General features: G+C 40.9%; 59 protein-coding genes and 3 CRISPR repeat arrays (2 of these 62 running past the window's edge). Of the genes, 44 read left to right on the top strand and 15 right to left on the bottom strand.

What is annotated here, in order from left to right; all coding sequences use genetic code 11:
• From FFR60_RS07120 to lpdA, 4 genes are all read left to right on the top strand, one after another.
• A protein-coding gene (locus FFR60_RS07120; RefSeq protein ID WP_088934088.1) for a thiamine pyrophosphate-dependent dehydrogenase E1 component subunit alpha crosses the window boundary here: on the top strand, positions 1-657 show its 3' portion. It extends 348 nt beyond the left edge of the window; only the last 657 of its 1,005 coding nucleotides appear in the window; the start codon falls outside the window, past its left edge; its stop codon occupies positions 655-657.
• 54 nt (positions 658-711) lie between these two features.
• Positions 712-1,689 carry an alpha-ketoacid dehydrogenase subunit beta gene (locus tag FFR60_RS07125; protein WP_088934089.1) on the top strand — a complete coding sequence of 326 codons (978 nt, stop codon included), beginning with the start codon at positions 712-714 and terminating at the stop codon, positions 1,687-1,689.
• 169 nt (positions 1,690-1,858) lie between these two features.
• A complete protein-coding gene (locus FFR60_RS07130) occupies positions 1,859-3,076 on the top strand; it encodes a dihydrolipoamide acetyltransferase family protein (protein WP_137663601.1) in 1,218 nt (405 codons plus the stop codon).
• Between the two features lie 13 nt (positions 3,077-3,089).
• A complete protein-coding gene (lpdA, locus tag FFR60_RS07135) occupies positions 3,090-4,481 on the top strand; it encodes a dihydrolipoyl dehydrogenase (protein WP_137663602.1) in 1,392 nt (463 codons plus the stop codon).
• 61 nt (positions 4,482-4,542) lie between these two features.
• Here lpdA and FFR60_RS07140 read toward each other — a convergent pair whose 3' ends face one another.
• From FFR60_RS07140 to FFR60_RS07160, 5 genes are all read right to left on the bottom strand, one after another.
• Complete coding sequence (locus FFR60_RS07140; RefSeq protein WP_137663603.1) at positions 4,543-5,877, bottom strand: GntP family permease; 1,335 nt, start codon at positions 5,875-5,877, stop codon at positions 4,543-4,545.
• 67 nt (positions 5,878-5,944) lie between these two features.
• The gene (locus FFR60_RS07145; RefSeq protein WP_137663604.1) at positions 5,945-6,718 is read right to left on the bottom strand and encodes a 3-hydroxybutyrate dehydrogenase; all 774 of its coding nucleotides are present in this window, start codon (positions 6,716-6,718) and stop codon (positions 5,945-5,947) included.
• Positions 6,711-7,370 (bottom strand): 3-oxoacid CoA-transferase subunit B, encoded by a 660-nt coding sequence (locus FFR60_RS07150; RefSeq protein ID WP_137663605.1) that lies wholly within the window; start codon positions 7,368-7,370, stop codon positions 6,711-6,713. Before FFR60_RS07150 ends, FFR60_RS07145 begins: the two co-directional genes overlap by 8 nt.
• Positions 7,364-8,020, bottom strand: coding sequence for a CoA transferase subunit A (locus FFR60_RS07155; protein ID WP_137663606.1), 657 nt, complete (start codon positions 8,018-8,020; stop codon positions 7,364-7,366). The genes FFR60_RS07150 and FFR60_RS07155 overlap by 7 nt, the downstream gene beginning before the upstream one ends.
• A 19-nt stretch (positions 8,021-8,039) precedes the next feature.
• Positions 8,040-9,221, bottom strand: coding sequence for an acetyl-CoA C-acetyltransferase (locus FFR60_RS07160; RefSeq protein WP_137663607.1), 1,182 nt, complete (start codon positions 9,219-9,221; stop codon positions 8,040-8,042).
• Between the two features lie 200 nt (positions 9,222-9,421).
• Between FFR60_RS07160 and FFR60_RS07165 the strand changes: the two genes are divergently transcribed.
• Positions 9,422-10,321 carry a LysR family transcriptional regulator gene (locus FFR60_RS07165; RefSeq protein WP_137663608.1) on the top strand — a complete coding sequence of 300 codons (900 nt, stop codon included), beginning with the start codon at positions 9,422-9,424 and terminating at the stop codon, positions 10,319-10,321.
• Between the two features lie 51 nt (positions 10,322-10,372).
• Here FFR60_RS07165 and proC read toward each other — a convergent pair whose 3' ends face one another.
• Entirely contained in the window at positions 10,373-11,185 is an 813-nt protein-coding gene (proC, locus tag FFR60_RS07170) for a pyrroline-5-carboxylate reductase (RefSeq protein WP_137663609.1), read from the bottom strand.
• A gap of 169 nt (positions 11,186-11,354) precedes the next feature.
• On the opposite strand from proC, the gene FFR60_RS07175 reads away from it, so the two are divergent.
• The 6 genes from FFR60_RS07175 to FFR60_RS07200 all read left to right on the top strand — a co-directional run bounded on the left by FFR60_RS07175 (position 11,355) and on the right by FFR60_RS07200 (position 16,527).
• A complete protein-coding gene (locus FFR60_RS07175; RefSeq protein WP_137663610.1) occupies positions 11,355-12,308 on the top strand; it encodes a helix-turn-helix transcriptional regulator in 954 nt (317 codons plus the stop codon).
• Complete coding sequence (locus FFR60_RS07180; protein WP_137663611.1) at positions 12,308-12,616, top strand: hypothetical protein; 309 nt, start codon at positions 12,308-12,310, stop codon at positions 12,614-12,616. The genes FFR60_RS07175 and FFR60_RS07180 overlap by 1 nt, the downstream gene beginning before the upstream one ends.
• Before the next feature lie 60 nt (positions 12,617-12,676).
• Positions 12,677-13,027: an iron chaperone gene (locus tag FFR60_RS07185; RefSeq protein ID WP_137663612.1), complete on the top strand. Its 351-nt coding sequence runs from the start codon at positions 12,677-12,679 to the stop codon at positions 13,025-13,027.
• Entirely contained in the window at positions 13,020-13,385 is a 366-nt protein-coding gene (locus FFR60_RS07190; protein WP_137663613.1) for a VOC family protein, read from the top strand. Before FFR60_RS07185 ends, FFR60_RS07190 begins: the two co-directional genes overlap by 8 nt.
• Before the next feature lie 592 nt (positions 13,386-13,977).
• Positions 13,978-14,868 (top strand): sulfite exporter TauE/SafE family protein, encoded by an 891-nt coding sequence (locus tag FFR60_RS07195; protein ID WP_137663614.1) that lies wholly within the window; start codon positions 13,978-13,980, stop codon positions 14,866-14,868.
• 102 nt (positions 14,869-14,970) lie between these two features.
• Positions 14,971-16,527 carry a hypothetical protein gene (locus tag FFR60_RS07200; protein WP_137663615.1) on the top strand — a complete coding sequence of 519 codons (1,557 nt, stop codon included), beginning with the start codon at positions 14,971-14,973 and terminating at the stop codon, positions 16,525-16,527.
• A gap of 42 nt (positions 16,528-16,569) precedes the next feature.
• Here FFR60_RS07200 and FFR60_RS07205 read toward each other — a convergent pair whose 3' ends face one another.
• From FFR60_RS07205 to FFR60_RS07230, 6 genes are all read right to left on the bottom strand, one after another.
• Entirely contained in the window at positions 16,570-17,535 is a 966-nt protein-coding gene (locus FFR60_RS07205) for a siderophore ABC transporter substrate-binding protein (protein WP_137663616.1), read from the bottom strand.
• A 72-nt stretch (positions 17,536-17,607) separates the two neighbouring features.
• A complete protein-coding gene (locus FFR60_RS07210; RefSeq protein WP_137663617.1) occupies positions 17,608-18,366 on the bottom strand; it encodes an iron ABC transporter ATP-binding protein in 759 nt (252 codons plus the stop codon).
• Complete coding sequence (locus FFR60_RS07215; protein ID WP_137663618.1) at positions 18,363-19,331, bottom strand: iron chelate uptake ABC transporter family permease subunit; 969 nt, start codon at positions 19,329-19,331, stop codon at positions 18,363-18,365. Before FFR60_RS07215 ends, FFR60_RS07210 begins: the two co-directional genes overlap by 4 nt.
• Positions 19,328-20,275 carry an ABC transporter permease gene (locus FFR60_RS07220; RefSeq protein ID WP_137663619.1) on the bottom strand — a complete coding sequence of 316 codons (948 nt, stop codon included), beginning with the start codon at positions 20,273-20,275 and terminating at the stop codon, positions 19,328-19,330. The genes FFR60_RS07215 and FFR60_RS07220 overlap by 4 nt, the downstream gene beginning before the upstream one ends.
• 270 nt (positions 20,276-20,545) lie before the next feature.
• Positions 20,546-20,746 carry a DUF4177 domain-containing protein gene (locus FFR60_RS07225; protein ID WP_088934103.1) on the bottom strand — a complete coding sequence of 67 codons (201 nt, stop codon included), beginning with the start codon at positions 20,744-20,746 and terminating at the stop codon, positions 20,546-20,548.
• A gap of 131 nt (positions 20,747-20,877) precedes the next feature.
• The gene (locus FFR60_RS07230; protein WP_137663620.1) at positions 20,878-21,252 is read right to left on the bottom strand and encodes a MerR family transcriptional regulator; all 375 of its coding nucleotides are present in this window, start codon (positions 21,250-21,252) and stop codon (positions 20,878-20,880) included.
• Between the two features lie 101 nt (positions 21,253-21,353).
• On the opposite strand from FFR60_RS07230, the gene FFR60_RS07235 reads away from it, so the two are divergent.
• The 14 genes from FFR60_RS07235 (at position 21,354) to FFR60_RS07295 (ending at position 35,178) form a co-directional block, all read left to right on the top strand.
• Entirely contained in the window at positions 21,354-21,731 is a 378-nt protein-coding gene (locus tag FFR60_RS07235) for a carboxymuconolactone decarboxylase family protein (protein WP_137663621.1), read from the top strand.
• Between the two features lie 103 nt (positions 21,732-21,834).
• A complete protein-coding gene (locus tag FFR60_RS07240; RefSeq protein WP_088934106.1) occupies positions 21,835-22,602 on the top strand; it encodes an SDR family NAD(P)-dependent oxidoreductase in 768 nt (255 codons plus the stop codon).
• Between the two features lie 130 nt (positions 22,603-22,732).
• Positions 22,733-24,268 carry a zinc ribbon domain-containing protein gene (locus FFR60_RS07245; RefSeq protein ID WP_137663622.1) on the top strand — a complete coding sequence of 512 codons (1,536 nt, stop codon included), beginning with the start codon at positions 22,733-22,735 and terminating at the stop codon, positions 24,266-24,268.
• Positions 24,269-24,801: 533 nt separating this feature from the next.
• Positions 24,802-27,459, top strand: a complete 2,658-nt coding sequence (locus tag FFR60_RS07250; RefSeq protein ID WP_137663623.1) for a pectate lyase-like adhesive domain-containing protein — start codon at positions 24,802-24,804, stop codon at positions 27,457-27,459.
• 8 nt (positions 27,460-27,467) lie between these two features.
• Positions 27,468-27,884 carry an LPXTG cell wall anchor domain-containing protein gene (locus FFR60_RS07255; protein ID WP_137663624.1) on the top strand — a complete coding sequence of 139 codons (417 nt, stop codon included), beginning with the start codon at positions 27,468-27,470 and terminating at the stop codon, positions 27,882-27,884.
• A 25-nt stretch (positions 27,885-27,909) separates the two neighbouring features.
• Positions 27,910-28,587, top strand: coding sequence for a WxL domain-containing protein (locus FFR60_RS07260; protein WP_503826027.1), 678 nt, complete (start codon positions 27,910-27,912; stop codon positions 28,585-28,587).
• A 13-nt stretch (positions 28,588-28,600) separates the two neighbouring features.
• Positions 28,601-29,380: a WxL domain-containing protein gene (locus FFR60_RS07265; RefSeq protein WP_137663626.1), complete on the top strand. Its 780-nt coding sequence runs from the start codon at positions 28,601-28,603 to the stop codon at positions 29,378-29,380.
• A gap of 300 nt (positions 29,381-29,680) precedes the next feature.
• Entirely contained in the window at positions 29,681-30,418 is a 738-nt protein-coding gene (locus FFR60_RS07270) for a WxL domain-containing protein (RefSeq protein WP_137663627.1), read from the top strand.
• A 67-nt stretch (positions 30,419-30,485) separates the two neighbouring features.
• Positions 30,486-31,568 carry a WxLIP family cell surface protein gene (locus FFR60_RS07275; RefSeq protein ID WP_137663678.1) on the top strand — a complete coding sequence of 361 codons (1,083 nt, stop codon included), beginning with the start codon at positions 30,486-30,488 and terminating at the stop codon, positions 31,566-31,568.
• Positions 31,552-32,313, top strand: a complete 762-nt coding sequence (locus FFR60_RS07280) for a class A sortase (RefSeq protein ID WP_137663628.1) — start codon at positions 31,552-31,554, stop codon at positions 32,311-32,313. The genes FFR60_RS07275 and FFR60_RS07280 overlap by 17 nt, the downstream gene beginning before the upstream one ends.
• A 21-nt stretch (positions 32,314-32,334) precedes the next feature.
• Entirely contained in the window at positions 32,335-32,916 is a 582-nt protein-coding gene (locus tag FFR60_RS07285; RefSeq protein ID WP_137663629.1) for a hypothetical protein, read from the top strand.
• Positions 32,906-33,880 (top strand): helix-turn-helix domain-containing protein, encoded by a 975-nt coding sequence (locus FFR60_RS07290; protein WP_249354966.1) that lies wholly within the window; start codon positions 32,906-32,908, stop codon positions 33,878-33,880. The genes FFR60_RS07285 and FFR60_RS07290 overlap by 11 nt, the downstream gene beginning before the upstream one ends.
• 24 nt (positions 33,881-33,904) lie before the next feature.
• Complete coding sequence (locus FFR60_RS22915; RefSeq protein WP_249354967.1) at positions 33,905-34,336, top strand: hypothetical protein; 432 nt, start codon at positions 33,905-33,907, stop codon at positions 34,334-34,336.
• A gap of 128 nt (positions 34,337-34,464) precedes the next feature.
• Positions 34,465-35,178, top strand: coding sequence for a helix-turn-helix domain-containing protein (locus tag FFR60_RS07295; protein WP_171004888.1), 714 nt, complete (start codon positions 34,465-34,467; stop codon positions 35,176-35,178).
• Positions 35,179-35,212: 34 nt separating this feature from the next.
• Here FFR60_RS07295 and FFR60_RS07300 read toward each other — a convergent pair whose 3' ends face one another.
• Positions 35,213-36,223: a thermonuclease family protein gene (locus FFR60_RS07300; protein ID WP_137663631.1), complete on the bottom strand. Its 1,011-nt coding sequence runs from the start codon at positions 36,221-36,223 to the stop codon at positions 35,213-35,215.
• A gap of 364 nt (positions 36,224-36,587) precedes the next feature.
• Between FFR60_RS07300 and FFR60_RS07305 the strand changes: the two genes are divergently transcribed.
• From FFR60_RS07305 to FFR60_RS07385, 17 genes are all read left to right on the top strand, one after another.
• Positions 36,588-37,658, top strand: coding sequence for a glycosyltransferase family 1 protein (locus tag FFR60_RS07305; RefSeq protein ID WP_137663632.1), 1,071 nt, complete (start codon positions 36,588-36,590; stop codon positions 37,656-37,658).
• Between the two features lie 400 nt (positions 37,659-38,058).
• A CRISPR array of direct repeats spans positions 38,059-38,603; the repeat unit is 29 nt; unit sequence ATCAAAATATAAAAGAGTGGAATGTAAAT.
• A 585-nt stretch (positions 38,604-39,188) separates the two neighbouring features.
• Positions 39,189-39,584: a hypothetical protein gene (locus FFR60_RS07310; protein ID WP_137663633.1), complete on the top strand. Its 396-nt coding sequence runs from the start codon at positions 39,189-39,191 to the stop codon at positions 39,582-39,584.
• A gap of 38 nt (positions 39,585-39,622) precedes the next feature.
• The gene (gene cas6, locus FFR60_RS07315; RefSeq protein ID WP_137663634.1) at positions 39,623-40,384 is read left to right on the top strand and encodes a CRISPR-associated endoribonuclease Cas6; all 762 of its coding nucleotides are present in this window, start codon (positions 39,623-39,625) and stop codon (positions 40,382-40,384) included.
• Entirely contained in the window at positions 40,377-42,056 is a 1,680-nt protein-coding gene (gene cas8a1, locus FFR60_RS07320) for a type I-B CRISPR-associated protein Cas8b1/Cst1 (RefSeq protein ID WP_137663635.1), read from the top strand. The genes cas6 and cas8a1 overlap by 8 nt, the downstream gene beginning before the upstream one ends.
• Positions 42,049-42,936 (top strand): type I-B CRISPR-associated protein Cas7/Cst2/DevR, encoded by an 888-nt coding sequence (gene cas7i, locus FFR60_RS07325; protein ID WP_137663636.1) that lies wholly within the window; start codon positions 42,049-42,051, stop codon positions 42,934-42,936. Before cas8a1 ends, cas7i begins: the two co-directional genes overlap by 8 nt.
• Complete coding sequence (gene cas5 / locus FFR60_RS07330) at positions 42,923-43,675, top strand: CRISPR-associated protein Cas5 (protein WP_137663637.1); 753 nt, start codon at positions 42,923-42,925, stop codon at positions 43,673-43,675. Before cas7i ends, cas5 begins: the two co-directional genes overlap by 14 nt.
• 8 nt (positions 43,676-43,683) lie before the next feature.
• Positions 43,684-45,960: a CRISPR-associated helicase Cas3' gene (gene cas3, locus FFR60_RS07335; protein WP_137663638.1), complete on the top strand. Its 2,277-nt coding sequence runs from the start codon at positions 43,684-43,686 to the stop codon at positions 45,958-45,960.
• Positions 45,961-45,969: 9 nt separating this feature from the next.
• Positions 45,970-46,458 carry a CRISPR-associated protein Cas4 gene (cas4, locus tag FFR60_RS07340; protein ID WP_137663639.1) on the top strand — a complete coding sequence of 163 codons (489 nt, stop codon included), beginning with the start codon at positions 45,970-45,972 and terminating at the stop codon, positions 46,456-46,458.
• Positions 46,459-46,503: 45 nt separating this feature from the next.
• Positions 46,504-47,460 carry a type I-B CRISPR-associated endonuclease Cas1b gene (gene cas1b / locus FFR60_RS07345; RefSeq protein ID WP_249354968.1) on the top strand — a complete coding sequence of 319 codons (957 nt, stop codon included), beginning with the start codon at positions 46,504-46,506 and terminating at the stop codon, positions 47,458-47,460.
• Between the two features lie 5 nt (positions 47,461-47,465).
• Positions 47,466-47,747: a CRISPR-associated endonuclease Cas2 gene (gene cas2, locus FFR60_RS07350; RefSeq protein WP_137663640.1), complete on the top strand. Its 282-nt coding sequence runs from the start codon at positions 47,466-47,468 to the stop codon at positions 47,745-47,747.
• Positions 47,748-47,931: 184 nt separating this feature from the next.
• Positions 47,932-49,728: direct repeats of the CRISPR family, unit length 30 nt; unit sequence GTCTAAATCTAAATATAGTGGAATGTAAAT.
• A 100-nt stretch (positions 49,729-49,828) separates the two neighbouring features.
• Entirely contained in the window at positions 49,829-50,176 is a 348-nt protein-coding gene (locus FFR60_RS07355; RefSeq protein WP_137663641.1) for a hypothetical protein, read from the top strand.
• A 91-nt stretch (positions 50,177-50,267) separates the two neighbouring features.
• Positions 50,268-50,813, top strand: a complete 546-nt coding sequence (locus FFR60_RS07360; RefSeq protein ID WP_137663642.1) for a hypothetical protein — start codon at positions 50,268-50,270, stop codon at positions 50,811-50,813.
• A gap of 259 nt (positions 50,814-51,072) precedes the next feature.
• A CRISPR array of direct repeats spans positions 51,073-51,425; the repeat unit is 29 nt; unit sequence ATCTAAATCTAAAAGAGTGGAATGTAAAT.
• A gap of 264 nt (positions 51,426-51,689) precedes the next feature.
• A complete protein-coding gene (locus FFR60_RS07365) occupies positions 51,690-52,391 on the top strand; it encodes a response regulator transcription factor (RefSeq protein WP_137663643.1) in 702 nt (233 codons plus the stop codon).
• A 3-nt stretch (positions 52,392-52,394) separates the two neighbouring features.
• A complete protein-coding gene (locus FFR60_RS07370; protein WP_137663644.1) occupies positions 52,395-53,300 on the top strand; it encodes a sensor histidine kinase in 906 nt (301 codons plus the stop codon).
• 78 nt (positions 53,301-53,378) lie between these two features.
• Positions 53,379-54,299: an ABC transporter ATP-binding protein gene (locus FFR60_RS07375; RefSeq protein ID WP_137663645.1), complete on the top strand. Its 921-nt coding sequence runs from the start codon at positions 53,379-53,381 to the stop codon at positions 54,297-54,299.
• A 1-nt stretch (position 54,300) separates the two neighbouring features.
• Positions 54,301-55,017, top strand: a complete 717-nt coding sequence (locus tag FFR60_RS07380; protein WP_249354969.1) for an ABC transporter permease — start codon at positions 54,301-54,303, stop codon at positions 55,015-55,017.
• A 148-nt stretch (positions 55,018-55,165) separates the two neighbouring features.
• A complete protein-coding gene (locus FFR60_RS07385) occupies positions 55,166-55,549 on the top strand; it encodes an MmcQ/YjbR family DNA-binding protein (RefSeq protein ID WP_137663647.1) in 384 nt (127 codons plus the stop codon).
• A gap of 17 nt (positions 55,550-55,566) precedes the next feature.
• Here the strand turns inward: FFR60_RS07385 and FFR60_RS07390 are convergent, their stop codons facing one another.
• Positions 55,567-55,860: a hypothetical protein gene (locus FFR60_RS07390; protein ID WP_088934123.1), complete on the bottom strand. Its 294-nt coding sequence runs from the start codon at positions 55,858-55,860 to the stop codon at positions 55,567-55,569.
• A 220-nt stretch (positions 55,861-56,080) separates the two neighbouring features.
• Between FFR60_RS07390 and FFR60_RS07395 the strand changes: the two genes are divergently transcribed.
• Both FFR60_RS07395 and FFR60_RS07400 read left to right on the top strand, forming a co-directional pair.
• Entirely contained in the window at positions 56,081-56,920 is an 840-nt protein-coding gene (locus tag FFR60_RS07395) for an aldo/keto reductase (protein ID WP_088934124.1), read from the top strand.
• 161 nt (positions 56,921-57,081) lie between these two features.
• On the top strand, positions 57,082-57,399 hold the full coding sequence (locus FFR60_RS07400; RefSeq protein WP_137663648.1) for a hypothetical protein: 318 nt from the start codon (positions 57,082-57,084) through the stop codon (positions 57,397-57,399).
• Positions 57,400-57,448: 49 nt separating this feature from the next.
• On the opposite strand, the gene FFR60_RS07405 is transcribed toward FFR60_RS07400, so the two are convergent.
• Positions 57,449-57,671: the 3' portion of an ABC-2 transporter permease gene (locus FFR60_RS07405; RefSeq protein WP_137663649.1), read on the bottom strand. It continues 422 nt past the right edge of the window; 223 of the gene's 645 nt are visible here — the last part of the coding sequence; its start codon lies off the right edge, out of view — the gene reads right to left on this strand; its stop codon occupies positions 57,449-57,451.

The raw sequence follows: 57,671 nt of genomic DNA on the forward strand, positions 1-57,671 counted from the left end.
GATCTTGATACGGGAAATCTTGGCGCTAATGGTATCGTAGGCGGCGGCTTCCCGATCGCAACTGGTGCCGCACTAACCTCAAAATTGAAAAAGAATGATACGGTCGCGTTAGCATATGCCGGTGACGGCTCAACCAATGAAGGCAGCTTCCATGAATCATTGAATCTGGCATCCATTTGGGCTCTGCCGGTTGTCTTCTTCATTGAAAATAACCAATACGGAATGAGCGGACCGTTTAAAACGATGATGAATGTCGAACGTTTATCGGAACGAGCAAAAGCTTACGGTATCGAAGGCATTACAATAGAAGGAAACGATGTTATCGAAGTCATCAATACAACCTATGACGCAGTGGAAAAAGCGCGTCGCGGCGAAGGTCCTACCTTGATCGAAGCGATGACTTATCGTTGGAAGGGACATTCTAAATCGGACGCGAAAAAATACCGCACGAAGGAAGAGGAAGAGGATTGGCGCAAGAATCACGACCCAATCAAACTGGCACGGGAAAAATTTGTCGCCGCAGGACTCTTCACAGAAGAAGAGGCGGAAGAAATTCGTTTAGCAGCTAAACAAGCGATTGAAGATGCAGTGACCTTTGCGGAAGAAAGCCCAATGCCGGAGATCGAAAGCATGTACGAAGACGTTTATTCAGATTAAAATTGACCTTTATGAAAAATAAATACCTTAATACGAAGTAGGAGGAAGCAGATAATGAGAGAAATCACTTACGCGGAAGCGGTCAGAGAAGCGATGTCTGAAGCAATGCGAGAAGATGAAGATATTTTCATGTTAGGTGAAGACATCGGGGTATATGGTGGCGCTTTCGGTGTCAGCCGCGGCATGGTGGAGGAATTTGGTGAGGAGCGGATTCGTTCAACACCGATCTCTGAATCAGTGATCGCCGGTGCTGCTGTTGGATCAGCAATGACTGGGATGCGTCCGATTTTTGAAATTCAATTTTCGGATTTCATTACGATTGCATTGGATCAAATCGTCAACCAAGCGGCGAAGATTCGTTATATGTATGGCGGCAAGGCGAAGATTCCCTTGGTGATGCGAACACCCGGCGGATCAGGAACTGGTGCGGCGGCGCAGCACTCGCAAAGCTTGGAAAACTGGACCGCTCATGTTCCCGGGTTGAAGGTTATCCAGCCAGCGACGGCATATGATGCGAAAGGTTTGCTGCATGCGGCGATCGAAGACAATAACCCCGTGATGTTTTATGAACACAAGCTTTGCTATCGAACGAGCTCGGATGTGCCGGAAGGAAAATACACGATCCCAATCGGTGTGGCCGATGTAAAACGCGAAGGAACCGATATTTCTGTTGTGGCAACAGGGATTATGGTGCATAAAGCGCTAGAGGCGGCGGATATTTTAGCAGAAGAAGGTATCCAAATCGAAGTGGTCGATCCGCGCACCTTGGTACCGTTAGATAAACAAACGATTATTGATTCTGTTGTGAAGACAGGTAAAGCGGTCGTGGTGACTGAGGCAGTAAAACGCAGCGGGTTCAGTGCTGAGTTAGCAAGTGTTATCGCGGAAGAAGAATGCTTTGATTTCTTAGACGCACCGATCATTCGTTTAGCCGGCCAAGAGATTCCGATGCCTTACCATCCAGAGCTTGAGAAGAAAGCCGTTCCTCAAGTGGAGGACATTGTTGACGCTTGTCGTGGATTGATGGCATAGGATGTCAGTCCAACTTTTTGCAGGACATTATGTGAGGAAAGATAAAAAAGTTCTAACAACGAATTAAAAATCATTGATGTTTAGTTGGATGATATACGTGGCGAGAATCAGACTTATTTTTTCGGTCTTTGAAAAAATAAATACTGAAAAACGAGATAGGAGTGAAAAGATGGCAAATGAAGTATTGATGCCGAAGTTGAGTTCTACGATGGATGTCGGAACGATCACGACTTGGCTGAAAAATGAAGGTGATTCCGTTGAGATCGGCGAAGCGATTTTTGAGGTAATGACGGATAAAATTGCGATCGAAGTGGAAGCCTATGATGAAGGTATTTTACTCAAAAAATATATTGGCGACGGTGATAGTGCACCCGTGAATTCAGTGATCGCCTACATTGGTGAGGCTGGGGAAGACGTTCCTGCGGATATGCCGAAAGCTGAAGCAGAAGCTGCCGAAGAAACAAAAACAGAGGAAGCAGCAGAAACAGTTGAACCAACTGATGCGACTAAAGAAACTACGGTCGCGACCACAAAAGTTCGAGCAACACCAGCAGCTCGGCGAATCGCCCGCGAAAAAGGCATCGATTTACAAACGGTCCAAGGAACTGGACCGAAAGGCCGAATCCAAGCGTTGGATGTAAAAGAATATCAAGCGCCCGCAGCGGCACCCGCACAAAAAGCGGCTGAAGGCGAACTGATTCCGTGGAGCGGCATGCGTAAAGCGATCGCGGACAAGATGTCAGAAAGCAAGCATACGATCCCGCATGTCACGATGAACGCAGAAGTTGATCTGACGAAGGTCATCGAGTTGCGAAAACAATTATTGCCGATGGTGGAAGAGCGTACAGATGAACGATTGTCTTTCTTGGAGATTATCGCAAAAGCGGCGATGGTCGCATTGAAAGCGTATCCTGAATTTAATGCTCATGCGTATGAGGATGGGATCAAGCGATTTAATCAAGTCAATCTTGGTGTAGCGGTGGCCGTTGCTGACGGCTTAGTCGTACCAGTCGTAGAGCAGGCGGATCAAAAGGGTCTGAGTGATTTGACCGCAGCAGTAAAAGCGGTGACGAAGAAAGCCCGGAACGGTCAATTGCTGCCGACAGAAATGAGCGGCGGCACCTTTACCATCAGTTCGTTAGGCCGCAGTAAAGTTCAAACCTTTAATCCAATCATCAATTTACCGGAAGTGGCGATTTTAGGAGTCGGCGGAAGCTATGAAAAATTAGTTGTCGAAGAGACACCGGAAGGACCGCAAGTAGCAACGATCACCGCATTGAATTTATGTCTATCCTTTGATCATCGGGTCGCTGATGGCGCACCGGCGGCAGCCTTCTTGAGTATGATCGTTGAACTGCTGGAAAATCCAATGAGCTTGTTGCTGTAGAAGGAGACTGAATATGACGAAAAAAACAGATACAGTCGTAATTGGCGCGGGACCTGGCGGTTATGTGGCGGCCATTCGTGCGGCGCAATTAGGGCAAAAAGTGACTGTGGTAGAAGCGGAGCATATCGGCGGTGTATGTCTAAATGTCGGATGTATTCCATCCAAGGCCTTGATCACAGCGGGTCATCGCTATCAAGAAGCACAGCATTCTGATTTTCTAGGGTTGAGTGTAAAAGAGGCGAAGCTGGATTTTGCTAAAACACAACAGTGGAAGGACCAGCAAGTTGTTAAAACACTGACCTCTGGCGTTGGCATGCTGTTGAAAAAAAATGGTGCGGACGTTATTATGGGACGGGCCAAATTTACTGGACCCCAGAGTCTAACCATCACAACAAAAAATGGTGAAGAAAAACTGGAATTCAAACATGCAATCGTGGCAACAGGCAGCCGACCAATCGAGATTCCTGGTTTTGCTTTCGGCGGCCGCGTACTAGATTCTACCGGCGGACTGAACTTAAAAGAGATTCCGAAAAAGCTGATCATTATCGGCGGTGGAATCGTCGGCTCAGAGTTGGGCGGTGCGTATCGCAATCTTGGTTCAGAGGTCACGATTATTGAAGGTAGTCCGAATATCGTTCCGAATTTTGAAGCGGATATTCAAAAGATCGTGGCACAACGCTTTAAACAAAATGGCGTGGAGATTTTTACCGATGCAAAAGCTAAAAAAGCGGTGGAATCTGCAAATGGTGTCGCGGTAGAATTTGAGGTTAAGGGCAAAACTCAAACCATCGAAGCAGATTATGTGATGGTGACAGTCGGTCGCAGACCCAATACAGAAAACTTAGGCTTGGAAAAAGCTGGCGTCAAACTCATGGAAAGAAACTTGATCAAGGTCGATGAGCAATACCGCACCTCACAAAAAACAATTTTTGCGATCGGCGATATCGTAGAAGGCTTGGCACTTGCTCATAAGGCAAGCTACGAAGCAAAGGTAGCAGCAGAAGTGATCGGCGGGAAAAATGTCGCGAAGGATTATCGCGCGATCCCAGCGATCTGCTTCACTGATCCGGAAGTGGCGACAGTCGGCTATACTTTAGCAGAAGCAAAGGCAGAAGGTATCAAAGCCAAGACCGCGAATTTCCCGATGCAGGCAAATGGCCGCGCCTTGTCGCTGAACGCGACGGAAGGATTCGTCCGTTTGGTCTTTGAAGCAGAGACCGAATTAGTCTTAGGTGCTCAAATCGTTGGAGTCAATGCAAGTGATCTAGTGGCTGAGATTACTTTAGCAATCGAATCCTATCTGACATTGGAGGATATTTCTCTGACGATCCATGGACATCCAACACTGTCTGAAATGGTGATGGATGCGTGCGAAGTTGGGCTGGGGATGCCGATTCATATGTAAGTAAAACTAAATAGTCCTCATAAAGATGAATGATCTTATCAATCTTTATGAGGACTATTTTTTAATAGATGAATGAACCAACAATGATGATAATAATCTCAGCAATCAAGGTTCCCATAAATACGGTAGTAAATGTTTGCTTGAAACCAGTCTTATGATTCAGTCCGGTCAAACTCAAGAAGGTTAATAATACACCGCTTTGGGGAACGATTGTTAAAATATTTGAAGCCACAGCTGCAACCCGATGGATCATTTCTGGATTTAGTCCAGTCGACAAATAGTATTCCGAGAAATTTGGCATTACAATTCCCAGTGCCCCTGAAGAAGACCCAGTAATTGCAGCCATTGATGAAGTTAAAACGGTTAAACTAATTAGTGGACTGCCTGGAATATTCAGGATTAAGTCAGAAAAAACTTTGAATCCAGGTGCGATCATTACGACTGCTCCGAAAGCTACAGCTGAAGATGTTGCGAATATTGGACCAACAGAACCAGTAGCACCAACACTCATCGAGCCGATTTTATCTGGAATATAACGATAAAAAAGAATCAATGCTAACAAAATGCCGATGATCAAGGCAACATAGATAATATTTTTTTTGATGAAATCATTTCCCAATACACTACCAGAAATCGCGATGATAACCAGAACGGTTAAAGGCATGATACTGGCAATAAAGGCAGGTTGCTTGCGATTAGAAGTCTCTGTTTGTGCACCTGTAGTATAAGTAGAGAAGTTTTCACCTTTGGCTAAACTTTTCTTCAGTGTATGTTTCATATAAAACAAGCCGAAAATCACACAACCAATACTCCCCAAGATACTAGGCACAGCAGCAGCGGTAAGAGAAGTGTCTAAGTATTGGATCGGGATAACATTTTGAATGGCTGGGGTTCCTGGTAAGACAGTCATCGTAACGGTCGCTATTCCTAGCCACAAAGGAATCTGAATTAAATTCCAAGCAAGGTCCATTTTTTTGAATAGTGATTTTGCTAATGGTAAAACTGCGAACATCACGACGAACAAGCTGATGCCGCCATACGTTAGGATGCCGCTGATGATAAAAATAGCAACGAGTACACGGTAAGGATTATCATATCCGACTTTTTGTAAAATAAAATCGGCGATCGCAACGGTTGCGTTGCTGGCCTCCATTAATTTAGCTAATATAGAGCCAAGTAAAAAAATCGCGAAGTAATTCAAAATATAAGTGGATAATGCTCCCATATAATTGTTAGGTTGATTTCCCAACAGAGAAGTTACCACGTCCATTCGATTCAACAAAACGACAATCAGCGTAGCTAAGGGAGCGGCAATGATAATATTAATTTCTTTTAGTGAAAAATAGATGATCGCAGCGACGCCTAGCAAGACGCCGATTGAACCAAGCATACTCATGATTTTCCTCCTTCATAAAACTAACGAGGGAAAACATTTCAAATTAATGTTTTCCCTCGTCTGATGCTTATTGCGCAGTATAACCACCATCAAGTAAAACAGCTTGTCCAGTTACACCCTTTGCTTTATCGCTAGCTAAGAAGGAAACATAATCAGCAATTTCTTGAACATCGATCAAACGTTTTTGCGGTACGAGCGGGTAAAGAACCTCCTCTAAAACATTTTCCAATGGAATGCCGCGTGTTTTAGAAAGGTCTTCAAATTGTCCACGAACTAATGGCGTGTCAACATAACCGGGACAGATAGCATTTACAGTGATACCGGAATCAGCAGCTTCTAAAGCCGCGACTTTAGTTAGACCGACAATCCCATGTTTTGCAGAGTTATAGGCAGATTTTCCAGCAAAACCGATTACGCCATTGATGGATGCCATATTGATGACCCGCCCGTGATTTTGTTTTTTCATCGTTGGAAATGCTCGCTTAATTGCGATAAATGGTGCGACTAACATGACTTTTAGCATGAATTCAAATTTTTCAGTTGGAAAATCTTCGATCATTGCCACATGTTGTAAACCAGCATTGTTCACTAAAATATCTAAACGTCCATATTTTTCAACTGTTTGGTCGATTGCTGCATTGATTTCTTCTTCTTTTGTTACATCACAAACGATTCCTAATGATTCGTGCCCTTGTTTATTATAGTTAGCCACTTGTTCATCTAATTTCTCTTTGTTGATGTCGGAGAATACAACGATCTTTCCTTCGTGTAAGAATGTTTCTCCAATTTGCTTTCCAATACCGCTAGCAGCTCCTGTTACGAATGTGACTTCTTTAGACATTTTGCATCTTCTCCTTATGAATGTTTTTGATTAGTGGGACTTCTGTAACTGCTTGAATTTCTTCAAATGTAAAATCTGGATAAATTTCTGTTACTTCAACACCTTCCGAAGTAACTCGGAAGACACCCATTTCTGTGATGATTAGATCCACGATTCCTTTAGCTGTCAAAGGTAGGGTACAATTTTTCAAAATTTTTGGTGTTCCTTTGCTTGTATGCTCCATTGCCACGATAACCTTTTTTGCACCAATTAATAAATCCATAGCCCCCCCCATGCCAGGGACCATTTTTCCAGGTATCAAATAATTGGCGATATTGCCATTTTGATCCACTTGCAGTGCTCCTAAAACTGTTACATCAACGTGACCACCGCGAATGATTCCAAAAGACGTACTACTATCGAAAAATGCTCCTCCGGGTTGGATCGAAACAGGTTGACCTCCTGCGTTCACGATCGTTGGATTGATTTCTTCTGGAACTGGTCCAAGACCAATAAAACCATTTTCAGATTGTAAGGTCACATGTATGTCTTCGGGAATGTAATTGGCGACTTTAGTAGGCAGTCCGATCCCTAAGTTGACTAGTGAGTGATCGGTTAATTCTTGAGCGACCCTTTTAGCGATGCGCTCTTGCATTTGTTCTTTCGTCAGCATACTGCTCCTCCTTTAACAATATAATCAACAAAAATATTTGGTGTATGGACAAAAATTGGATCAATCGTGCCAATTGGAACGACTTTGCGAGCTTCAACAATGGTAGTTCTTGCATTTGCTGCCATAAGATGGTTAAAATTATTTTCTGAACCGGTGTATTGAAGATTGCCGGATTCGTCGGCAACATCTGCGAGAATCAATGCAACATCAGCTTTCAAAGGTTTTTCAAGCAGAAATTCGCGGTCATCGACATTCAAGACGGTCTTCCCCTCTGCAACTAATGTCCCGACCCCAGTCGGTGTCAAAAAGCCGCCTAATCCGTAAGCTCCCGAACGAATCTGTTCGATTAAAGTCCCCTGCGGTACCAGCTCAATCTCTGTTTCACCTTCGTTCATCTGACGACCAGCTTCGCGATTCAAACCGATATGAGAAGCAATAATTTTATCAAATTGCTTATTTATAACCATTTTTCCGACACCTTTGTCGATCAACCCGGCATCATTACAAATCAACGTAAGATTTTTTACCCCTTTTTCCACGAGCGCATCGATTAGCGTTTCTGGAGTACCATTGGCCATGAATCCGCCGACCATCACGATATCTCCGTCATGAATCATCTCGATTGCCTTATTTAAATCAATTGTTTTCATTCTCCCTTATCCCTCGTTTCTATCTGTTCTTTACGATTAAAGAAGTACCTTGCCCACCGCCGATACAAAGCGTAGCTAGGCCATAAGTGACTTCTCTGCGTTTCATTTCGTGTAATAGGGAAACCAATATCCGAGCTCCGCTTGCACCAATCGGATGACCTAGTGCGATAGCACCGCCGTTGACATTCACTTTGTCCGGATTCATTCCAAGCTCTCGCATGACACTAATCGCTTGAGAAGCGAATGCTTCATTAGCTTCGATCAAATCAATCTCATTTATCGTTAATGCCGCTTTGTTTAAAGCCTTTTTAGTTGCCGGAATAGGACCAGTTCCCATTAGTTCAGGAGCAACACCTGCACTTGCATAGCTAACGATCTCCGCCAAAATTGGGAGATCCAATTTCTCTGCCTTTTCTCGACTCATAATTAAGACTGCAGCTGCGCCATCGTTAATTCCTGAGGCATTACCGGCAGTGACACTTCCGTCTTTCTTAAAAGCTGGCCGCAATTTTTGCAGTTTTTCGAAAGAGGTGCCTGCTTTAGGGTATTCATCTTTAGCAAAAATAATATCTTCACCACGGCGTTGAGGAATCGTAACCGGCACGATTTCTTCGGCGAAACGTTCTTGTTCCAAGGCTTCCGCAGCTTTCTTTTGACTGTCGGCAGCAAAGTGATCTTGTTCTTCACGAGAGATATTATAGTTTTCTGCGATATTTTCCGCAGTGATTCCCATATGATAATGATTAAAGGCATCTGTCAATCCGTCGTTGGTCAATGTATCAATAATAGTTCCATCGCCTAAACGTCCGCCCCAGCGATGGTCCTTTAGTACATAAGGTGCTTGACTCATATTTTCAGTGCCGCCGGCGATAATTACGTCAGCATCGCCGCAAGCAATTGCTTGGATAGCTAATTCGACTGACTTCAAACCAGATCCGCAGACCATATCTAGTGTAAAAGCTGTTTTATCAACAGGGATACCAGCATTGACAGCGATTTGTCTCGCTACATTTTGTCCAAGACCGCCATGAAGAACGTTTCCGAAAATGACTTCATCTATTTCAGCAGGATCAATCTTGGATTGGGACAAAAGCTCTTTGACAACATGATTTCCTAAATCAATGGCTGAAATATTTTTTAATGTTCCGCCAAACGAGCCGATAGGTGTTCGTAGGGCAGAGGTGATGACAATTTCTCTCATGATAAATACTCCTTAAAATAATTTTATCTGACTAAAAGCGCTTTCAATCAATTCCATGGAAAGCATAACAAGAAACTAAGCATAATCAAAATAGCAAATTTTTAGCAAGGTATAAATTATTTTTATAGATTATTGTTTTGACATTTAGGGAAAGACTGCCTATTCTAAAAGCATGATGGAAGAGAAATAGGAGGAAAAAAATGGATATAAAGCATCTTCGTTATTTTATATCGATTGTGAATAACGATTTCAATTTGAGTCGAACTGCCCAAAATCTCTATATTTCGCAACCAACTCTAAGCATTATGATCAATGATTTCGAAAGTCGTGAAGGAACAAGCTTATTCAAACGAAATAATGGAAAGATCGTTGGATTGACTTACATTGGTGAGAAATATTATGATGATGCGCAAGAAGTTATAAAAAAATATAATGAAATGCAGATGAATCTTCATGAGGCTGCTGATACAATGGCTGGCAGTATCACGATTGGCATCCCACCATTGATACTGTCTCTTATTTTTTCAACGATTATGCCGAAATTAATTTTAGACAACCCTACGATTAACTTTACGATTAAAGAACAAGGAGCCCATCGCTTAAAAGGGGAGCTGCTTTTAGAAACAGTTGATATTGCCGTCTTGCTTTCGCCAGAAGGGATTTCTCAAAATATTATCGATTCTTTTGAGATTCAGAGCTCCGAATTATCAGTATTTCTCTCACCAAAACATCACTTGGCAAAACGAGAAATAATTGATTGGAAAGATCTTCACAATGAAAAAATCGCAATTTTTGATGAGAGTTTCATGATCCATCATTTATTCAAAGACGCGTGTGAGCGAAAAAATGTCTATACGAATACTATTTTAAAATCCAGTTCTTGGGATTTTTTACTAAACTCAATAAAAATCAACGAAGAGCTGCTGACGATTCTTCCATTGCCTATGGCAGATCAATATGCTTCTTCTGATTTTGTTGCTCGTCAAATGAGTGAACCGATTGTTTGGAAAGTCATGATCTGTCGGCTGAAGAAAAACAATTATACAAATACTGAAAACTACATCTATGATACATTGTTAGAATTATTTCAAGCTAAATAAAAAGGACTTGGCGGATGTCGTCAAGTCCTTTTTGGGATAAACAGCAATCAATTATTTCTTCCCTAATTCCTCATCTTTACGGATCGTGGCATCGATGCCCTTGATCACGGTCGAGATAAAGGCGTTGTTCTCTAATTCAACGATCCCTGCGACGGTCGTTCCTCCCGGCGAACTTACACGATCGATTAGTGTCCATGGATTTTCCTTGCTGTGAGCCAACGTATCGGCACTGCCTAGAACCGCTTGTGTCGCCATTTCTAAGGCGATGTCTTTTGGCAACCCATTTTTTACTGCGGCGCGAGCAATCGAATCAATGAATAAGAAGGTATACGCAGGCGAGCTGCCGGCGATGGCTGTGAAGATCGAGAAATATTTTTCTTCTAATGGCCATGCTTTGCCGACGGCGTTAAACAGGTCGATGATCGTTGCGACATCTTCTTTTGTGGCGCTGGTATTTCCGCAAACGGCTGCGGCACCTTCACCCACCATCGCATTCATATTCGGCATCACTCTGACGATTCGGATCGGCTTATCTGTTTCAAATACTTCATAAATAGCTTCGGTACTTGTTCCGGCAGCGATGGAGACGATCAATGGATCATTTTGCAGGATCGCATCTTTTGCTTCCAGTAAGACGCCTTTAATGACATTGGGCTTCACCGCCAAAATCAAGGTATCGACAGTTTTGATGACTTCCTGCGGATCATTCAACGCGTGAGCGCCGACCTTTTCTGCAAATGCTTGGACCTTTTCTGCTGAGATATCGTATAAATAAATGTCTCCTGGTTGGCTGAAGCCCTTTTGGACAATTCCTTCAACAATTGCGGATGCCATATTGCCGGCACCGATAAAACCGATTTTCATGCTAATTCCTCCTGCTGTGTGTGATTTTCTTTCTTTGATAAAGTGTTGCAATCAAATGTTTATTCTTTAAAAAGGTGGTACAATCAATAAATAAATTATATGCTGATCGTTACTTATTTAAAATAGTGTAGATAAAGAATAAAGTGTTTGATTCTAAGGTGGTGAGTAAATGGATGTGACGACTGCACAGTATGCTGATTTTTATCAATTCTTAAACACCTTGGATTGCTACTTAGGTGATGATGGCCAAATGGTCGGCGAAGTTCAGCGTTTCGCTGAGAATCCGCGGCGGGAAATCGCCGCCTTCGTGACCAGAGAGACGAGTGCGCAAATTGCGGTGCCAGCTGATTTTATTCGGCTGCTGTATGTAATGAAGGGGAATGTGAGTGTCCAGCTTGATGGCTTGGAAAAGACGTTGAATACGGGCGGGCTGATCATAGCTAATCGAGCAACGCCGCTTTCTTATCGTGGTGCCTTTGATGCTGAAGTGATCGTCTTTTATTTCAAGCCGAGTTATTTTTCAGAGTCATTGCTGGGGCAGTTTTTTGAAGAGCCGCAGCTTTATCGTTTTTTTGTGGAGGCGTTAAGTGATGAGTTTAGCGGGATCGCGCGTTTTCTGGTTTATGATTTTGCCAAGGTCACGGATGTTCATTTTTACGCGCTGCTGTTGTTAAAGCAAGTGGTCAAAATGGCTTACTTCAATAATAAAGTCACCAAATCGGCCTTCATACTTTTGATTGTGGAGATCAGTCAAGCCGAACCGGAGCGGTTGATCGCCAAAGACCGATTTGTCTCCAATGGACAGCTGACCGAAGAGATACTGGCTTATATCGATGCTCGGTTGGATCAGGTGACCTTAGAGGAGGTCGCGCAAAAATTTCATTTTCATCCGAATTATTTATCGAGTTTATTGAAGGAGAAGACGGGCCATTCGTTTACGGAGATCGTCTTGTTAAGAAGAATTGAGCGTTGTAAAAGCTATTTAGAACAAACCGATCTGACCGTTCAAACGATCGTGGAGCGTCTGGGCTATAAGGACAAAGCCTTTTTCTATAAGCGCTTTAAGCAGATCGAAGGAGTCACGCCGCGTCAGTATCGAAAAATGCGAGAGGAAGAAAACTAATGTATGAAGATATTTTTGCCGAAGTTCAGTTAACGGTTGTCGAACAGCCAATCGAATGGGTGGAGGAGCTGCCGCTGTATCGCGGTCATCTTAAAGAATTGCCTTTTATCACGGGAGAGGGTTCCTCGAAAAAAGCCATGTACCGCCAACTAGCGGAGCAATATCAGGAATATGCCGCGTTGAACCAAGTCGAGGACAAAGAGGAGGAAATGACTTCTTCCTTATTAACGGCGGATCAATTGTTGAAGTATTATGATGGCGAGACCTTTGACGGCTTTTCTTTGGGTGATTTATTGAAGGATAAGTAGAGCAAGTTTGTATACCTTTTCAAGCTTTTTCGCTAAACTAGATGAAAAGGAGCTGAAGCTATGTCACCGATCGAAAAATATATCAATGATGCCGAGCAAGAGCAGCAGCCGATGCTGAAAGAAATCTACCAGCTTATCAAAGAAATGGTTCCGGCAGAAACAACAGAGAAAATTTCCTATGGGATGCCGACCTTTTATTTAACGGAGAACTTGGTTCATTTTGGCGCCATGAAAAAACATTTAGGCTTCTATCCGACACCTAGTGCGATGGCGGCTTTTGAAGACCAGCTGAAAGACTATAAAACCTCAAAAGGCGCATTGCAGATTCCCTATAAGCAAGACTTGCCGACGGACTTGATCACGGACATGGTCCGCTTTCGACTGAAAGAAGTGGTGGAGAAAAATGCTTAAAGAACTTGAGATCATGCTGTATGTCAAGGATGTCGCAGGCTCGGCCACCTTTTGGCAGGAAGGCCTAGGCGGAAAGATCATTTCCCAGCAAACGATGCCGGACGACTCTCTGCAAGTCACAGTCGAATTATTCGAAGCGGTATATCTGGTCCTCTTCGATCGTGATTTCATTGAGAAATATTCGCCTGAGGTCGTCGATAACTTTCCTTCGTTACTATTGAAGGTGACAGACTTGGACAATTATCATGAACGTCTGCAAAAGCTTAGTCCAACCGTGAACCCAATCACGGATCAGGGCGGAAGACGGCTGTTCAACTTCGCCGATCCAGAAAATAATTATTTTGTTTTGAGTGAATAACCTTCAAGCAATTGAAGGTTATTTTTTTGTCAGTCACGCTTTTCGCAGTATGAAACGTGAAAAAGTTAGTCACAAAGCTATCACCTTTTTCTGTGCAATCAGTTTAGCGTGATGATATGCGTACGAAAATAAGACATTTTTCCGATTTTAGAAAAATGTTTCTTTGTTTATGAGTTAGCTGTCAGTCACATTTTCGCAGTATAAAACGTGAAAAAGTTAGTCACAAAGCTATCACCTTTTTCTGTGCAATCAGTTTAGCGTGATGATATGCGTACGAAAATAGGGACATTTTTTCGGTTTTAGAAAAATGTATCTTTACCCATGAGTTAGCTGTCAGTCACATTTTCGCAGTATGAAAGTGAAGAATATAGTCATTAGTATGCCGCCTCTTTTTTGCGCAATCAGTTTCAGAAGAATACTTCTTTACCTCTGAGCTAGCAGTTCTTTATTGGAACTCATGGAATCCTTTAAAGTTTATAGGGCGAATATCATCAAACTATTACTGGATTTAAGTCAAATTCCTTGTGAATTGTTGTATTATCTTAAAAGGAAAAAGAGCTTTCATTGATTAATTTATTTAGAGGAGAGTATTATGGTACAAATTTTGTTGGGGCTGCTAGGTGTCCTATTGGTTTACTATCTTTTTTATTTTGTTCGCGATTTGATCGCTGAACGTGGAAACTGGGGCGGCGGAAACTTTTTGGTTTCTGGTGTGATCGGTTTTATTACGGACGCGATGGATACGTTAGGGATCGGCAGCTTTGCACCGACGACGATGCTGCTGGAAACGACTAAGCAATTAGACAATGACCGTCAATTGCCGGGGACATTAAATGTCTCACACACGGTTCCAGTAATTATTGAAGCATTTATTTTTATCACGGTAGTTAAAGTAGCACCGTTGACCTTGTTTTCATTAGTTCTTGCAGCGATCGTCGGTTCTTATGTCGGCTCGAAAACCGTCAGTAAGCTGCCTGAGAAAAAAGTGCAGTTTTATATGGGAATCGCGTTGATCGTCACTGCTGCATTGATGGCGTTAAAACAATTAGGATTGCTTGATTTATTAGGAACAGGCAATCATTTAACTGGTTTGACTGGGATAAAATTGATCATCGGGATTGTCGGCAACTTTATTCTAGGCGCTTTGATGACGATCGGCGTTGGCTTGTACGCGCCGTGTATGGCGATGGTTTACATGCTGGGCTTGAGTCCGTTGGTGGCTTTTCCTATTATGATGGCTTCTTGTGCGGGTCTGATGCCTGTTGCCGGAACCAACTTTATTAAATCGGGTGATTATTCTCGCAAGGTCAGCTTGGCGATTACGATCGGCGGGATCATCGGTGTGATCATCGCGACACGCTTTGTTACTGGTTTGAATATGACTGTTTTAACATGGGTCGTGATCTGTGTTGTCCTTTATTCAGGTTTCACTTATATCCGTAAAGGAATGCACGTTGTTGCAGGTAATTTGAAGAAGTCCTAGAGAGAAATCTCTAGGCTTTTTTTTAAAATCATTAAGCGTATCTGTTCAATAGCCGCGAGATGGCAGATAATAAGTGAAAGACTTTACTGACAGGGAGAAAATATGGATCAGGAATTATTAATCATCGACTTGCTGTCTGCCGGGGAGCAGCTTTATAAACGCGTTCGGAAAAACCGACAAAAGAATCTGATTTCGGCTTTTCTGTTTTTGGTTGGCGCTTGTCTACTATTTTTTGGTATCGGCAGTTTTGTTTATCAACGTTTAGAGCTGCGAGTCCATTCGATCGATAGCGGTTATTGGCTGCGGGGCTTTTATCATTTATCGCTAGTGTTGGGAGTCCTCAGTGTGGCAGCTGTTGCTGTTTTTTTCATCGTGAATGGGCTTCAAGGTATTCGTCTGCGGCGATCGTTTCAACGTTTTCTGGAGCGCTATGTAAAAAGGGCGGTGCAGTATCCTGTGATCTATCAGGATCGCGAGGCTTATTATTTGGCGGAGGAGGCGCGCAAGCCGTCGCTTCGTTTATTGAAATCGGATTGTCTTGAATTGACTACGACCTTTGATGGCGGAACGATTTATTTAGGCAATCGCCAAGAATTTTGGGGCTTTGCTTCTATTCAATTGTTTGTTTTGAATGGGGAACCGCCAGTATTGCCAGTGACCTTTCCAAAGGCACAGGGAATGAATCGGACGTGGTCTTTGTTAGCGATCGGTCTGATTTTTCTCGGAGCTGTCGGAGTGTTTGCTTATGATGGGCTGACGCGTCATCAAAGACTTTACGGTGATACTTCTGAACCGATACAGCCAACGGCTTCAAGTGAAGCAGCGCCGCTGACTAGTGAGGATTTATTGACGCAGCAAGGGACCGCTCCAACGAAGAAAGTGAACCAAACAAATCATTTAGACTTGAATGAACAAACCCGTGAGCTTTATCTGACAACGGATGGCGGGACGACTTGGTCCTTTGTGCCATTGAAACCGGAATGGCTGCGTTCAGGCAGCTATTTACTGACGAGTGGCGAGATTCCGATGGGGTATTGGATGGATAAGACGTATGATATCTCAAAGGAGTTTTCTTGGTTTATTTATTCGGAAAACGAAAAGGACCTGTTTTTCTTATTCTCTAATGACAATGGCAAGACGTGGCAAAAATCACTCGTATCGGATATGGCCCAGAGAATTCGGTATCGGAAGGCTCAGTTTTTCGCGGATGGCAGCGGGGTGTTGGTGCATTCCAATGTATCGCCGGAGGTTTCCTCGGAAGGGTTGGAGATTTTTCAGACGAATGATCAAGGAAAGACATGGCAGCGGAGCAACGGCACGACGATCGGACAGCCTGTTCAAAATGTCAGCTTCGTTAATCCAACGTTAGGGTTTGTTTCAACCAGAGAGCAGCTCTATTACACCAATAATAGCGGCAGCTCCTTCAAAGAAGCGGTGGTGACGATCCCGGCGGATTATCAGACAGGTGGTCTGGATCTTTTTCAATCGCCGAATGAAGTTACGCAGGTCAGCGCCAATCAGCTGGAGGCTAAATTCTATTTGTTGAAAATGCGCGGGATCGATCAGGGCAAGATGTTTGCTTGTTTGTATCGGTCTTCCGATAATGGCGAGACGTGGCAATTTATTGAGCAGCTGTCGCAGGTAGAGCAGAATGATTAAGATATAAGAAAGCCGCATTTGAAAAAATGCGGCTTTTTACTGCTATTCAAAGGCTTTATTGACATCCTCCAGCATCATTTTAGTCGATTCCAAACCACCGCCGCTTAGGTACCAAACGTCTGGCTGTAGGGAAATCACTTTTTTATCTTTGCCGGCAGTTGTTTGAGCGACTAGTTCATTGTCAGCGACATTATTATTGCTGTCATCGCCGCCGATTGCTTTTGTCCGATCGACGACAAAGAGCACATCAGGGTTTTTGTCTAAGACATATTCGTAAGAAACACTTTGTCCATGAGTTGAAACTTTGATCGCATCGTCAGCTTCAGCAAAGCCGAAGGTATCATAAATGATCCCGAAGCGTGAATCTTTTCCATAGGTAGATAATTGTCCTTCGTTGACTAGGACAGTCAAGGCTTTGTCCTTGCTTTCTTCTGCTTTTGCTTTGGTTTCTTTGATGCTGGTTTCAAGGGCTGTTAATTGTTTTTTCGCTGCTTTTTCTTTGCCGAAGATTTGGCCTAATGTTTCAACATTTTGTTTGATAGAGTTCCAGGTATCGGACGTATCCACTGCTAGGTACATCGTTGGCGCGATTTCCTTCAGCTGATCTAAGAAGTCGCTTTGACGACCAGAGATAATGATCAAGTCAGGCTTCATTTGGTTGATTTTTTCTAAATCAGGCTCCTTGATTCCGCCGGCTGAGTCGACTTTTTTGTAATCTTCCAAATAGGCTGGCAGGTTATCCGTTGCTGCACCCACGATTTTGTCGCCGACACCTAAAGCGTCCAAGGTATCTAGTGAGCCGTTATCGAAAACGACGACTTTTTCAGGATTCTTAGGGACGGTGATTTTACCGTTCGAGTCATTGACCTCGATCGTTTCCTCTTTGACTGTGCTGCTTGTTGCGGCTTTTCCAGTCGAATCGCTGGTTCCTTCATTATTCGTTGAGCCGCAGCCGGCCAATCCAATCCCCAGCAATACCACAGATAATCCAACTATATATTTTTTCATGTTTGTTTCCTCCTAATTTATAATTAAAGATCTCATTGGTGAATGAGTCTATTACCAAAAGTTAGCTGTTGCTTAATTGAAATACATGCAGAAGCGTTTGCCGTCCAGCTCACAGATTTTAATCTCCATGTCGTACAGAGCATTCAAAATGTGGGGCTGGATCATTTCTTCCATTGTTCCATGGGCGAAAATCGCTCCATTTTTCATCGCCACGATCTCATCGGCGTAGGTCGCCGCGAAGTTGATGTCGTGAATTACCAGCAAAATGGTTTTATGCTCTTCCTCCACCAAACGTCGCAGGGTCTTCATTAGCTGGACCGCGTGATTCATGTCTAAGTTGTTCAAGGGTTCGTCTAATAAAATGTATTCCGTATCTTGCGCTAAGATCATCGCGATGTATGCCCGCTGTAGCTGACCGCCGGATAAGGTGTCGATCATCTCGTCGGCCATTTCGACTAAGCCGAGCTTTTCCAAAGCATAGTCGATCATGTCTTGATCCTCTGCGGTCATCCGGCCTTTTGAATAAGGGAAGCGGCCAAAGCCGACGAGTTCACGTACGGTGATGCGCAGATTGACGCCGTTGCTTTGCTTTAGGATCGATAATTTCTTGGACAGTTCATTGGAGCGCCAAGCCTTTACCTCATTGTGATCGAGATAAATTTGACCGGCATCGATTGAAATCAAGCGGCTGATCATCGACAGCAGCGTACTTTTGCCAGCACCGTTTGGTCCGATAAAGGCGGTTAGCTTTTCTTCTGTGATGGGCAGGTTGACCTCGGAAATCACTTTTTTCGTACCGTAATTCTTGGATACTTCATTAAGAACGATCATTTTTGCCGCCTTCTCTCATAAATAATTTTCCAGATAAAGTACAGACCGCCGACAAATTGCGTTACGACACTGACGGTTGTCCTTAAATGAAAGACTTGTTCGACTAAAAATTGGCTGCCGACCAAAAAGATGATTCCCAGTAAAATCGCGGTGGGAAACAAATAGCTGTGGCGATAAGTCGGCATCAGCTGATAACTGATATTCGCGACAATAAAGCCTAAAAACGTGATCGGGCCAACTAACGCGGTCGCTGTTCCGGTTAACAGGCTGACTAAAAACAAGATCAGGATCTGAAATTTATTTAGTGAGATCCCAAGATTCGTCGCTTGATCGCCGCCTAAATGCAGGACATCCAGATAACGATTGGCAGCGAACAAAATGACGGAGCCCAGTAAAATGATCCCAGCCGCTAAGCCTAGATGCGTAGTATTGATATTGCCGAAGCTGGCAAACAGCCGACCTTGCAGCAAATCGTATTCATTCGGGTCCATCATCACCTGCAGGAAGTTGCTGGTACTGCTGAATAAGGTTCCGAAGATCATTCCCAGCATCAGCAGAATAAATAAATCATTTTGCCGCCGCTGCAATAAAAGCTTAGCTAATACCAAACTCAAGAGCGCCATCAAAAAAATACTGATCAAAAAGGTAGAGGTCTGTTCCTGCGAGAGCATCTTGACTCCGCCCACGATAAAAAACAGCAGGGTTTGGATCAATACATATAAGGAATCCAAGCCAAGGATATTGGGTGTTAAAAATTGGTTTTGGGTCAGAGTCTGAAAACTGACGGTGGCCATTCCAGTCGCCAGCGCTACCAGTATGAAGGCCGCGACCTTTTTCCCCCGCAGCATCCAAGCAAACTGAAAGTTGCCATACGTGTTATAGGTCAAGTAAAGCCCGCATAAGAGTACAGCGCTGAACGCAAGAACGATCAGCAGCAGTTCTTTTTTGGCAAAAGAAATTTTCATGCGCGCTTCCTCCTAACCAATAAGTAAATGAAGATCACACTGCCTACGATTCCCACTGTCAAGCTGACTGGAACCTCGTATGGCGCGATGACGATCCGCGAAAGAATATCGCAGGCCATCAAAAACAGACTGCCGCTCAATGCGGTGATCCAGAGATTCTGCTTTACATGGTCGCCGTAAATCAAGGAAACGATATTCGGCACGATCACGCCTAAAAAAGGGACGGTGCCTACCATGATCAAAACTAATCCGCTGGCCGCAGCAACCAAACCAATCCCAAGCAGCTGAGTCAAACGATAATTGACCCCTAGATTGACCGCCACATCTTCACCTAGCCCGACGATTGTGAAGAAATAGGCAAAAAAATAAATGATAAAAAATAGCGGGATCGTCAGATACAACAGCTCATAGCTGCCTTTAGCTACTAGTGAAAAATTTCCCTGCAGCCAAGAAGACATGTTTTGGATCAATTGAAACTGGTAAGCAAAAAAAGTCGCAACGGAACCGACGATATTGCCGAACATCACGCCTAACAAGGGCAGAAAAATCGGGTCTTTGTTTGGCAGCAGCCGACTTAACCCCAAAAAGATCAAGGTGCCGAGAAAGGCGAAGGCAAAGGCGGCCAAGGTTCGGATCAATGTAGAGGCATTCGGCAAAAAGAGCATGACCAGCAAAATACCTAAGCGAGCACTATCCATCGTGCCGGCTGTTGTCGGTGAAACAAATTTATTTTGAGTCAGATGCTGCATGATCAGACCGCAGATACTCATCGTCGCACCAGCCAAAATCAAGCTGACGGTCCGAGGCACGCGGGTAGTAGCAAGGATCAGCCACTGTTCTGGATCACCATGAAATAAAGCCTGCAGCATCAAATCTTTTACTCCGATAAAAATAGAGAGAGCGCTTAACAAACATAAAACAAGCACGATTCCTTTCTTATTCAATCACTCACCCCTCAGTTAATTGATAATGATTATCATTCTCTCTGAATATAAAGTTTAGGTGAAAAGCAAAACAAAAGCAAGTTATTTTTAAATGATATTTTCAATAAAAATGACGACATCAGGGGCGGGTTTCGCGGATTCGCTTATTATCATAGGGTTTGTATCAAAGATATTTGCTGCAAAACTTATTTTATTCAATTGTGTAGAACTGAATTTATTAAAGAGCAAAAAAGACTAGGAATTTCTTCCCAGTCTTTAGCTAATACTCATTTATTTTTCTTTTCTGAAGGTTACGAGAATCGCACTTCTGGTCGCGATAACATTGGGCATATATGAATGGGTGACAAATTCCCAGCCTTCATTGGCCCGACTGTTGATCAAATCATCCAAGTGATCTAAATCCCCCGCACTGGCACTATCCTTAAACCATTTCACGGATGTTTCTAATACTTCGCTTTTGTAAGTCCACATACCTAACGCCTCCTTTTTTATCATTATAGAATGGAAAAAAGGCAGCAGACGGGAATTGAAAGGATTGTTTCTAAAATAGACGGTGCAGCTGTAAATCACTATGTTTATATGTAAAAAAAGAAACTATAGTTTCAGACGGATTCGCTATCTCTATCAGTCAGCATTTTTTGATAAGTCGCTTGTTTAGCTTCCAAAAAGGTCAGATGCTCATCGATTTTTCTTCTTTCTGCTAACAGGCGGTTTCTTTGAGCAGCTAAAAGCTTCATGCGCTTTTCGATGGTCTGATCGCCTTGGCTGCGCAGCTGCGAATATTTTTTGATTGTTTCTAGTGGCATACCGGTCTGCTTCAGGCGATATATGAAGCGCAGCCACTCGATGTCCGCGTCGCTGTATTCACGATAGCCGCTTTTATTTTTAGCCGGAGTGCTGATTCCCAGTTCTTCATAGTAACGCAGCGTGGGGATGCTAAAGCCGATCATTTTTGACACCTCGCTGATTTTATACATTGCTTTTCTCCTTACTTGTGAAAATTTTTTAACAGAAGCACTTGCTGTCAAGTCCACTTGATAGTTTATAGTACTTTACCATAAAGGAGGCAGAGACTGCTATGAGTGATAAAAGAATGGAACAAGGCATCAAGAATTTGAACATGATCGATGGTGAGGCTGGCGAACGGGTGATTCAGAATCTTCAGGATATCGCCCCAGAGGTTGGCCGTTATATTTTGGAGTTTGCCTTTGGCGATATCTATAATAATGAGACGCTGTCTTTTAGGGAACGGGAGATCATTACGATCACGAGTCTTTTGACGCAGGGGGATACTAAAAATCAGCTGATGGTGCATATCAATGGTTCGCTGAATGTGGGGCTTACGGAAGAGGAGATCATTGAGGTGTTTACCCACTGTATTCCTTATGTCGGTTTTCCGAAGGTTTTAAATGCAATTACAGTAGCCAAGAGTGTTTTTGCTGAAAGAAACGCTTAGTCGGAGACGCAATTTTCACAAGCTATTGACATTCCCCTACTATCTTAGGTACCGTTAGTATAGTACCAATGAATACGCTATCAAAGAAGGAGGAGAAATGTATATGTTTGATTTAAATGGAAAAGTAGCAGTGGTAACAGGTGCAAGCAGCGGGTTAGGTCGGGATGCGGCGATCGCTTATGCGCAGGCTGGTGCGGATGTAGTTTTACTGGCTAGACGTTTGGAACGGTTAGAAGAAGTCGCAGAAGAGATCAAAAAGATCGGGCGCGATGTGTTGGCGATCAAAATGGATGTCACAGATGAAGAAAATGTCAAAGCCGGAATTCAACAGGCTTATGATCACTTTGGACATCTGGATATTCTGCTGAACAATGCGGGAATCGCGGTGCGCGGCGGTGTTGATTCCTTAACCGTGGAAGACTTTGACAAGTCCATGGATGTCAATGTGAAGGGAATTTTCCTAGTCAGCAAATACGTAGTGAAACACATGATGGACAATAACTACGGACGAATCGTCAATGTCGCTTCGATCAACGCGGTCATGGCGGACAAGGATGATGTGTTCATTCGTCATTCATACAATGCCAGCAAAGCAGCAGTTTTAGGACTGACAAAAGGAATGGCAGCCAGCTATGGGAAATACAACATCACTACCAATGCGATCGGACCAGGCCTGTTTGAGTCTGAAATGACAGAAGACACCTTGTTCAAATCAGAAGACTTCTTAAACCTATACCAAGGCTTGAATCCAATGAGCCGTCCAGGCAAACATGGGGAATTAAATGGTACGATCCTCTACTTCTCAAGTGATGCGTCCAGCTATACGAATGGGCAATTCATCGTAGTTGATGGCGGGATGTCGATCGTTTAAGCAAAAAATTCGGGGCACTTTCTCAACGCGAGAGAGTGCTTTTTTTGATTTATAAATTACTGTCCTCATTTGCTGTTATGTTTGCTACAATCAATAGGTGATAAATACTGAGAGAACAGGAAGGGTACAAATGAAAAATTGTCCAAATTGTGGTCATGAAAATTTGGCTGATGCGCGTTTTTGTGAAGAGTGCGGGCAGCCATTTGCCATAGAAGTTTCCGAAGAGCCAGTCATTGCGGAAGAGGAGCAGCAGGAGCTGGAAAAGAAACGCTTCTGTCCAAATTGCGGCGAGTCCATTCCGGCAGACGCTGATTTTTGTCCGAATTGCGGACATCCGTTAAAAGCAGCGGTGCGTCCGGCAACTACGGTGAGAAAGCCGTTATCAAAGAAACAAAAAATCGCAATCGGTACGGGAGCTGCGATCGTAGTGCTGCTAATCGGCGGTTTTCTGTTCAGCCGTCATTATTACAGCTATCCGCAGCAGTTGAGCCGCTTGGAGCAAACCTTCAAAACACAAGATCCGGAAAAAATCGCGGAGGTCGTGACTTCGGAGGACCCTAATTACCAAGTATCGGCGGCCAATCTGAAAAAATTTGTCAGCTACTATCAAGAAAGCAGCCATAAAGCCGATTTTGCTGATTTTTTGACGGATCTGAAAACAAATCCCAGCCATTTGTCAGACTTCTCACTTCAAACCAAGGGAAAATATCTAGGACTATTTCCACGCTACCAGTTGGTGATCCAGCCGGTCTATCTGACAGTTACGACCGATCAAGCTGGCATGGCGCTGTCGTTAGATGATAAGAAATTAGCGACCTCTAAAGGAAGCAACTACCAGACGACTTGGGGACCGCTAACACCGGGCAGCTATCAGGTCGAGGGGAAATTAGACAACGAGAAATCAGTCTCTAAGCAAGCGTTGATGCGCTACAATAACCCTGAGTTTGAGACAAACAGTCATGTGACTATCAATCTGCACAAGATTTCTTTTAAAGTTACGTCGAATGTCGACGGAGCGAAGGTTTTGCTGAATGACAAGGAAGTCGGAACGATCGAAAAAGGGCAGGCAGAGATCAAAGATGTCGTTTGGCATCAGGGAATGGAGGTCCAGCTGACCTTCAAAGCAGCCAGCGATCAGCTGAAAAGCGATACGTATCAAATCGCAGCATCTGAATTTTCGGCGGATGATTATGATGAAGACAGCTATGCTTCAGCGATCAATCTAGATTTTGACCATGTTCAATCAGCGGCAGATGTTCAGAATTTCTTGGACAGCCTGTACAACGATCTGTCGGGTTATACTTCGAGGTACGGTGCTTTCGGTGCAGCGCAAAAGAGCGAACTGGCGGAGTATTTTGTTAATGGTCTGAGTAATGCGGATGAAAAGGACTTCGAGAAATTCATCAATGATATTCGTACCAGCGGCAAGAAATCACGGGTCGATGCCAAAGCCAAAGTCGAATCGGTCAGCATGACCGGCAAAGATGTCTACACTGTTCAATACTTGATTTATTACGATACCGTCTACACTGATGATACGGATGACGTGAGTGAAGTCTTCCGCTATAAGAAGGCCACGCTGCGCTATGACGAAGACGAAGCAAAATTCCAGATCGACAACCTCGGAGGAGCAGAGAACTTTGAGAGAGTCAGCGGAGGTGCATAGGAAAAGGGATGCCATGATCGGCATCCCTTTTTTATATGCTCAAAAAACAATTGGCTGATAAGGATAAAATTCTAATTATAAGAAAGTAACTAGTTGTTTTTTGCTCAAATAAAGAAGAAAAAAACTTTTTTTGAGATTGATATTGGTGCGATTGTTCCATAGTGAAGTATTCCTTAAAGAAAACTTAAGATGATAATAATGGCTATTTACTGAAAAGCGATAGTGGGTCGATACAAGCGTGCAATATATGCAGATTATAAACACTATAAAATAGAAAGTAATTTTATTGTCTCCATTGAAAAACATCAATGAATAATAAAGTTTTAAGAAAGATAATCTTTTTTAAAATGACATCATTACTGTCGGGTTATTTGTGTTTTGCAAAATTATAAATTAACAAAAAACGATTTATAGACTGTGTAAAATCAATATAAAAATGTCCGTTATAATTTAATTATCATTTTTCAGAATAAAAATATAAAAAACAAGTATTTGGTATGTTAGGCTGTAAAACGTGAAGGAGGTGAGAAGAAATGAGGAAACACAGAATTATTTCTACATTATTATTATTTACCATATTATTACCAAGTATGAGTGTTTCTGTAGCTAACGCAAACGAGGTGACTAAATCTTCGGTCATTACATCTAAAGAATCCGAATTAGGCAAAATAAGTGATTTAGAGGTTTCTGACAATAGTGCGACCAAAGCTGCGGGCGGCAGAGATACGGAAAGTTTCGACTCTGAAACAGAAACAACTGAAACGACGGAAAGTTCTAATGAGAAGACAGAAACAACCGAAAGTACTGAAACTGAAGAGAAGGATGCAGAAGTAAAAGAAGCCCAGATTCAACCACAAGCACTTGGGGAGGCGCTAGTTGATTCGTGGGCTGATTTTGTTACTGCTATTCGCGATGAGACTGTGACTAAGATTATCTTGACCGGAAGCTTTGAGAATCCGAGTGATATTGATGCTCAGCTTTCCAGTTATGTACGGAAAAATGATTTAGAAATTGATGGTCAGGATTTTCGTGTGGATTTTAAGTCCACTTCGATTTATTTGGGACAGCCGAGTAATGCGCTTGGAGCATTCCATATGCATGATATTGTCTTGAACCAAAAATATGGATTAGGACCTTCAGAAGATATTGTCGGTACAAGACTAAACTATCCGAATGGTGGTAAATGGACGTATCGCTTCGGTAATATCACGACAGAGCCGGGCGTTAAGCGGTTAGCCAGAGCCTCTCATTCAGAAGTGACTGTTTACGGCGAGATGAACATTGATACGCGTGGAGAAAACTTTTACTTAGGTAGTTTGATTATGGAGGATGGCACGAACTATAAAGGGAATGTCAATGATAATAATTATTCAGTTTTTTGGTATAACGTGCCAGCGAGTGCAACTTCAACTGGTGCATCCAAAGAATTTACGATTGGAAAAAATTGTCGTGTCGATGTCGGACAGACACAAACAGCCGGTCGAACTTATCCGGCGGTTTTTGATAAGTACCTAGCGCTAACCGTTGGCGAGAACAGCGTCTTTAATGTTGATATGCCTGGTAATGCGGTTCGTTTTGATACAGATGGTTCCGGGATGACAATCAAAAAGGGCGCCATTGTAAACCTGACGAGTAAACAGACAGCTGGTTCGATCGTAGCTTTTAGTGATGATAATACGTATCTAAAAGCTGAGACAGGCAGCTTCTTTTATGTCATTGGAAACAGTAACCAGCCGTTGATCAATTTATCAGCGGATGCATTGGGAACGGGTAATATTGCTAGAACGGGGAACAGCTTTGTTTTAGATAGTCCAGCTCAGTATGACTTACGAAACTTGAATGATAGTAAAACGGCAGTGAATTTAGCGTACAACAATCGTGCGGACAATACATTTACTATTCTGGATTCAGATATTGATTTGTGGAATGTTGGTGTCCCTGTTTTAGGACCATCTAGTGAAGTCTATGCAAAAGTACCTAGTTTACAAGTCAACGGAAGCGGAACAAAAGAGGTTGTCGCTACATCTGTTACAGGATTGGATCAATTTAAGCAAGCGAAGTATCGGCGGATTTCGGGGATGAATCAGGAGCCAGAAATTGAGTGGCTGCCGATTACTGATGCGGATAAGACCTTGAGAGGTCGAGTGGTTATTGGTCAAGTCCCAGATAATAATGGGTTAGTAGGTGGAGAAATTACCTACATCCCAGTCTACGCGTCTAAAAATCAAGCAAAGGTGACACTAACTGACACATATGGCAATGTCAGAACGGATCTGATGACCGATGAAAACGGATACATTCATTATACGGATATCAGTAATCCTGTTCAGTTTCAAAAAGCCGAAGAGATTGTCTCCGGGATCGCTGAACGCGGTCCGTGGATAACCCCCACGCCGATAGAGACGACTGTCATTGACGTAACACCACCAGAACCCGCTAAAGTAGATCATGCGGATGGCATCCAAAGCATTACTACTAAGCTAACGGGAACTGGGGAGCCAAATAGTATTATAACACTAACCTTGAACGGTACACCAACAACAATTCCTGCGGTGGTAGTCGGCGCAGACGGTAAATGGGAGATCGATATTTCGAGCTTGAATTTAGTTATGGGCGACGTTATTCAGTTCTTTTTACAAGACCAAAGCGGTCTGATTACAGAACTAGAACCTGCTGAACGACCTAGCACGAATGATGCAACCGGAAATATCAATCCTGCAGCCGATATGAACTATCGCGATGCAACCTTTAAGGAAGGGACGAAGATTACTGTAGTCGGGGTCTTGTCTTTAGTGACGATTCCTGATGGACTAGAGTTTGGTGATAATCTCGTGTCAAATAAGACCGAAAATTATCGTCCGGCCGTTAATGGCGATCTAGTTGTTTCAGATACTCGCGGTGGAGCTAAAAAACCGTGGCGATTAACCTTGAGTCAATCGGAAGTGCTGAAGAATGGATCGATTTCACTTGAAGATGCGTTGTATTACAAGTCTCAATTAGGAGAAATGCAGATTACAACTGTTTCTCAAATAGTGGAATCAGATACATTTGCTTCTGATGGGTCGAAAGATATTTCAGCAACTTGGTTAGGCGATGAGGGCTTTAAACTAACAGTCCCAGTCGAAAAACAACGAGTTGGTGATTATTCAGGAAAATTGTTATGGAAATTAGAAGATGTCCCAGGAAATTAGGTGAGTAAATGAAACGATTATTGATAAAAGGATTGCTAGTAGGGATACTTCTATTTATCGCTAAACCTGCCTTTGCGGCAGAAGCGAACTATGATAGTAATGGCGTCACAACTTTTTATGGAGAGTATGAATACCCTAAAGACGATCCTAAGGAAGAGCCTAAAGAAGATCCTAAAGGGGAAGAACCTGGAAAAACTGAGGAACCTGGTAAAGCTTCTTCAAGTAATAGAACACAGGGAACTGCACCAGCAACGACAGCTAATCAGTCGAGAAGTTTACCGTCTTATAAGGGAGAAGGAAAAATCCTCCCAGCAACTGGTGATACTTCAACTTTTCTGACATCCTTGATTGGGTTTGCCTTGCTAACACTAGTATTTTTTAAATTAAAGGAGGGCGAGAATCCTGAAAAAAATTCAATCATTTAGTTTTCTCCTCCTAGCCTTTTTATTATTGGTCTGTGGAACAGCAGTTCATGCAGCAGACGATACAGAAACACATTTGGGTTATCAAGAAGGTGGAGGAATCACGATCAAACCACTTGATCCATTGGGTCCAGAGCCGACGAAACCAGTTGAGCCGATCGACCCAACTGATCCACTAGGACCGCCGGCAGGTACTGGCGGCAGTCTGTCACTCGATTTTGCTTCGAGCTTCCAATTTGGAAATCAAGCAATTACTACGAGTAATAGAACGTATTATGCACTGGCGCAAGAATATACCGATTTTGACGGAATAAAGAAAACTGGCCCGAACTATGTTCAGGTCTCAGATGTCCGCGGAACTGGTAAAGGCTGGCAGTTAAGTGTGAAACAAAATGGACAATTTCAAACCGCAGCCGCACAGGAATTATCTGGCGCCGAATTGGTTTTGAAAAATGGCGAGATGGTTTCGAATCTTTCCAGCACCTATGCACCGACTGCCACTGACACGATCACATTGCCGTTGTCAACGGAGATCGATGTTATTAACGCTGAGACAGACAAAGGAATCGGCACGTGGTTGTATCGGTTTGGCTCTGACGAAACAAGTGGAGGAAACTCAGTCCAATTAACGGTTCCCGGCAAAGCGGTAAAATACGCAAAACAATATCAGACTTCATTAACTTGGAGTTTAAAAAATGTACCATAAAAGGAGAAATAATATGAAAGCAACTAAATTAATAGCAGTCGCAACATTAGCGGCATTATCACTTTCAACAGTTGGCGGTGTGGTATCTCACGCAGCTGGAGCTGAGTATGAATCAAATGGAGCTGTGGAATTTATTCCAAACACTGATCCAACCGATCCAGTCGATCCAACTGATCCTGATCCCAACAACCCGGTTGAACCAATCGATCCAACTGATCCAACTGGACCAAATCCTGGGACAGCCGGACCATTATCAATCGACTATGCTTCATCACTAGATTTTGGTTTGAACAAAATTTCTAATATGGATGAAGTTTACTACGCTCGAGCGCAGCAGTTTTCAGATGGCCGAGCAGCGACAGGCAACTATGTCCAAGTCACTGATAAACGCGGGAACAATGAAGGCTGGACGTTGAAAGTTAAACAAAATGGTCAATTTGCTGCTGCAAGCACGTTGAATGATACCTTAACAGGTTCTGCGGTTTCATTGATTGACGCTGCTGTAGACAGCAAATCAACCGCTGTCTTCCCAACTGCTGCTGCAACGATTGATTTAGATCCAGCAGGTGCAGAAAGCTTAGTAATGTCAGCCAAAGACGGCGAAGGTAACGGAACATTCGTTGATGTTTGGGGAGACGTAGAAACAGTGAAAGAAACAGATAGAAATGGTGTTGAAGTAGACGCTGAAGTAAACAAAGCAATCACATTGTCTGTACCAGGCAGCACACCTAAAGATGCAGTGAAATACAGCACGTTGCTGACATGGAGCTTATCAGACGTACCAGGCAACTAATCCAACATAAAAAAGGATGTCAGTTTGCCAGTTTTACTTCTTGCTTTGGCAAGTTAGTAAAATGGTATGCGCAATGACAATCAGATTCATTTTTCCGGGTTTTTGGAAAAATAAATTCTTTAAAATGAAAAAGGATGTCAGTTCCTCTTTTCGCAGTGTGTTTCATACAAAAGCAAAATGAAAAATAAAGCCTGTTCTCGCTATGGAAGTTTAGTGGAATGATATACGGCTTGAAAATCAGACTTATTTTTCCGGTTTTTGGAAAAATAAATTCTTTAAAATGAAAAAGGAGAATCAACCATGAAAAAAATTAATTCTTTAGTATTAGCAACGGCGATTTTAGCTGGGATTACTTTAGCACCGGCAGCAACGTTAGCCGCAGGCGGCGGCGAGTATCCTTCAAATGGGATCATCACATTCACACCAAACACGGACCCGACTGATCCAAAGGACCCGTTAGATCCTGAAAGTCCAGCAGAGCCTGAAGATCCTACCGATCCAACGGGGCCTTCTCCAGGTACTCCGGGGGATTTATCAATCGATTATGCTTCAAGTTTAGACTTTGGTACACAAAAAATTACTTCTCAAACACAAGTATACAAAGCTAAGGCGCAAAAATATTTGGATAAAGACGGCGTAGCAACAACTGGCCCGAACTATGTCCAAGTTACTGATAATCGCGGGTTAGAAGAGGGTTGGACATTACAAATGAAACAAAATGGTCAATTCGAAACAGCTGAATCAGAAGAATTAACTGGAGCAGCCGTAACCTTCAACAATGGTCATGTGGTCACTGCGTCAAACTCTGCAAGTCCGACTGGTCAAGCGACGATCACTGCTGATCCTTCAGGCGCGTTACAAGACGTAATGTCAGCTAAAGATGGCGAAGGCGCTGGTACTTACCTGTTTGATTGGGGTACTGATGCAGTAACTGGTGCAAATAGTATTGAATTGAGTGTACCAGGATCGACAACAAAATATGCTAAAAAATATTCAACAACGTTTACTTGGGCTTTAACAGATACTCCAGGGAACTAATTAAAAAGATGCTGAAGAAGGGATGTTGCAAAACATCCCTTCCTTTCGCTGGAAGGATAACTCTATGATGAAACACAGAAAATTTGCACTGCTATTATTTTCGATACTAAGCTGTTTAACGATCGCGTCACCAAGCTTTGCCTCTGAGTTCAATTTTGCGGTCACACCGAAAGCTTCGGAGAATCAAATTGATAAGAACAAGACGTATTTTGATCTATCATTAGCACCGAACCAAGAAGATACCTTAACGGTCGACCTGCGAAATGATACGGACAAAGAAGTCGTGGTGGAAGCGCAGATCAGCAGTGCCAAGACGAATGGAAATGGTGTCGTTGAATACAGCGAAAATAAACTCAAAAAAGATAAATCACTCAAATATGATTTGAAGGATTATGTTGAAGCACCTAAAGAAATCAAGCTGGCACCTAATACGGCGGCGGAATATAAAGTGAAAATACATATGCCTAATGAAAAATTTGATGGCGTAATCGCTGGTGGAATCACCTTTAAGGAAAAAACAACGGACAAAACGAGTGATTCCTCTGATGATCAAAAAGGAAAAGGCTTAGCAATCAAAAATGAGTATTCGTATGTTGTTGCCTTGTTGATGCGGCAAACAACGCAAAATGGCGATCCTGACTTGAAATTGCTGGGAGTCAAGGCCGATCAGCGAAATGCGCGGAATGTGATTCAAGGAAAGCTGCAAAATCCTAATTTCACCTATTTGAACCAATTAGCAGCAAAAACAGTGATTACCAAAAAAGGCAATGGCAAGGCACTCTATACAAATGAACAAACTGGGATGCAAATGGCACCAAACACGAACTTTGACTTGTCTGTTCCTTTGAATGGGGATCGCTTAAAGGCTGGAAAGTATACGATGAAAATTGAAGCCTATGGTCAAAAAGATCAAGCAGGCACTCACAGCTTCAAAGAAAAAGACAGTGAAAAGGCCGAAAATTATCGTTATCAATGGTCGCTGGAAAAGGACTTTGAAATCAAATCTGACGTAGCCAAGAAGCTGAATGCTTCGGATGTAACGATCAAGAAGGATTATACGTGGGTGTATATCTTAATCGGGATTCTCTTATTGTTGCTGATCATCGTGTTATTGGTATGGCGCAAGAAAAAAAATGACAAAAAAGAGTAGATTCAGTCTCATACTGATCTACTGTATAGCGATTTTTCTTTTGTTTTCCCCTTATCTGAAACAAGCGGTCCTTATTTTTCAAACACAGGACGTCACGATTGAACGAACGAAAACGATCGGTGCGCTGGAGGAGGTTCCGTTAGAAGCGGTTCAGCCGCCAGATTTAGCGGATACGCTGGCATTTGAAAAAAAGCAAATCTTTCAGGCGATCGGTCAGATCATTATTCCTAAAGTGGCGATCGGCTTGCCGATTTTCCCTGGATTAGACAACCAGCAGATGCTGGTAGGGGCCGGTACGTTGTTTCCGGAAAGAACAGTTGAAGCACATAATATGGTGGTGGTCGGACATCATTTGGGGCGAAACAATTTGTTATTTGGCAAGCTGCTGGAGGTAACGGTTGGGGATGATCTTTATCTAGAGTATCAAAACGATTTTTATCATTATACCGTGACCCAAACCAAGCTCATCCAGCAAACAAATATTCAGGTCACAGATGATAAAAACAGCACTGAGATAACCTTGATCACTTGCGACAAACCGACTCAAACCCAGCAGCGCTTTATCGTCAAAGGCAAGCTGACAAAAACTCCGGATAAAAAGACCAAGCAAAAAGTATTGCTGCAGAAAGAAACAGTGCAAATAAAGAATCAAAAGAAAGATAGGTATTACTGTATTGCTATGATCGTTCTTTTACTCCTCGCTCTTTTGATTGGGATAAGAGTAATCTACAAGATTAGTGAGTGAAACGGTGGAAGGCGTGATGAAATGAAAAAAATATTAAAGAGTTCTCTGGTACTGGCGATGGGAACATCGTTTTTCCTATTTTCAAAGCAAGGATTTGCAGAAACAGTCATTTATAATCCTATGAATCCGTATCAAACGGCCACTCCGATTCCAAACGATGACAATGAGACAAGCAATAGTTTGTCCAGTTCAGAGGAAACGGTTGCCAGTTCAGCGGAAGAATCGGAAACGTATGATTCTTTGGAAGATGATGAGCCTAAGACCACAAAAGCTGTCACAGCAGATCAAAGCAGCAATGGAGTAGGCTTCTTGCTACCTGAAGAGAGACTGGAACCAAGGAAAGAAACAAGCAGCCTTCCATTGAACAATCCTTATCTGACGAAATTAATCGTACGGCCTAAAAATCAAGTCTTAATGTTAGACGATGACTTCTTTACACAAACGACTGTGTTACCGTCGCTGCCAGAAAGCGGTAGCGGAGCGGGTTCCTCAAATGATTATGGGGACATTGCCTTAAGTGCTTATTTATTATCGGGGATTGTACTTTACGGGGAAGCAAACGGTCAATTTGACACAGAAATGAGTGATTATTTTGCTAGATAGTTTATTGGCAAAAGAAGAATGGAGAAAGTATCAGCTGTTAAAGCGGTTGGAACGCAGTCCGTATTTTTCTTTAACGAAAAAAGAGATGATGGATCAATTGGAAATATCTAACTTCGTGCTTAAAAGCATGATCGACCAGTTGGTGTTGGATTTAGAGAAATATGGATTAGCGCAGGAGATCCATGTGTTTTTGGAAGATCCGTTCATTCAATTGGAAATTACCGGAACAGCCAGTTCGGAAACACTCTTGGAAAAATATGTGGAAGAATCCATCAGCTTCCAGCTTTTATTAAGCGCTGTGCTAGGCACTTTCAGGTCGCTGAATGAGTTTTCGGAAAAAGCTTTGATCAGTTATCCGCTGGCTCGAAGCAACTATAAGCAATTGAATAAATATCTAGCCGCTTTTAATTTTAAGATAGATAAAAAATTCCGCTTGATCGGCGACTGTGAAAAAAATTTACGTTTATTTTTGACCGAATTATTCTCGCGAATCTATAAAACGGATTTTAGTATTTTTAACCAGACCGATAAAAGTTTTGTTGAAGGCAGGCAAGTATATCTGCTAATGACGGGGATGACTGTCCATCAGAAAATCAATTTGCAGCAATATCTCTATATTACTGATTTGAGAATTCAGCAGCAAAAATATGTTGAAGATCAAGAAAAAAGCTGCTTACTAAGAGAAAATATCCAAGAAGAAGCTGAGAACTCTTTCTTTCGTCGTGTACCTGAGGGTTTTCGTGAAGCGGAGGTGATCGCTTTTTTACGATATTACTATTCTCGTTCGGAGGATCTCGCGATCGGGTTAAAATTGACTGAAAATGAACAAATCATCGATTGGAGTCAAAAGCTGTTAGCGGGACTGCTGCATCATTTTCCTAATTTAACGGGATATTCGGAGCATAAAAATGTTTTTTTAAGACGAAGCTGCTTATTGCATTTTCAATTGATGGAAACCAGTTAAGCCTATGAAGAGTTACAGCCCGAAATGAATATCCTTTATTTCCAACAAACGTATCCAAAAGTCTTAGTCTTTTGTAAAAAATACATCAATGATTTAAAGGATACTGATTTAGGTCTGTTCAAAAAGAAGAAACAGGTTCTTTTCCACTATTTGTTTTTTATCTTAGAGTCATTTCCTAAGATAAACTTGTTAGAGATGATCTATATCTATGTCGACTTTTCTTTTGGAAGTTCGTACAACAAATTTATCGTGGAGAATCTAGACTTCTTTCATATTGCTGGTGCCGAAGTGGCGGACGAGCTTGAATCATCAGATATTATACTAACGGATTCTAGAGATTTAGGGGAAAAATATAAGAAGGATTATGTTGTCTGGTTAGCCCCGCCGCGTCCATTAGATTGGGCGAATCTAGGTCAAAAAATAAGTAATAAAAGAGCTGAAAAAAAGCCGATTTGAAAAACACAGGAGATTAGAACGGAAAATAGTTGAATTTACTACTTTTGAACGTTGAGAATAGCTGATCATCAACACTATTTCGTTTAGAAATTTGCATTTAAGGTTTTTCATAAAATATGGAGGAAAAAATGAATCAAGTACTGTTATTATCCAAAAATCTTTTTACCGATCATCCTTTGGAATTTAAACTGAATAAGTTAAATTATGAAGTCTTTCTTTCCACTAGTTTGTTAGAACAATTGCAATATGGAACAGCCGGCATTGGCATTTTAGGTCACTTCCAGTTTGTCATTATAGGAAAAACGGTAGACAACAAAGAATTAAGAATTTTAATTGATCGATTAGCGAGGTATTCCTTTACTTTTTTAAGAGAGGTCGAGGTCGAACCAGATCATGACAAACAAGAATTTTTAACTGAACTGGGCTTTCATGGCTATCTCAATGAAAATGAGAGTATCGAAGAAATTAGAGAACGAATGGTGCTGGCACAAGAAGCTCAGGGCGATAGAAAGGATTCGCAGCCATCGAATGATTCAACAGAGCCGATTTTCCCAGTAAGAAAAGCGATGGAAAACTATTTGCTTCCTCAAGCATCTCTTTCGAAAACAGAAAAAAGAGTGCTGAATTTATTGTTGGAGGCCAAAGGAAAAGCTATCAGCCGGGAAGAATTGTGTCAGAAGTTATGGACATTAGGCCCGACGACGTCAAATAAAAATCAATTGTCTTATTTGATCAGTAAAATTAAGAAGAAGCTGCCTCAAACTGATTTCTATGACAAAACTATCATGACTATTTGGGGCGAAGGCTACAAAATAATGCCGTCCTTTTACGAAAAAAATTAAGAGGCCTAGTTCAGGCCTCTTTTTGATACAAATATTAATAGCATTTCGCGCAAGGTGTCAGGCCTCGATTTTGAGCTTCTTCTAGTGTGGCAGGTGTGTAAGTTCCGTTTCCGCATTTATGGGTGTGATACTTGCTGCCGGTCGGCGTGACATAGACGGTCTGGCCTTGTGCAGCTTCGGCGGCTTGGGCTTGCTGCTGTGCTTGAGCCTCTGCTTCCGCTTGCACTTGGGCCGCCGCGGCTTGTTGAGCGGCGGCTTCTTGAGCGATTCGTTCCTCTTCGGCCTTCTTGGCCGCTTCCGCTTCTTCTGCTAGCCGTTTTTCTTCGGCTTTTCTAGCTGCTTCTGCTTGTTCTGCCGCGCGCTTCTCTTCGGCTTCTTTGGCCTCTTGCTCTTTTTTCAGCCGTTCTGCTTCGGCTTTTTTCGCCGCTTTGATTTCGGCCTGCGCTTTTTTATATTCATCAGCGGCTGTTTGGTTATAGCCTTTGCCTGCTTGCGCATAGTTTTCGATAGCCCAAATATTGCGGCTTTGCTCTTTGGCTTTTTCCTCGGCTTTTTTGATTTTATCAAGGTATTTCGTGTTCTTTCCCTTGGTGCTGCGGGCTACTGCCAGGCCTTCATTCGCTAATGTTTCTTGAACCAATTTTCCGTCGGCCCAAACATACACCAGTTCACGTTTTTTACTATCGCGTTTCGCGCCTTTGTCGTATTCTATCTGAATTTTTTCGGCATTTTTCAAAATTTCTTTTGTTCGATCCTTGGCTTCTTGAGCATAAGGATTTTCTTTTTTGAGTTCAGGTGCCTTGATCAGCAAATATTTTGCAGTGACGGTTTTACCATTTTTCAATTTGAACCGCGTGGTATCCCCATCAACATATTTTTTGACTTTGACGGTGACCTTTTTATTGGCAGTTCGTTTGATTTTGACCGTTTTTTCCGTCTTCGATTTCGCTGCCTCTACCTGATAATGCTGTGTAGGGGCGGCAAATAGAAAACTAACTAAAACCGCGAATGTTACCCCAAGCTTTACCCCAATCCTTTTTTTCATTTAAAGCCCTCATTCTTTCCACTCTCTATAAATAATATTTTTGAACATTTGTATAATTAAATAATACTATATTTCTCTGGTTATTTTTATAAAAAACACAAAAATAGTTTATAGCGAAATTTTGTCGCTTAAAAAAACTAAAACATTTTTTTATCTAATAAATCCAGTAATAACTATGACGGGAAAAACTACTTTACATATAGAAGCAATATCTTAAGAAATGGGCTTGAAAATGCAATTTTCTTTCGCGAAAATTAAAAAGTTGGGTAAATTTAGTGTTATTTAAGAGTTATAATAAATAAGTGGAGTTAAAAAAATATAAACATTATGGAACCTTATTTTGGGTTAGAAGGAGAGAACACTTATGCAAACAAAACCATTGTCACAGATCACACTTTTCACTATGGGGCGGGCGAATCTGGAGAAGCGCCTGGCGAAATTTTACGAAGATTCTTCCGATGCGGATTCGACGCTTCAATATTTGGTGGCGGTGCTGGTTCGGCAATGTTTGTGCATCAGTGATTTCTCGGATTTTTGCGGGGATTTGGTTCGGGAGATCCTTTTATTTGCGGAGCCGTCAGATGTGCTGCGGAAGCTTGCTCCGTTGTTTCGGGCGTCCTTTACATCCGGCAAAGAATGGGAAACGGTTACTCGCCGTCTCTATAAAAATAAGAATGAATATCATCGCTACAATAATCGTGTGAGTGATAATAAGAAGTATTTATTTAGCAGCACAACGCCACCCGAAAAAATGGATGGCCAATATAAAGTCGTCTCGACCTTTGAGGATGCAGTGGGGAAGATCCATACGTGGAGCTTACGAGATGCCGACTCGAAATCTTCCGGAATGAAAATCGATGCGGCGTTAGAGCTGCTGTCGTCTTTGACGATCTTTGAAAAGGACGGCATCCGCCGTTTTGTTAAGTTGGAAAATTCCGATATCTTCAACTGCACTCGCTATCCGAAAGTCAGACATGGAGTGGTCTTGGAGACGTCTGATCAAAATTCGGTGGTGGAAGAGTCTCCAAGTCAAACTCCAGCACAGCAGCCAGCAGCTTTCGACTTCAGCAACCTGAGTGATGCAGAAAAACTCGCATTAGTGAAAATGCTTTTACCAGAAGGAATGGTGCTGACAGACGCTCGGATGACGGAGCTTGGAGATGAAACCAAGTCCGAAAGTCCTGTCACCATCGAACAAAAGGCTGAACCAAACAGCGCTGGATCAACTTCGGCAGTCAAAGAAAAACCAAAAGCCGAAAGCAAGAAGCCCGCAGAAATTCCCGTACACAAGAAAAACTCCTATTCCAACTACCAAAAGCCGAAAAGTGAGAAACAGAAAAAGCGCGAGGAAAAGGACGATCTGATGATGAAAAGAGAAAAAGGCAAGGGCGGGGTTGGAAAAAAGAAAGATCGAAAACGCAATCGAAGGAAATAGGTTGCGTTGATTGAGGATGTTTTTGGTGAAATAGAAATTAAAAAAAATGGTACCTTACGAGGGTTTATTTGTTGTGGAGAAAATCACTTTAGGAGGTCATAAATAACTGAGCGACCATACAATATCTTGCGGATAATTGTATGGTTGTTTGGCGTTCGAATGTATAACCACATTTAATGAAAGGCGAGCTGATGATAGATTACTATGGTCGGTTTTGTCGATCTGTCGACCATAATTAAGTGGAAAAACCTGTAGTTACGACAGCAACAGATAATAGTTGATAGAAAAAGATTTTCTCTGAAAGAGATTGTTATGTTTGATGAGTGGTAAGAGAGTAAAGTTGCGATCGACAGAAAAGTGCTACTAAGACCGCGTGGTTACAGGTATAATTTAAGACGGGATCAAAATATAAAAGAGTGGAATGTAAATACTGTAAATGATCACAAGTATGTGTTACTGAATCAATCAAAATATAAAAGAGTGGAATGTAAATTTTCGAGGTGCCAGAGATCGACACAGCGCCCAAATGATCAAAATATAAAAGAGTGGAATGTAAATGTTTCACCAGCAAAACCAGCAGCCGCTGTTTTCAATATCAAAATCTAAAAGAATGGAATGTAAATTCTTGATTAGTGAAGTTTCTGTTCACCGCTAAAGTATCAAAATATAAAAGAGTGGAATGTAAATGTCATTGCCTATGAACTCGGCTACATTACTTTTTCATCGAAATCTAAAAGAGTGGAATGTAAATCCTGGATCAATCGATTTCAAAATATCCTTAATGGAATCAAAATCTAAAAGAGTGGAATGTAAATGAACCATGAAACGAGAATTTACAACAACTCGCAAAGATCAAAATCTAAAAGAATGGAATGTAAATATCGGTAAGGTGTCCGAAGTTGGTGAGATCGTCTACATCAAAATCTAAAAGAATGGAATGTAAATGGAATTGATTCGATAGCTTTTTTTGCAGCAGCATAAGATCAAAATCTAAAAATAGAAGTAAAGACCATGTAGTAGCCCTAAGGTATTTAGTCAAATCTAAAACGAGATAAAATAAAAAAGCAGATTATATATAGCTTAATAGCTAAGTATAATCTACTTTCTTTTATCCAATAATTTTTAGATTTTTGAAAATCAAAGTATTACTTATTTACATTCCAATAGTTTTAGATTCAACTCGTAGTTTGATGATATCATTTTTATCATAAAGTAGTAAATGATTCTCTCCGATATTAATCATCTTCTAAACTCCTATATTAAATCTAAATATTACTTAGGTTAAAAAATATTGACAAAGCACGATGATACTATTATTCTAATAGTATACAATTCCGATGGTTACCATAGAATCAACATCAAGCTAGGAGGGATGGTTATGGATTTTTCAAAATAAATCAGTTTTTATGGTTGTTTCTGATTTTTGTGATACTTAAAATTTTATATAGTATTACCAGATTTGTATATAAGAGCTACTTTAAAGATAAGTTGAATAAGAGAATGTTTATATCGCAAAATGGAGAGCTGTGGTTGCGGGTCAAATATAAAGATAACAAACTAAATAATCTAAAAACTATTAATAAAGAAAATGAAAAGTATAAACTTTATAATGAAAACCAAAACTGTAGATTAGGAAAAGGAACCATTTACATTGATAGAAACATGGGATCAATACAAGTCACTACCGGAAAAGGCGTTGCTTATCAGAACATAGGAGAGTGTACCTTTTTAACTAAAGTACAACGATATAAGGACTTAATGATAGGTGCGGGTATTTCAGAAGAAGATATTAAGGCAGTAGCTTTACATCCAATGGACGTTGATGTAAGAGAATCATTTTTAAAGAAATACGGAATAGAATTAGCAAAAATTATGGTAGATGTTGCTGGAAATACAGTTAGTTTGATATCACTTTTGAAAAAGTAAATTTTAACGAGAAAATCTAAAATAATGGAGGTAAACTAATGCGTTTCAAAATTAATTTAGAGATTGTTTCACCAAATGAAGTAGCAGAGATACCGATCAAGTATCAATCTATCTTTCTATCATTATTAAAACGCGGATTAGAAAATGCAGCACCGGAAGTCTATAAAGAATTATATGAAAAAAATAAAGAAAAACTATTTTCCCAGGCAGTCATTTTTAAAGGTGCAAAATTTGAAAAAGATAGAATCTTACTTCAAACACCAACAATTACTTACTTATTTTCAACGCCCAAAGCCGATTTAGCGATGGCTGTATACAATGCTTTTATTCATTTAAAAGAAATGAAAGCGATTCCTTTTGTGGGCGGGCTAAAAATAAAAGTTAAATCAGTATCAACCATTTATCAAGAGACAATCACCGAGAAGCAAGTTGTTTTTCAAGCGGTGTCCCCCATCTTAGCAAGAGATCATAATCGTGAAACAAGGAAAGATTGGTTTTTAGATTTTTCTGATGAGAAATATGAAGGCGTATTGAAACAAAATTTGATTAACCGTTTAGTTCCGGAAATGGGAAGAGGGGTTCGGTTTGACATTGAGAATCTAACAATCAAGCCACTAAACATGAAAAAGACCGTAACGAAAGCCTACGAAAAATTCTACCAAGGAGCGATTGGCACGATTGAACTAACCGGAGAACCTTACCTGTTGAATGCGATTCGTGATGTCGGCTTAGGTTCTAAAACTGGACTTTATTTTGGGTACTTAAACCAAGTAGCGCAAGGTGGTGAGCAACGTGACTGAGCGTATGCTAAAAGATAAAATAGAATTTCGTTTAAATTCGTGGATGGAGAATGCAGCGGTTTGCGGGTTGGTGAATATTCTTGGTGAGGACAAGGTCACAATCAAAGAACAGAGTGTAGAAGTACCGTTAGAAGAATTACGGAATTTTGAAGAGAGCTATTTTTCATATTTTGCGACTCAGTATAAGAAGTTGTCCTCATTAAATAAAGTATTCGCTTATGAGGATGAGATGAATCGCCACCAACAAGAAGACTTTTCTCACTTTGATCAAAAAGATTATGAGCAGCTGCAAAAATATCTTGCTGATTTGAAACGGTATGGAGAAAGTAATAGTTATCTTGCTGTTTATCCATTGATTGATTCTGCTATTGATATTGTTTCGTTAATTAAGCAAGCAAAAGTTGAAAAACTAAAAAAAGGCGAATTTGATCAAGCTCGTGAACAGGTTATTGAGCGGGTAAAAAGAATCTATCAGATACTAACTCAGATCTTTGCTTACTATCATCGTGAAGATGTGCAGCGCTATTTAGCAGCTAAAATTCAAATTTATTCAGTTATCAACAAAGGCTACAACGATGTTTCTTTTTTGAATCGACAGGAAAGTAAGGGTGATTTTTTCGAGAAGTATCATGATTATTTCGTTGAATCAATGTTTTCCTATTTAGAAGAGAATCATGAAAAGGATAAATTGTCTTGTACAAACTGCGGACATCCAATAAAAAAAGGCGATATTTCGTACAGCTTCATCAATCAAGCGGGGTACGATGCAAATCGAAAGCAAAGCAATGCTTGGGATTTCACGAATGATTTGTTTATGTGTCCAGTCTGCCGCTTAATGTACACCTGCATTCCTGCTGGTTTTACGTATGTCTATAATCAAGGGATGTTTGTAAATGATAATCACTCGGTAAGGACTTTGCTCAATGTAAATACGGGTATTCGTCTAAATGTGCTAAGTCTGAACAAAACTGAGGTAAAAGCGATCGATACCTATGCTGCATTGATTCGTACCTTACAAGATTCGATGAATCGACAGACACATCGTGAGCTGCAGGATATCCAAGTAGTGCGTTTTGAAAATGAACGTTATTACTTTAATCTTTTGCCCAAACATATTTTAAAAACGATTAATAAATCAAAGGAGCAACTGCCAGAATTATTCAATGCAGGTTTTTCTTTAAACGGTGAGTATCGAAACCTCTATAAAGAAATAATTACTCGATTAATGAACAATACGAATTTATTTTCACTGATTTATCAGGTATTGCGAGCAAAAGGTACTGGCGGACAAGTTTATGCAAATACCTATCACATAATGAAAATGATCGAAATCAATCAAAAATTTTTAGAGGAGCTGATTCATGTGGAAGAGTTAACATCAGAAATGCTAGACAAGATTCGACGTGATGGTTATTTCTTGAAAAAGGAATACGCAAATAAGAATAAAGCAGATTCCATTGGCCTTAGATTATTGAATGCATTAAAAGCGAACAATAAAGACGCATTCATGGATATGCTGCTAAACAGTTATATGTATTTAAATAAAAAAGTTCCTAAATACTTTACAGACATTTTTTTGGATGATGAACAATTTAAAACGATTGGGTATTGTTTCGTTACAGGAATGATCGGAGAAGCTTACAAATCTGAAGGGGGAAATGATAATGAGTAAAGGGTTAACGATGACAATGATTTTTCTAGCGGAAAGTGCGAATTACGGGGAGTCTTTAGGCAATGTTGCTACTTTGAAAAAGATTACTCGAGGAAAAGGAGAGCAATACACCTATATTTCCCGCCAAGCGATTCGCTATAACATTGTTGAGCAATTAGGCGAACCTTTAGCTTCTTTAAGCGCGGAAGGCAGTGGCGCAAAACAAGTGATTCAGTTTGATCAAAACGCGACGATTGATAAATATCCAGAGGTCGATCTGTTTGGGTATATGAAAACAGCTAAAGGGGATAATGCTTTGACGCGTTCTGCAAAGGTTCGCTTATCTAATGCTGTGTCTCTTGAAACGTATAAAGGAGATACGGATTTTCTTACAAACATGGGATTAGCAACACGTTTGAGAGAAAATGGAAATGAAAAAGCGATGAATTCAATCGCCCAATCAGAAATCCATCGCTCCTTCTATCGGTATACAGTAACAGTTGATTTGGATGAAATTGGCATTGATCATAATGTAGATATTCAGCTGCCTAATGAAGAAAAAAGTCGTCGTGTTCAAAAGTTACTGGATACGATTCAATATCTGTATCGTGACATTCGTGGTCGCCGGGAAAACTTGCAGCCGCTATTTATCGTAGGCGGTGTCTACGAACGCAAAAATCCTTTATTTGAAAATGTAGTAGATGTAAAACAAAACAAAGTAGATGTTGAAAAAATTGAAGGTGTCCTAACAGATAGCCTTCGTCAAGATACATTTGTTGGTGTCGTAAAAGATGCCTTTGAGAATACTGCAGAAATTCAGGATGTATTACAAGGACAAAAAATCCCGCAAGTTTTTGAAAACTTGAAACAGAAAGTAGCGGACTACTATGAAGGGGATTAAGCTAGCCATTCATCAAGACATGGTAAACTATCGCCGTCCAACCAGCTTTCAATTACGTGAAACCTATCCTTTGCCGCCGATATCGACAGTTATTGGAATGGTGCATAATCTATGCGGGTATCAAAAATATGAGCCAATGGATGTTAGCATTCAAGGGAATTATTTCTCTAAAACCAATGATTTATACACGCGCTATGAATTTAAAAATGGAATGAAATTTGAAAAGGCCAGACATCAATTGAAGGTAAATGATTATGGTGTGAGTCGAGGAATCGGCTATACGGAGTTATTGGTGGATGTAAATCTTATTTTGCATATTGTGCCAAAGGATCAAGGAAAGGTCGAAGAAATCTATCAGTATTTGAAGTATCCAGCAGAGTTTCCTTCGTTAGGCCGTCGGGAAGATTTAGCTAATTTTGAAAAAGTCTCGATAGTGGAGATTGAGGAAAAAGAGTTGGAAGATGATATGGAATTTCGAGATCATTGGAGTGCCTATATGCCAATAGATAAGGTGGATGAAGGGGCTATTTCAATTGAAGCTGAAGGAACAGGACTATCCGGAACCCGTTTTATATTACCGAAAGTTTATGAGCTTTATAACTTTGGGACAAAAAATAAACCGAAATTCAAAAGAAATTGGATTGAACGAAAAGAAGTTCTTTATTCAGGGATTTTTACTATCGCTGAAGAAGAATGCATTGATTTGGACGAAGATGGAGATATTGTATTCTTACTATAGGAGGAACTATGAGCGATCAATTTTGGGCAAAATCATCTGGAGAAACCATCGTTCATCACACGCAGCAGCTATTAACCAACTATGACCAAATAAGAGATTATTATCCGGAGATTCCAGTGAATTGGGATCTCCTTCGTCTTATTTGCCAGTATCATGATCTTGGAAAAATGAATCATCTGTTTCAGGAGAAAATTCGAGAAGGTGTAATGAGAAAAGAGGGAGAGATCCCTCATGCTTTATTGAGTATTGCCTTTTTTCCAATTAAGCAGCTCAGGGAACATTATTCACAGGGCGAGTTAAAAGCAGCGGTCTATGCGATTGCACTACATCATGAACGAAATTTTTCTCAGATTGAAATGGATCAATACAAGCATGAGATAGCCTTGTTAAAAGAACCTGCCGAAAGTTTTTTATTCGAGGAGATAGGATTAAGTAAACCCATCGATATAAAACGGCCATCGGTAAAATATTATTCACTTAAACATAAGCTAAGTAGTGGTGATGAATGCTTTGGAGATTACGTAAAATTAAAGGGATTACTGAATCGTATCGATTATACCGCTAGTGGTGGTTATAAAATAGAATATCCGGCAGACTTTCTAAATAAAAATATGCCGAAAGTACGTGAAAGCTGGCGGGAAAAACACTCTGATCCTTCGATTGATTGGAATGAGATGCAAAAATATGTGCAGGTTCATCAAGAAGATAATCTCATTGTTATTGGACAGACTGGTCTAGGAAAAACGGAAGCCGGTTTATTGTGGATCGGAGATAATAAAGGGTTCTTTACCCTACCGTTACGTACGGCGATCAATGCCATTTATGAGCGTATTCGTAAAGGGATCAGTGATGAAGATAAGTATCAAGAACAAGTTGGAATCCTACATTCAGATAGTTTAGCCGTTTTGTTAGCAGAGCAAGAAGAAAATAAGGAAGTGGAACTAGATCAATTAGAAAGCTATCTTACTGAAACGCGCGGGTGGTCATTACCGCTAACCATTACTACATTGGATCAAACGTTTGATTTTGTATATCATTACGCCGGTTTTGAACAAAAGCTGGCGACTTTTGCCTATTCAAAGGTTGTGATCGATGAGATTCAGATGTACTCTCCAGATTTGTTGGCGTATCTGATTAAGGGACTGAAAGAGATTCAAGATTTTGGCGGGAAATTTTTAGTGATGACAGCGACATTGCCGCCATACCTTTTGGATCTTTTCGAAAAAAGAGGATTGAATTGGAAAATGAACGATCAACCTTTCTTGAATCAAGGATTATTGGAACGTCATCATCTGCAAATTTTAGAAGAAGGCATCTCTGCAGAGACTGTTGCAGAATTGTATCACTCAGGGAATTTATTGGTGATCTGCAACACGGTTCGCAAAGCAAAAGAAATCTATCAAGAATTGCAGAAGTTGGTTGATGATGTACCAATTCATTTGATCCATAGCCAGTTTATTCGTAAAGATCGGCAGGATAAAGAGAGCGCTATTCAGAAATTTGCTGATGAAAAACAAGTAGGTATCTGGGTAGCAACTCAAGTTGTTGAAGCGTCATTAGATATTGACTTTGATTTGTTAGTAACAGAGCTCTCTGAATTAAATGGATTGTTCCAGCGAATGGGGCGATGTTATCGGAAGCGACCATTAGCTGAATGCAAGCAGCCAAATGTTTATGTGTTTGATGGCGGCGAAAATGTGACCAGCGGAATCAGCAACAGCGAACAAGCGGTAGTTCATCAAGAGATATTTAGTTTATCGAAGGAAGCGTTAAGAAAAAAAGGAACAGGGATTTTTCACGAATTAGACAAGATGAGTTTGATCGAACAGACCTATACAACAGAAAAAATGAAGTCAACAGCATATTATGAACGAATAGAGACAATGCTGCATTGGCTGTCAGCGATTGAAGATGATAATAAAAATCCTGCGGAAGTGCGGAAACTTTTCCGAAATATCCAAAGTCGAAACATTATTCCCGAAAGTGTCTACACAGCGTTTAGAGGAGAGATTGATGATTGTATAAGAATTCTTTCATCCAGTTTAAGAGAGTTGGAATCAACAGACGAAAAAAATCTGCGAATGTTTAAGCGAAAAAAGAAAGCGGAGCTAGAAAATTATATGATGGCGATCCCAGAGTGGCTCTTTAGAAAATGCCTTAAACAAAATCAAGTTCGTTGTGAGCAAATCGGTCGTTTCGATCAAATCTTTTTCGTTGAAGGAAAATACGAGAGTGAAATAGGCTTCCAAGTATTGAAAGGAGAGGAAGAAAGCAACTTCTTCTAGGTGATAATAATGAAGATTACTGGAAATATGATCAACTATTACTTCGTATGCCAAAGAAAGCTGTGGCTATTTTCCCAGGGACTTCAATATGAAGAGGAAAATGAAAATGTCCAGTTAGGAAAGCTATTGGATACTAGCAGCTATAAAGATAAACGGAAGCAAATCATGTTGGATGGAACAATCAATATTGATTTTCTAGAAGAGTGGAAAGTCCTGCATGAAGTTAAAAAGTCACGTGCTATTGAACCTGCCGCCATTTGGCAACTAAGATACTATTTGTACTATTTGCAAGAAAAGGGTGTTCCTGTAGAAAAAGGCTATATTGATTATCCGAAGCTCAGGGAGCGGCTAGAAGTAACTTTGGACGAGGAAAAAAAGAATGAGTTAGAAGAAATTATTGAAGCCATTGAAACGGTGGTCACTCAAAATGACGCGCCAAAAGCTGAAAAAAAGAAACTCTGCACAAAGTGTGCGTATTACGATTATTGTTTTATTTAGGAGGTGTGCAAAATAGAAAGTTACTATTTATACTCTAACGGAACGTTGAGCCGAAAAGACAATGTTGTTCGAATGGAAACACCGGATGGCCGCAGGAAAGATCTAAAGATCGAGATGACGCGAGATATCTATTTATTTGGTGAGGTTACAACGAATACAAAGTGTTTAAACTATCTTTCAGAAATGAAAATCCCTGTTCATTTTTTTAATTATTATGGTTATTACACAGGAACCTTTTATCCACGTGAGAAAAATGTATCTGGGAAGTTACTTGTCCAACAAGTTTGTTATTCCGTTGAAGAAGAGAAACGAATTGTTTTGGCAAAACAATTTGTAGATGCTGCGACAGCGAATTGTTTACGTAACTTGCAATACTACCGTCGTCGAGGAAAAGAAGTCGAAACACAGATTGCCGATATGGAGGCTGTTAGAAAGAGAATTCCGCGCGCAGATGAAGTAGATGAACTTATGGGGTTAGAAGGAAACATCCATCAAATCTATTATAGTGCTTGGGAAACAATTTTTAATGATGAGGTAGAGTTTAAGTCGCGAGTCCGCCGTCCGCCAGATAATATGGTCAATGCTCTAATCTCGTATTTGAATATGTTGACTTATAGCGCGTGTTTATCAGAGATTTATGTTAGTCAGCTCAATCCTACAATCAGCTACCTTCATAGTAATTCTGAACGGAGATTCTCATTATCTCTGGATATTGCAGAAATTTTTAAACCGTTGATTGTTGATCGCTTAATTTTTTCTGTGATCAATAAAAAGATTATCACTGAAAAAGACTTTGAACAGGGATCAAATGGAAACTATTTGAAGCAAAGCGGACAACAAAAGATATTACGTCAGTTTGATGAACGTTTAAATAAAACGATTCGTCATCGAGAACTTAAAAGAAATGTATCTTATCGAAAATTAATGCGTTTAGAATGCTACAAATTGATTAAACACCTAATGGGTGACAAAGAATACGAACCTTTTAAAATTTGGTGGTGAAAGTGATGTATGTAATTCTAGTCTATGATATTTCTTTAGAAGATAAAGGAGCTCGTGTATTAAATCGAGTATTTAAAATCTGTAAAAAATATTTGAGTCATGTACAAAAATCAGTTTTTGAAGGAGAAATCACGCCAGCAAAACTAATGAAATTAGAGCAGGAATTAAAAGAGTATGTTCGTGAAGACCTAGATTCAATCCTGATTTTCAAAAACTCAAATAAAAAATGGCTAAAAAAAGAATATATTGGAATTGATGGAACAGAAATGGTATCGAATTTCTTTTAGGTGTATATCTGTCGATGGTCAATCCCCTTAAACACCTATTGTTACGACAGACGTCCAAAAATATTGATATAAAAAGACTTCTTTCTTGGTAAGTGTTATTGAAGTTGGAAAAACTCAATGGATTTTTGAGATCGACAGAAACGAGTCTAAAAAGCCTGCTATTTCAATGTATAATAAATACGGGGTCTAAATCTAAATATAGTGGAATGTAAATGACAGAAATGGTTATGCCGATTGTTCTTCGTTCGGTCTAAATCTAAATATAGTGGAATGTAAATAAAAGCACCGACTGAAAAACGAATCAGACGGCACTTGTCTAAATCTAAATATAGTGGAATGTAAATGAGCTTTTCTAGCTTCTTTCATGGTTCCAGAACTTGTCTAAATCTAAATATAGTGGAATGTAAATAACTTACCAAAAAAGGAGAATGACTTAAATGAATGAGTCTAAATCTAAATATAGTGGAATGTAAATAGGTGATCGTTCGCTCGTCAACGTATTCCAGCTTATGTCTAAATCTAAATATAGTGGAATGTAAATCAAACAATGTTAAAGCATATTTGGCAGCTATCGAACGTCTAAATCTAAATATAGTGGAATGTAAATTTAGGTGTTGCACCTTCAAGGATATGGTGTTACACGTCTAAATCTAAATATAGTGGAATGTAAATAGAGATTCACATCCGGACCGGCAAGGATATGCAGTCGTCTAAATCTAAATATAGTGGAATGTAAATGAAGTAATTGAGCCTGTCGAAGCACCAGCAACGACGTCTAAATCTAAATATAGTGGAATGTAAATGTATTTATCGATCAACTCGAGCAGGAAGGTTTCTCTGTCTAAATCTAAATATAGTGGAATGTAAATACGATTGAAGCGATCCACGGTTCTCATTGCTAACTCGTCTAAATCTAAATATAGTGGAATGTAAATTGTTTTAAATCAGAATTAACTCTTGCTGCCTTCAAGTCTAAATCTAAATATAGTGGAATGTAAATAAATGTCCTTGATCGAATTGAACCAATTCAAATAATGTCTAAATCTAAATATAGTGGAATGTAAATGTGTTTGTTGATAATGCTGAGTCTGTCAATGATCTCGTCTAAATCTAAATATAGTGGAATGTAAATTGTCTGTTGTAGATTTCAACAAAGCGTTTCTTTGCTGTCTAAATCTAAATATAGTGGAATGTAAATATCGAAGATAATGCTTTAGTGATTCGGACAGAAGGGTCTAAATCTAAATATAGTGGAATGTAAATATCACAGCATATTTTCGTACAACGAATTGTTTTCTGTCTAAATCTAAATATAGTGGAATGTAAATACATTTCCGACGGTCGATTTAAAAGAATCTGTAGGTCTAAATCTAAATATAGTGGAATGTAAATAGCATAATAAAGGTAGGCACCTACACCTTGTCCTCAGTCTAAATCTAAATATAGTGGAATGTAAATAAAGCAAAAATCCCGCCAATGATCATAACGATTACGTCTAAATCTAAATATAGTGGAATGTAAATTCTATAACGCAAGATTTCCAATTTCTCGAAGCAAGTGTCTAAATCTAAAAATAGTGGAATGTAAATGTGGATGATGAATTGATTTATTCTGCTGCTGATATGTCTAAATCTAAATATAGTGGAATGTAAATAAATCTTTTCAGTGGGACTTAATGGACATTGCCGGTGTCTAAATCTAAATATAGTGGAATGTAAATTAGCTTGAGATTTTGTCAGTAGATCGTTTTCCATGTCTAAATCTAAATATAGTGGAATGTAAATGCAACAACAGTTAAAGTTCCTGTTACTTCTTTACCGGTCTAAATCTAAATATAGTGGAATGTAAATAATTTTCCCTGTTGGTGAAGTGTATTTTTTAGCCATGTCTAAATCTAAATATAGTGGAATGTAAATTCAATTAGTGATTGCATCAGGAAGCTTCCAGCGTTGTCTAAATCTAAATACAGTGGAATGTAAATTTCTGTACGCTTGCTAGTTGCGAAAGCAGGTCGAAGGTCTAAATCTAAAATCAATGGAATAAGAAATTATTTATCAGTAGTTTAAAAGGGAGTGTAAATAGTGAATAGAGAACAAGAGACTGAAAAACAAAAAGTTGTCTACATATTACCGTCCACGGCAGTAAGTGCGCCCATGAGCCGAATGTTTGTTTTGTCTCAATATCGGGAGCCGCTCAAAAGAATGCAGGTCTGTTTTGGCGAGCAGTATCTAGTTAAGTCGGATTTTTCAGATAATATAAAGAATTTTCAAGACGATACCATTTATTTGATTCCTGAGCAATTTAGAAATGTGTTGAATATGGAAAAAATTGCGAAAGGAATTATGGTGCCTTCGAATATTTTTTCTGATGAAGTTTTAAATGATTTGCGTCGTAAGGTCGCTGTTTTTCAGATACGACGACCGATCTAAAAGAGTAGGTATAAAAACAGTAAAATGTAAATGATTGTTTCAGTATTAGGTGAGAAGACATGAAAACAAAAACGAAGGATGACGGAAAGCTATGAATAAGACTCTAGATAAGATTGAACGTTTAGTATTAGATGCGGAAGATAAAGTGGTTCGTGATTTTCTAATTGAGTTATTAAAGCGGGACAGGGAGTTGGCACAACGCTTTACTAGACGCATCTCGTCAAAGATTACAGAAAATGATGTACGGCAACTAGAACGCAGAATTGACAAAGTTATTCATCGGCATGCGGGGTATGAAAATTATCTCGAATATGATCAAATAGAGAAATTTGTAGCTGATTTAATGATGCTCATTACTGAAGAAATCGGTCCTTTAGTAAAGAAAAAAGCAAATCTTGCGGCTTTTAAATTAGTGAATTACATTATATTAGAAGTTAGAAAAGTTGATATTGATGATTCAGAAGGAGAATTGTTTGAAGTGTCTTCTGAGTGTCAATATATTTGGGAAGACATTCTTAAAAATGCGACAACGCAGGAAAAAGAGAATATGTATCTCTGGTTTAAAATACAACTAGACCAGTATAAATATTATTTTGGTTATTCTGAGATAGAAGTAATTTGTGAGAAATACTTTTAAAGGTTGCGAGATATGTTAGAAGCATGATAATAAAACATATACTAGTTTTAGACGGACGGGAGTTTGTTGGCAATAATTAATCTGTCGACCTTAAAAACATAGAAAATCCCATAGTTACGACAGCATTAAAAAAACATTGACATAGAAAGGCTTCCTCAGATGAATCGTGTTATTTTTGATTAGTAATTGGGGAATAGACTAGAGATCGACAGAAAAGTGTCATTAGGACCTAGTAATTATTGGTATAATTTAAGGCGGGATCTAAATCTAAAAGAGTGGAATGTAAATTGTTTAGCCTAGGCGGACAAGTGATCCCATTAAAAATCTAAATCTAAAAGAGTGGAATGTAAATCGACTTAAGTGGCTTCCCACCTTTTGTGACGGCTTCATCTAAATCTAAAAGAGTGGAATGTAAATTGCATTTCTTCAAAGGTTTTAAACTCCATCATTTTCATCTAAATCTAAAAGAGTGGAATGTAAATCAAGAAAGAGCTGACTGGATCACTAAGCAATTCAATATCTAAATCTAAAAGAGTGGAATGTAAATGTGATTGCAGTTATCCGCTGAGCAGTGGAAACAACAGTCTAAATCTAAAAGAGTGGAATGTAAATAAAGTTATTGAAGATGCTACCTTTGATGCAACCTTCATCTAAATCTAAAATAATAGAATAAGAATTTCAAATGAATATGGTCTTAGTGGTCGCCGCCAGTCATCTAAACCCAAAACCACTGGAATACTCTCCTTCACCAACCCAACCTCAAAACACCGTCCAACTTGGATGGTGTTTTCTTTTCCTCACAACTTCTCTCCGAAATCCTCCTGAACTTTGCTAAAATTAAACATAGAACAATTATTTTTCACAAGGAGAAAACCGATGCAAGAGAAAATCAAGGTATTGGTCATAGATGATGATCAGGAGCTTTGTTCCATTATTGAACGCTACTTAAAAAATGCGGAGTATGAGGCGCAGTTTGCTCATACCGGGGCTGGCGGGTTGAACATGGCGCTGACAGGTGAGTATCACTTGATCGTATTGGATATTATGCTGCCGCAAATCGACGGGCTGAGTATTTTAACGGAGATTCGCAAACAGAGTGTGGTGCCGGTCTTGATGCTGACGGCAAAAAATGAAGAGGCGGACAAGATTCGCGGGCTGCAGCTGGGGGCGGATGATTATTTGACGAAGCCTTTTAGTATGGCGGAGCTGATGGCACGGATCGATTCGTTGGTGCGGCGGTACACAACGTTTAATCGTTCGACAGCGGGTTTTAAGTCGTTAACGTTAAAACATTTATCCTTCGATACGCAGACGCGGATCGTTTTATTAGAGGGGCAAGCGTTGGAACTGACGGGAAAAGAGTTTGATCTTTTGTATTTTCTGGCTGCTCATAAAGGGCAGATTTTCACTAAGCGGCAAATCTATCAGCAGGTTTGGGGCGAGGCATATGCGTTTGACGACAACAACATCATGTCTTTTATCAGCAAGCTGCGAAAGAAGATTGAGCCGGATATCGCGGAGCCGTTCTTTATTCAGACTGTTCGCGGTGTCGGCTATCGTTTTAATCAGGAGGGATAAGAGATGATGGTACTGAGCAGTATTTGTATCTTATTGGCTTTAACTTGTCTGTATTTAACTGACCGCCTACGGAAGAACAAACAGCAGATCGCACAAGCGATGCTTGTTTTGGAGGATATCGGTGAGGGAAATCTTGATCGGAAACTGATTATTGAAGAAGGCTCGGATGTGGCTGAGCTTTGCTTTCGCTTCAATACGATTGTGACCGATCTCAAGCAGCAGCTGAGCGGGCTGCAGGTTTCGGAAAATGAGTACCGCAAGCTGATCACTAGTTTGTCCCACGATGTTCGTACACCGTTGGCTTCCTTGATTGGTTATTTAGAGGCCATCAATGATGGTTTGGTGACAGCAGAGGAGCAGCAAAAGTATCTGCATTCTTGTCAGGCAAAAGCCTTTGAGTTAGAAAAGTATATCGACACGCTTTTTGAGTGGGTCAAGCTTGAATCAGGGGAACGCCGTTATCAATTTGAAACGGTCGATGTTTGCGAGCTGCTGCGGGAAATCGTTAGTGATTGGATTCCGCGAATGGAAGTGCAATTTGACTATGAAATTCAGATTCCTGAAAAGGAGCTTTATTGCAAAGTGGATACGGCGGCATTTCGCAGGATCGTCGACAACTTATTGGAAAACAGCTTAACTCATAGCCAAGGAAACAAGATCAGCATTCAACTAACAGAACAAAATCAACAGGTACAGCTTGAGATTGCAGATAATGGCAAGGGCATCGCGGAGCAGAATCTGCCGCAGATTTTTGAGCGGCTGTATAAAGAGGATCAAGCTCGCGGCTCAAAGGGAAACGGCTTGGGGCTGGCGATCGTTCGAGAATTGGTCGCGGCCCATCAAGGAGAAATCAGTGTTCGCAGCAAATTAGGCGCTGGCACCCGATTTTTCGTAACACTGCCTGAATAAACCAGAAAAAAACAAGGATTCGGCAAGGTTAGGGCAAGGTCTCGCTGCTATGCTAGAGGTATAGAAAGGATGGTCGCTATGGAACAGTTTATTGTAAAAACCGCAGCGTTATCGAAGCAGTACAACGATCAGTTAGTGGTCAAGGATGTGTCGATGGCAATCCCCAAAGGAAAAGTCTATGGACTCTTGGGTCGCAACGGCGCGGGAAAAACGACGATCATGAAAATACTTTTAGGTCTAGCAGGAGCAAGCGCCGGTGAAGTATTGTTATTTGGTCAATCACCGAATAAGCATCCCGAAGTATATTCGCGGATTGGAAATATCATCGAAACCCCAAGCTTTTATCCCTATTTATCAGGTCGCGAAAATCTAAAGGTCTTCTCTAAGCTGAAGGGGCAGGTCCAAAAAAACAGCGTGGAGAAGGCTTTGAAGCTGGTTGATCTGACGCAGGCTGAGCATAAGCGCTTCGCCAATTATTCATTAGGTATGAAGCAGCGGCTGGGGATCGCCAATGCGTTGATGAATGATCCTGAATTATTGATCCTAGATGAACCGACTAACGGCTTGGACCCCATCGGCATCGCTGAAATCCGCAAACTATTGAAGGAATTGACCGAAGTTCATGGGAAGACGATTCTGATTTCTAGTCATCAGCTGTCGGAGATCGAGCAAATCGCAGATATCATCGGTATCTTGCATAACGGCGAGCTGCTGGAGGAATGTGATCTGGAAAAAATTGCCCAGCACAATCAGCGTCATATCAGTATTACCGTCTCGGATATCCATCAAGCAACGCGGTTATTGGAGGAAAACTTGCACCTGACCAATTATACGATGGACGGCAATAATACGATCAAGATTTTTGATTTTTCCTTTGAACCGCAAGAAATCAATCGCATATTTGGAAAAAACGGCATCGAGGTCTCCAGCCTGTTTATCGGCTCAGTCAATTTAGAAGAGCATTTTCGTACGATTACGGGAGGTGTTGGCATTGCGTAAGGTGATTTCTGCTGAATGGATGAAATTGAAGCGCAATCGGATCTTCGCTGTTTGTTCGCTGCTGACCTTATTTGCCTCGGCGTTTATGGTGTTTAAGGACTTGGTTATCGTTGAGAGCCCCATCGAAGACTATCGTTTCTGGCTACCAACGGTCTATCTAGTTGTTGGGGCACTGCTGTCGATCATGAGCGGGTTCATCATCACGTTCTTGCTGCAGCGAGAATATGAAGACCGCACCATCAATAATGTATTGACCGCGCCAACCTCCAGACTGCGCTTTCTTTTAGGAAAATTAGCGATTTGGCTGATTTGGTATGTCGGAACCTTGATCGGGGTCGTGATCATTTATACGATCGGCGGCTGGCTGATTTATCCGGATACTTTTGGTTTAACAGGAACCAAAAGCTTAGTAACAACACTTCTAAAATATTGTCTATTGGCTTTTGTCGCTGCGATCCCGTTATTAACGGTGAGTGTCATGCAGCGAAAAGTGTTCTATCCAACGATCATGATCGCCTTGGCTTTTACCGGAATCCAAATGTTTGCGGTTAATATGCCCTACAAATTTGCCCGGATCATTCCTTGGTCAGCAGTGGTGGTTCAAAGTTTAGCTGAGCTGCCCTTTAAAGATGATCTGATAACCCTTGGAAGCATCTTTTTGACGGGGATCATTGGTTTTGTGGCAGCTTATTGGCTGTTTAAGAAGCAGGATTTGTAAGGATTTTGATTTTAGTCTGTACAAGATTGACTGAAAGATGCCATACTTATAGATAAACGAAGAGAGAAACTGCCGTTTAAGACAGAGATAATGGCAACGACGGAAGGAAGATTGTGCAGGTTTAGCTCTACGAACTGAAGGAGGAGTTATGAAAGATTCTGTGATGCAGCAGCGGATCGAAACGTTTAAGGCGTTTGGCGAGACGCTAAAGAGTGCGAAGGTTTATTTTCGCGAAGATTGGGAAGTGTTTTACTTTGATTTGCAGGGCAAGATGTTTGGGATGATGAGCAATCAAGCGAGTCAGGATGCCATCATTACCTTGAAAAATCTGCCGGAAAAAAATGAAGAGCTGCGGGAAATCTATGCGGGGATAGTGATTCCGGGATATTATACGAACAAAAATCATTGGAACTCGATCAAGCTGGCCAGCGATGAATTGCCGGATGAGGCCATCAAGCAACTGATCGAAACGTCCTATCGGTTGGTCTATCAAAAGCTGACGAAAAAGCAAAAAGCTGAAATCGAAGAATAAAAAAATGGCGCTGCAAATTATGCAGCGTCATTTTCGTTCTTTTTTTCTGACCAATGCAGCGCAAGGTAGTATCCTGTGATACCCATACCAATTAAAAAGCAGGCGGCATCGAAGCTGTTCACGTCTGGTTTGAAGAGCGCAAAGAGGATCACGACGATCAGCCAATTTGCTATCCCCCATAAAACATTTGTGGAGGCAGAAGCCGGTTTTTTCCAAGGCACGTCCCATTTTTCAGCAGTAATGCCTTTGACAAAGTGGGGAACACCGTTCGCAAACAGCATACCCAAAACGATACAAATAATTGAATCCATTGTAATCTTCTCCCTCTGATGTGTTCACCCAGTAGTATACCTCTTTCCGAAATATTTTTCTGCCTATTTTTGAAATAAATTCTTGAAAGCTGAGCAGAGGATTTAACAGTTATCAGATTTTGATGTTAAGGTAGAAAAAGAAATGACAGCAGGTCTAACGAACTTCGGATCATAAAGACTGAATGATACGTTAGGCTTATAAAACAAGGAGGAATTGCTGATGAAAGCACCATTGATTACGATGAATGACGGGCATCAGATACCGGCGATCGGCTTAGGTACGTATCAGATTCGCGGAGGAGCGGGACTTGATCAAGTCTTGACGGCGATCCAAGATGGCTACCGTCTGTTAGACACCTCCACCAATTATGACAGTGAAGGAATCGTAGGCGAGGCGATCCGCCGTTCCGGGATTCCCCGTTCTGAATTTTTTGTAACAACGAAATTACCTGGCAAGTACCATCACTATGAGGATGCCTTGATGATGATCCAAGAATCCTTATTCCGAATGGGACTGGATTATTTTGATTTGTACTTGATCCATTGGCCGTTGCCAAAACGCGGATTATACGTAGAAGCGTGGCAAGCTTTAGTGACGGCGCAAAAACTAGGTTTGATTCGTTCTATTGGAGTTTCTAATTTTGAGCCGGAGCATTTAGACAAAATCATTGAGGAAACAGGTGTGTCACCTGCGATCAACCAAATCGAGCTCCATCCTTATTGGGTGCAGGAACGTATGGTGAAGGCCAATGAAGAACGCGGGATCATATCTGAAGCGTGGAGTCCCTTAGGCCGCGGCAGCGATGCGCTGAAGGAAGCTGTAATTACTGAATTAGCTGAAAAATACGAAAAGAATCCGGCACAAATTATTTTGCGCTGGCATACTCAACGCGGGATCATTCCGATTCCTAAATCACGCAATCTGCTGCATCAACGGGAAAATTTAGACATTTATGATTTTGAATTGACGCAAACAGAGATTGAACGAATCAATTTGCTGGAAAAAGCGGATGGGCGGATCGAAGGTCAAGATCCTAATGAATACGAAGAGTTCGATTAAGAGCATAGATGATTTTCCGCCAACTTTAACAAAAAAATAAGCTAACTGGACATATTTCTTTGCTAAAAGAAAGAATATTTGATAATAATTAATTTTTCATTCAAAAACGTTTTCACTTGTGGCATACTGAAAAGTAAGAAGATGCTTCAAGGGAGGACGCAATGAAAAAAGTAGTGGCACTGGTTGGTGTGTTGGCGGCGGCGTTTCTAATCTTTTGGTTTGTTCAAAAGAATGACGTTGCAGTCGAAGACAAGTCGACGCCTGACTTTTCTCAGACAGAGCAGGTGGCGCCAAATGAAGATTTTTTCACGAATCGTGATTTGAATGAGCTGGATCAGGTAAACTATCCGCGCCATAAGGAGCTGATGGATGATCTGACTGGTGAAGAAAAATTAGTAAGAAAATCTACGCAAAAAGAATTCGTCGGAGCAAGGGCCAATGAAGACGGTCTTTCTTGGACGGGCTATTTCGAAAAGTAAAAAACGTTTTGATCGTTTAGCGATCAAAGCGTTTTTTTTCGTTCTATTTTTATAAATTCACCTGACGAAAGCGTTTAGCTGAAACTTTGTAGGCTCCCCACATCGCGACGACATAGATCAGAACTCCCGCTGCTAAAATTGGCAGCTGTTTGAGCTGACCAGCGAAGGTGACGGTATCCAGCCAAGCCAGCATCGGAAAGTGGACACTAACTTCGACGATGATCGCAAGAACGGTTGCGAAGAATAGTCCTTTTAAAAAAGAGGTGCCAACC

The sequence above is a fragment of the Enterococcus hulanensis genome, assembly GCF_005405485.1.
In the GTDB taxonomy this organism is placed as follows: domain Bacteria; phylum Bacillota; class Bacilli; order Lactobacillales; family Enterococcaceae; genus Enterococcus_A; species Enterococcus_A hulanensis.

Excerpts from the sequence above, each read along its gene's own strand:
- FFR60_RS07125 (WP_088934089.1), top strand. The coding sequence starts at position 712 with ATGAGAGAAATCACTTACGCGGAAGCGGTCAGAGAAGCGATGTCTGAA.
- FFR60_RS07130 (WP_137663601.1), top strand. The coding sequence starts at position 1,859 with ATGGCAAATGAAGTATTGATGCCGAAGTTGAGTTCTACGATGGATGTC.
- lpdA (WP_137663602.1), top strand. The coding sequence starts at position 3,090 with ATGACGAAAAAAACAGATACAGTCGTAATTGGCGCGGGACCTGGCGGT.
- FFR60_RS07140 (WP_137663603.1), bottom strand. The coding sequence starts at position 5,877 with ATGAGTATGCTTGGTTCAATCGGCGTCTTGCTAGGCGTCGCTGCGATC.
- FFR60_RS07145 (WP_137663604.1), bottom strand. The coding sequence starts at position 6,718 with ATGTCTAAAGAAGTCACATTCGTAACAGGAGCTGCTAGCGGTATTGGA.
- FFR60_RS07150 (WP_137663605.1), bottom strand. The coding sequence starts at position 7,370 with ATGCTGACGAAAGAACAAATGCAAGAGCGCATCGCTAAAAGGGTCGCT.
- FFR60_RS07155 (WP_137663606.1), bottom strand. The coding sequence starts at position 8,020 with ATGAAAACAATTGATTTAAATAAGGCAATCGAGATGATTCATGACGGA.
- FFR60_RS07160 (WP_137663607.1), bottom strand. The coding sequence starts at position 9,221 with ATGAGAGAAATTGTCATCACCTCTGCCCTACGAACACCTATCGGCTCG.
- FFR60_RS07165 (WP_137663608.1), top strand. The coding sequence starts at position 9,422 with ATGGATATAAAGCATCTTCGTTATTTTATATCGATTGTGAATAACGAT.
- proC (WP_137663609.1), bottom strand. The coding sequence starts at position 11,185 with ATGAAAATCGGTTTTATCGGTGCCGGCAATATGGCATCCGCAATTGTT.
- FFR60_RS07175 (WP_137663610.1), top strand. The coding sequence starts at position 11,355 with ATGGATGTGACGACTGCACAGTATGCTGATTTTTATCAATTCTTAAAC.
- FFR60_RS07180 (WP_137663611.1), top strand. The coding sequence starts at position 12,308 with ATGTATGAAGATATTTTTGCCGAAGTTCAGTTAACGGTTGTCGAACAG.
- FFR60_RS07185 (WP_137663612.1), top strand. The coding sequence starts at position 12,677 with ATGTCACCGATCGAAAAATATATCAATGATGCCGAGCAAGAGCAGCAG.
- FFR60_RS07190 (WP_137663613.1), top strand. The coding sequence starts at position 13,020 with ATGCTTAAAGAACTTGAGATCATGCTGTATGTCAAGGATGTCGCAGGC.
- FFR60_RS07195 (WP_137663614.1), top strand. The coding sequence starts at position 13,978 with ATGGTACAAATTTTGTTGGGGCTGCTAGGTGTCCTATTGGTTTACTAT.
- FFR60_RS07200 (WP_137663615.1), top strand. The coding sequence starts at position 14,971 with ATGGATCAGGAATTATTAATCATCGACTTGCTGTCTGCCGGGGAGCAG.
- FFR60_RS07205 (WP_137663616.1), bottom strand. The coding sequence starts at position 17,535 with ATGAAAAAATATATAGTTGGATTATCTGTGGTATTGCTGGGGATTGGA.
- FFR60_RS07210 (WP_137663617.1), bottom strand. The coding sequence starts at position 18,366 with ATGATCGTTCTTAATGAAGTATCCAAGAATTACGGTACGAAAAAAGTG.
- FFR60_RS07215 (WP_137663618.1), bottom strand. The coding sequence starts at position 19,331 with ATGAAAATTTCTTTTGCCAAAAAAGAACTGCTGCTGATCGTTCTTGCG.
- FFR60_RS07225 (WP_088934103.1), bottom strand. The coding sequence starts at position 20,746 with ATGTGGACTTACAAAAGCGAAGTATTAGAAACATCCGTGAAATGGTTT.
- FFR60_RS07230 (WP_137663620.1), bottom strand. The coding sequence starts at position 21,252 with ATGTATAAAATCAGCGAGGTGTCAAAAATGATCGGCTTTAGCATCCCC.
- FFR60_RS07235 (WP_137663621.1), top strand. The coding sequence starts at position 21,354 with ATGAGTGATAAAAGAATGGAACAAGGCATCAAGAATTTGAACATGATC.
- FFR60_RS07240 (WP_088934106.1), top strand. The coding sequence starts at position 21,835 with ATGTTTGATTTAAATGGAAAAGTAGCAGTGGTAACAGGTGCAAGCAGC.
- FFR60_RS07245 (WP_137663622.1), top strand. The coding sequence starts at position 22,733 with ATGAAAAATTGTCCAAATTGTGGTCATGAAAATTTGGCTGATGCGCGT.
- FFR60_RS07250 (WP_137663623.1), top strand. The coding sequence starts at position 24,802 with ATGAGGAAACACAGAATTATTTCTACATTATTATTATTTACCATATTA.
- FFR60_RS07255 (WP_137663624.1), top strand. The coding sequence starts at position 27,468 with ATGAAACGATTATTGATAAAAGGATTGCTAGTAGGGATACTTCTATTT.
- FFR60_RS07265 (WP_137663626.1), top strand. The coding sequence starts at position 28,601 with ATGAAAGCAACTAAATTAATAGCAGTCGCAACATTAGCGGCATTATCA.
- FFR60_RS07270 (WP_137663627.1), top strand. The coding sequence starts at position 29,681 with ATGAAAAAAATTAATTCTTTAGTATTAGCAACGGCGATTTTAGCTGGG.
- FFR60_RS07275 (WP_137663678.1), top strand. The coding sequence starts at position 30,486 with ATGAAACACAGAAAATTTGCACTGCTATTATTTTCGATACTAAGCTGT.
- FFR60_RS07280 (WP_137663628.1), top strand. The coding sequence starts at position 31,552 with ATGACAAAAAAGAGTAGATTCAGTCTCATACTGATCTACTGTATAGCG.
- FFR60_RS07285 (WP_137663629.1), top strand. The coding sequence starts at position 32,335 with ATGAAAAAAATATTAAAGAGTTCTCTGGTACTGGCGATGGGAACATCG.
- FFR60_RS22915 (WP_249354967.1), top strand. The coding sequence starts at position 33,905 with ATGAATATCCTTTATTTCCAACAAACGTATCCAAAAGTCTTAGTCTTT.
- FFR60_RS07295 (WP_171004888.1), top strand. The coding sequence starts at position 34,465 with ATGAATCAAGTACTGTTATTATCCAAAAATCTTTTTACCGATCATCCT.
- FFR60_RS07300 (WP_137663631.1), bottom strand. The coding sequence starts at position 36,223 with ATGAAAAAAAGGATTGGGGTAAAGCTTGGGGTAACATTCGCGGTTTTA.
- FFR60_RS07305 (WP_137663632.1), top strand. The coding sequence starts at position 36,588 with ATGCAAACAAAACCATTGTCACAGATCACACTTTTCACTATGGGGCGG.
- cas6 (WP_137663634.1), top strand. The coding sequence starts at position 39,623 with ATGCGTTTCAAAATTAATTTAGAGATTGTTTCACCAAATGAAGTAGCA.
- cas7i (WP_137663636.1), top strand. The coding sequence starts at position 42,049 with ATGAGTAAAGGGTTAACGATGACAATGATTTTTCTAGCGGAAAGTGCG.
- cas5 (WP_137663637.1), top strand. The coding sequence starts at position 42,923 with ATGAAGGGGATTAAGCTAGCCATTCATCAAGACATGGTAAACTATCGC.
- cas3 (WP_137663638.1), top strand. The coding sequence starts at position 43,684 with ATGAGCGATCAATTTTGGGCAAAATCATCTGGAGAAACCATCGTTCAT.
- cas4 (WP_137663639.1), top strand. The coding sequence starts at position 45,970 with ATGAAGATTACTGGAAATATGATCAACTATTACTTCGTATGCCAAAGA.
- cas2 (WP_137663640.1), top strand. The coding sequence starts at position 47,466 with ATGTATGTAATTCTAGTCTATGATATTTCTTTAGAAGATAAAGGAGCT.
- FFR60_RS07360 (WP_137663642.1), top strand. The coding sequence starts at position 50,268 with ATGAATAAGACTCTAGATAAGATTGAACGTTTAGTATTAGATGCGGAA.
- FFR60_RS07365 (WP_137663643.1), top strand. The coding sequence starts at position 51,690 with ATGCAAGAGAAAATCAAGGTATTGGTCATAGATGATGATCAGGAGCTT.
- FFR60_RS07370 (WP_137663644.1), top strand. The coding sequence starts at position 52,395 with ATGATGGTACTGAGCAGTATTTGTATCTTATTGGCTTTAACTTGTCTG.
- FFR60_RS07375 (WP_137663645.1), top strand. The coding sequence starts at position 53,379 with ATGGAACAGTTTATTGTAAAAACCGCAGCGTTATCGAAGCAGTACAAC.
- FFR60_RS07385 (WP_137663647.1), top strand. The coding sequence starts at position 55,166 with ATGAAAGATTCTGTGATGCAGCAGCGGATCGAAACGTTTAAGGCGTTT.
- FFR60_RS07390 (WP_088934123.1), bottom strand. The coding sequence starts at position 55,860 with ATGGATTCAATTATTTGTATCGTTTTGGGTATGCTGTTTGCGAACGGT.
- FFR60_RS07395 (WP_088934124.1), top strand. The coding sequence starts at position 56,081 with ATGAAAGCACCATTGATTACGATGAATGACGGGCATCAGATACCGGCG.
- FFR60_RS07400 (WP_137663648.1), top strand. The coding sequence starts at position 57,082 with ATGAAAAAAGTAGTGGCACTGGTTGGTGTGTTGGCGGCGGCGTTTCTA.